Source organism: Synechococcus sp. KORDI-52 (assembly GCF_000737595.1).
GTDB lineage: Bacteria > Cyanobacteriota > Cyanobacteriia > PCC-6307 > Cyanobiaceae > Parasynechococcus.
The window spans coordinates 107,707-164,544 of sequence record NZ_CP006271.1; the positions used below are offsets into that span (position 1 = coordinate 107,707).

The following is a 56,838-nucleotide window of genomic DNA, read 5'->3' on the forward strand; positions in this document are numbered from 1 at the left end:
GGAGAGGTGGCTGAGTGGTTGAAAGCGGCTCCCTGCTAAGGAGTTACAGGAGGCAACTTCTGTCGAGGGTTCGAATCCCTCCCTCTCCGTTCCAAGATCATTGGCTTAATCGCTCGGCTCGCCAGAGCCGTTGAACTGATTGAGCTGTCGTGCCAAGTCAGGCAGAAGGGTCGCATCCCTGGCGCGATCGGGGCCTGTTGAAAACACCACCAGCAGCGTTGGTGGCTGCTGATCGGAAACCTGAAACCAAGCCGCATCATGACGGGCCTGACTCATCCAGCCGGCCTTGCTCCACAGCTGCGCGTCCTCGGGCAGGCCCTCGCCCAGGAACCCATCCACCTGGTTTTCAGGATCGGCACGGCGCAGCTGCTGATCCAGCGAACGCCGCAGGAGTCCTTGCAGGCGACGACAGGCCGGCGGTGACACCACCGCACCGGTCATCACGGCCTCCAGCATCCGGGCTGTAGCCGCGGTGGACAAGCCATTGCGGTTGCTGTTGTCGGCTCCGTAGAAGGTTTTGTCCCGGCCATAGGGACCATCTCCCCATGTCTTCTGACAGCAATTCACCGCCTCAAGTTCCGGCCAGGCCAAGCTCTGCAACCAGACATTGATCAGTTGACGCTGCTGGGTCCAGAGCTCCCAACGTTCTCCGTGAAGAGCAGGGCCGCTGGTGGTGCCTGTGAGCAGATCCACCACGAGCCCCGTCGCATCGTTGCTGGAGTCGACGATCATGTCGCGCACGGCGCGCTGCAGTTCGTCGCCCTCCGGGATCAGGTCGCGTTGCAACCACTGCTCGATGGCGACGGCGTAAAACAGCTTCACCACGCTGGCCGGATAGAGGATCCGGTCTTGATTCCAGGAGGCACCGCTGCCCTGACCCGCCTCCGGTGCAACATCCTCGTAACGCACCCAGGTGATCGCCAGGCTGTTGCGCAGCCCTGGACGGCCGTCGGCATCCAGGGCATCGAGAGCCGCCTCAAGCCGAACCGCCATGGCGGGATCGGGACGGTAGAACGCCATAGCGATTCGATTGGGCCATGGCGACGTTAGGCACCCTGCTGGCCCCAGACCTGATTCAGACAGGCTCCTGTTGGCGGCTGTGCGCTGACGTCAATGGTTACGCGAGACTTGAGGGCCAGAGTCTGACCACACAGGCCTGTCGCGGACGCCGCTTTCGCATCCTTGGGAAGCAGCGCAAGAGGCTCGCTGTTCAGCTGCTGGAGGATGGTTACCGCTGCTGGTTGGAGCTCGAGGCCGTGCTGGGGCGAGCTGAACACTGTTCACCCTGGCGACCGTCGCCGCTGAGCGCGTCGGAGATTGAACGACGGTTGGCCAGCGTGCTCGCCTGGAGCGAAACCGCTCAGCAACGTCCCAACACCTACCTCTGGGGCGGCACCACTGAACCGGACATGGATTGCTCCGGCCTGATGCAGATGGCCTTCGCCAGCCAGGGCATCTGGATTCCGCGGGATGCTTATCAGCAGGAGCGGTTCTGCCAACCGGTTGCCGCTCTTCCCGACGATCACAGCCTGCTACGCCCGGGAGATCTGCTGTTTTTCGGCACGTCTCGGCGCTGCACCCATGTGGGGCTTCATCTCGGCGATGGCCGCTACCGCCACAGTTCGGGGAGGGAGCATGGGCGCAATGGAATCGGCATCGACAGCCTCCACAGCCGCGACCAACACCCGGTGGCATGCCATTACCGGGGTGAATTCCGCAGCGCGGGCCGCGTGGTTCGCTGCCACGACGGAACACATCTCCCCTGACCACCCAGCTGGGGACCCTGCTTAAGTTGATCGACTTGCAGCGCGACTGGCATGGGTGCACCCCTGGATCTCTCGGTGGTGGTGCCGCTGTACAACGAAGAAGACAGCCTTCCCCACCTGGTTGAGCAGCTCCTCTCAGCGCTGCGTCCAACAGACGAGACGTTTGAACTGGTTCTGGTGGACGATGGCTCCAGCGACCGCACCGCCAAAGTGCTGGCCCAGGTCAGCAAAGAGGTGCCCGAAGTGGTGGCTGTGCTGCTGCGCAAGAACTATGGCCAGACTGCAGCCATGGCGGCTGGTTTTGATGTGGCTGGCGGTGAAGTCATTGTCAGCCTGGATGGTGATCTTCAGAACGATCCAGCCGACATCCCCATGCTTCTGGCCAAATTGCGGGAGGGGTATGACCTCGTGAGTGGCTGGCGCCATCAGCGCCAGGACGCCGCCCTCCAGCGCAAACTTCCCTCCCGGCTGGCCAACCGCTTGATCGGCCGGGTGACCGGGGTACGGCTGCATGACTACGGCTGCTCCCTCAAGGCCTATCGACGGGAGGTGCTGGCAGACATGCGGCTCTATGGCGAACTGCATCGCTTTCTTCCCGCCCTGGCCTTCATCGAAGGTGCACGAATCACCGAAGTGAAGGTGAACCACCGGGCGCGTCAGTTCGGCAGCAGCAAGTACGGGATCGACCGCACCTTCCGTGTGTTGATGGATCTGCTCACGGTCTGGTTCATGAAGCGTTTTCTGACCCGGCCGATGTACGTGTTCGGCTTCGGAGGACTGCTGGCCATCGCTGCCAGCCTGGTCACCAGCACCTACCTGTTGGTCATCAAGCTGATGGGTGGCGACATTGCCAATCGTCCTCTGCTCACGCTGGCCGTGGTGCTCGGGTTGGCAGGGATTCAACTGTTCTGCTTCGGGCTCCTGGGAGAGCTGCTGATCCGCACATATCACGAAAGCCAGGGGCGCCCGATCTACCGCATCCGTGAGACGTTGCGCGGCGGACGAGCCGGCTGACGGGTCGGTGCAGCGGCAGGCGCACCCCGGAACGGTGCGATCGCGGCGGCGGCGGCTTCCACCACGCGCGCATCACTGTCCCGCAGGGCCTTGCGCAGCCAGGGAAGGGCAGAACGGTGCCCCCATCGGGCCGCCAAACGCACGGCACGCAAGCGTTCCTCGGGGCCGGCCTCCATGTCAGCCCTCAGGCGCCGCTCCAAGTCCAGCCGCTCAAGCGGGGTGGTCGGTGCCGTCCAGGCCTCAAGGACACCGTCGGCGGAATCCGCTTCGGACGCCGGCGCGATCACCAATTCCAGCTGGGCACGGTTGAGCTGCGCAACGCCACTGGCATCCGTGCTGGAAAGCATCGGCTTCACCGGTTTCCTGCGCAACCAGAGCACCACCGTGAGCAGCACGATGGCACCAGGGAGGAGAACGTTCTGCATGCGGATTGAACTTTTATGTCGCCGTCGCGGCCTACAGCAAGCCGTCAGATCGGTGCTCTCTACAGTAGCGGCGAAGCTTTTGGCCTCGACATGACTGGAGATTTCGCTGCTGCTTGGCTGCCTGCGATTTTTGTGCCCATCACCGGAATCGTTTTCCCCGCAGTGTTCATCGTCCTTGTTGGTCGAGTGATCACCGCTGCCGAGTGACCGCGACCTGCGGATCGTTTCAACCCCTCAGCACTCGTACCTCATGACTGTCACTCCTGCTGCTGATCCCTGCGTCGGCAACCTCGCGACCCCCGTCAACAGCGGCTATTTCATCAAAGGCCTGATCAACAACCTGCCCCTCTACCGGCCTGGGATTTCCCCGAACTTCCGTGGCCTTGAAACAGGTGCAGCCTTCGGCTACCTGCTCTACGGCCCCTTCACCATCTGTGGGCCCCTGCGTGCCACCGAGTATCAGCAAACCGCTGGCCTGCTGGCTGCCATCGGCGCCGTTCACATCCTCAGCCTGCTGTTCCTGCTCTACAACCAGCCCGGCAAGCAACCGAACATCCCCCCGGCAGATGTCACGGTTGAGAACCCCCCTGCCGACCTGTTCACCCGCACCGGCTGGGCCGACTTCACCAGTGGTTTCTGGCTCGGTGGCTGCGGCGGGGCCGTGTTTGCCTGGTTCTTGTGCAACACCGTTCACGTCCAGGAACTGTTCAAAATCGCTGCAGGTGTCTGGAGCGTGGGCTGAGTCCTTCACCCGAACCATTCAACACAATCCTGCATCCCCCAATTGCCTGTACATCAGGCAATTGGGGGATTTTTCCTGCCAGGATTCAATGGCGTTTGAGCCGTCCCGGTGCGGTCGATCTCCCAGCCGTTTCTGCGACGGCCGGTCCTCACAGTCGTCTGCAGCCTGCTGATTCTTCTGGCAGGCTTCACGTCGTTGTTGGGCCTGGGACTGGAGGATCTGCCTCCACTTGCTCCCACCCGCGTCAGTGTCAGCGCCCGTTTCCCTGCGGCTTCGCCGGAGGTGGTGGAACAGAGCGTGACACGGGTGTTGGAACAACAGCTGAATGGCCTGGAAGGGGTCGAAAGCATCAGCTCAACCAGCCGACAGGGCGGCGCCAGCATCACCTTGCGCTTCAACGCGGGGGATCCCGAGCTGAATGCGATCAAGGTGCAGAACGAGGTCAACCTGGCCAGCCGTCGGCTGCCCCAGGCCGTCACGCGCCAGGGGCTCCAGGTGCGTCGCGCCTCGGAAGACCTGTTGATGATCCTGGGGTTCAGCCACCCGCCGGATCAATACGTCTCCACCTTTCTGACCGGCTGGCTGGACCAGACCCTGCGCGAAGCGCTGCTCACAACACCGGGCATCGGCGATGTACAGGTGTTCGGCAGCAGTGAGCTCTCCTTCCGCCTGTGGCTGGATCCGCAACGCCTTGAACAGACCAACCTCACCATCGGCGATGTCAGCCGTGCCCTGGCTGAACAAAATGTTTTGGCCGCCATTGGCAGCATTGGCGCTGCCCCGGTGCCATCGGGCCAGTTGCTGACGCTTCCCGTGGAGGCCGAGGGGCGACTCCGCAGCCAATCGGATTTCGAGAATCTCGTCTTGCGCCGGCTGGAGAACGGCGGACTGCTGCGGCTGAAGGATGTAGGGCGGGTGTCGCTCGGACAACGCAACTACGGACGAGAGGCGATGAATTTGGACGGAGAGCGCTCCGTGGCCGTGGGGATCTACCAGCGCGATGAAGCCAATGCCCTTGAGGTGAGCAGGGCGATCAAACGCAGGCTGAAGCAGTTGGAGCCGAGCTTCCCTCCGGGCATCGAGCTGTCGTTGATCGTTGATGTGGCCGACACAGTTCAGGCCAACCTCAACCGCACCTTCGTCACCTTGCGGGATGCCGTGCTGCTGGTGCTGGTGGTGCTGGTGCTGATGCTGGGCCGCTGGCGCCTGGCGCTGATCCCAGGCCTTGCGGTGCCGGTAGCGCTGGTGGGAAGCCTCACCCTGGTGAATCTGAGCGGTTCCAACCTCAACAGCCTGATCCTGTTCGGGCTGGTGCTGGCCACTGGGATCGTTGTTGATGACGCCATCGTTGTCAGCGAAGACATCGCCGGACGGATCGAACGGGGCACGCCCCCCGGGCAGGCCGCGGAAGACGCCATGGCCGAGCTGGCGAATGCAGTGATCGCCACCTCACTGGTGTTAGCCGCCGTGTTTCTGCCCGTGCTGCTCATTCCTGGATCGATCGGACGCCTGTATCAACCGATTGCTCTGGCCATTTCCGGAGCGATTCTGTTCTCCACCCTGAATGCGCTCAGCTTCACCCCGATGGCCTGCGCCCGTGTGTTGGGGCCTGGGGGTGGTCGACTTCCTGGGGCCATCGGCAGGCTAAGCCGCTGGCTTCGAGAGGGGATGCAGACTCTGCAGTGCCAATACGCCAAGCAACTTGAGCTGTGGCTGCAACGAAAGCGGCTCATCGCCTTTGTGCTTCTGAGTGGCCTCGTCATCACAGCCTCTGGATTGGCCGTCATGCCGACAGCTTTCATTCCCGATGACGACCAAGGCCAGATCCGCGGCTACTTCACCCTCCCCGACGGCGCCAGCCTTGAGCGCAGCGTGGCCGTGATGGACGACATCCGTCGCATCGTCAGCGAAGAGCCCCTGGTGCGCACCGGCAACTTTTATGCCGGCAGTTCCTTCGGACAGAGCGGAGAGGATCGCGGATCATTCTTCCTGCGCCTCAAGCCGCTGAAGGATCGCCCCGGCACAGCGCAAAGCAGCAACGCCATCAAACTCCGTCTCAGTCGGGAGATTCAAACACGGATCGGCGATGCCAGGGTCGTGCTGACCACCCCTGCGGCGGTGCGGGGCTTCAGCAGTGAATCAGGACTCTCGGTTGAACTGCTGGACCGCAGCGCCGGCCAATTAAGCCTGGAGCAGTTCGGCCGTGTCGCAGAGGAGTTCATCCAAACGGCGCAGGCAACAAAACAGTTTGAACGGGTCAGCACCCGCTTTGATGCCAGTTTCCCCCGCTGGCGCCTGACACTCAACCGCGACCAACTGGCAGCTCTCGACCTCGACTACGGCGCAACGCTGCGGGAGATCGGCACGGCCTTCGGCGGCCGCTACATCGACGACACCTACGACGACGGTCGAATCCGCTCGATTGTGCTGCAGTTGGAGGGCCGAGAGCGGCGGCAACCTGAGGATCTCACCGGTCTGATGGTGCGCAACCGCAGCGGTGAGCTGGTGTCCGTCGCAACAGTGGCCAGCCTGACCCGGGAGGAAGGCGTCAACAACATTCACCACTTCGGGCTCAACCGGGCCATCCGGATCACGGCCATCCCCGCGCCAACGGTCAGCAGCGGTGACGCCATCGACGCCCTGACCCAGGCCGGTGACCGCATCGGAGGCAACAACATCGGGTTGGCCTTCACAGGCCTGGCCTTGGAAGAACAACGGGCAAGACGCGTGACCTGGGTGCTCTTCGCCCTCGGCGTGACGGTGGTCTATCTGCTTCTGGCCGCTCTCTACGAGAGTTTCATTGACCCATTGATCATCCTGCTCACGGTGCCGATGGCCCTGCTCGGAGCTCTGATCGGCTTGAAGATGCGGGGTCTTCCACTGGATGTTTACGGCCAGATGGGACTTCTGGTGCTGGTGAGCCTGGCGGCCAAGAACGGAATCCTGATCGTGGAGTTCGCCAACCAGCGGATTGCGGCAGGCCTGGCCCTGCGTGACGCCGTTGTGGATGCGGCCGTGAACCGGATGCGACCCATCCTGCTGACAGCAGTCACATCCTTGGCGGGTTTCCTGCCTCTCCTGTTCGCCCAAGGCACCGGGGCGGCCAGCAGGATCAGCATCGGCACCGTGGTCTTCAGCGGACTGCTGGTGGCCTCGTTACTGTCGCTGTTTGCCGTGCCCGCCGTCTGCCTGATGCTGAAGCGGGACCGAATGCCGACTCAGCTTTAACGGTGCATTCCGAACGCCTGCACGGTGGCCCACCGCGTAGGGTGCGGCCTCAATTCACCGGTTCTGCTGCTGGAAGGAACAATGACCATCACCCCCCGGGCGACGACGGCAACCAGTTCCCAGGCGCAGTTCTTCGACTACGCCGCAGCGGCGAATCCACTGCAAAAGGGGCTGATCAGCACCATCCCCTACCGGAGCTTTTCGGCCAGTTTCTTTGATGAAGCTGGAACAGCCCTGCGGCCTCTTGATCTGAGTGCCGATCTGCAGTGCGAAGGCCCGGCCACGGGTCCATCGCTCTGCGGCAACTTCATTCGGCTGGATCATGGGTCCTTGCGCACCCATGCGGATGCGACGAGTCAGCTGTTCTTCGTGGCCCGAGGCCATGGGCAAACAGAAGCCTGTGGCCAGGTGTTTCACTGGAGCGAGGGAGATACGTTCGTGCTGCCTGCGGGCGGGGAAGCCATTCACAGCAGCGAAACACGTGCCGGCCTCTATTGGGTGCACGATGCCCCCCTGCTTCGGTATCTGGGCGTGAGCACCGTGAAACCGGTGTTCGAACCCTGCTTCTACAGCCATCAGGATGCTCGGGCGCAGCTGAATGCCATCGCCAGCAATCCCCGCGGAGCCAACGCCAACCGCGTGAGTGTGCTGTTAGGAAACAACGCGTTCCCGCAGACGCGCACCGTCACCCACACCCTGTGGGCCATGTTGGGCATTCTCCCCGCAGGCCAGGTGCAGCGCCCCCACCGACATCAGTCGATCGCCCTTGATTTTGCAGTGGCCTGCCAACCGGGGTGCTACACGATGATCGGCACCGAGCTGGATGAGAACGGAATGATCCGCAATGGGCACCGGGAAGACTGGGTGGCAGGCGCAGCCTTCGTGACCCCGCCGGGTTACTGGCACTCCCACCACAACGAATCCGGCGCCGACGCTTACGTGCTGCCCATTCAGGATGCCGGCCTGCACACCTATCTGCGCACTCTCGACATTTCCTTCAGCAACAGGGGCCGGGCTGACTTGAGCAACACCCCTTAGCCAGCCCAGCCTCAACGGGTGAGCAGTTGTTGGTCTACCGACGTCAGAGCACCATGTTCTGAATAACGACGGGAAATGCGCTCGAGGCGCGTTGCACTCGACAACCAAAGCGCTTCGATGCTGAAGGGCTGGTGGGTATCGATCTGCGCAGGCGCTAGAAAGGCTCCTCCATCCGGCAAAAAGATCCAGCGATCAAGGTCGCCTGCGGCAAAACAAATGTTCTCTCCAGGCAAAGGGAGGTCACGACGCCAGTGCCCGATCAGCTGATCTGCCTCCAGGGATGGACGTTCCACCGCTGAACTTCCGGCGAGGAACTCACGGATCAGCACGATCCGATCCAAGTGCCCCGCAACATCCCAAAGCAGAACCAAGCGGTGACGGCGTTGGCCATGCAGGAACCCGAACTCGGCATAGAGCTTGGTCCATGTGGACCGATGCAGGGTCCCCCTCGTAAAACTGCCGGTAGCAAAGACCCCCATGTCGGGATCCAGCCTCGTGAAGCTCTGGACGATCCGCTTTTCAGGCTCGCCGGCAGGCGGTTGATGGGGAGCACTCGATCCCGCTCCCTCAGGCCAGAGCAGCAGGGTCAGATGGAGTGGCACACCGGAGAGAGCCGGTTGGAGCGTGAGAAGAGAGGGCTGACGCTTGGTGCGTTGCAGCGTCCGGTCCAGGCTGTCGAACCAGCCGTGCCACTCACCAATGTTGCGCTGCAGGTGCTCCCATTCGCCCACGTTCAGCTCGTTCGCCATCGAGGCCTGAGGCTAGGCAGGGCCCAGAGCAAAACGAGAACAACAACGCAGTCCACCAGAACCACTCCGAAGAACAGATAAAAAAAATCCCCACCCGGCAAACCGAGTGGGGACGGTTGAAACGAGGAACGACTCGTCGCGGGCTAATTCAGAAAGGAGTTAACCGAATTTCCCTGAAGTCGAGGCAATCAGGAACGCGGCATACGTCAGGACATAGCCAACCGTGAAGTGAGCCAAGCCGACGACACGGGCCTGAACGATGGACAGTGCCACAGGCTTGTCGCGGTAACCCATCATGTTGGCGATGGGGCTGCGCTGGTGTGCCCAGACAATGGTCTCGATCAGTTCCTGCCAGTAACCCCGCCAGGAGATCAGGAACATGAAGCCTGTGGCCCAAACCAGGTGTCCGAAGAGGAACATCCAGGCCCAGACGGCGAGGTTGTTGCTGCCAAACGGGTTGTAGCCGTTGATCAACTGGGAGGAGTTGAGCCACAGGTAGTCGCGGAACCAGCCCATCAGGTAGGTGCTGGATTCGTTGAACTGAGCCACGTTGCCGGACCAGATGGCCAGGTGCTTCCAGTGCCAGTAGAAGGTCAGCCAACCCACGGTGTTCAGTGCCCAGAAAACAGCCAGATAGAAGGCGTCCCAGGCGGAGATGTCGCAGGTGCCGCCACGGCCGGGACCGTCGCAAGGGAAGGAGTAGCCAAAGTCCTTCTTGTCGGGCATCAGCTTGGAGCCGCGGGCATCCAGCGCACCCTTCACAAGGATCAGGGTGGTGGTGTGCAGACCCAGAGCAATGGCGTGGTGAACCAGGAAGTCACCAGGGCCGATGGGCAGGAACACATCGGTGTTGCCATTAATCGCGTCCAGCCAGTAGTGGTCGCCAGGAATGTTCTGGGACGCAAGGCTGGCGGAGCTGGAGGCGTTGGAGAGCAGCACGTCCATTCCGTACATGGCCTTACCAGAGGCGGCCTGAACGAACTGGGCGAAGACGGGCTCAACCAGGATCTGCTTCTCGGGGGTACCGAAGGCAACGACCACATCGTTGTGGACGTAGAGGCCGAGGGTGTGGAAGCCAAGGAACAGGGAGACCCAGCTCAGGTGGCTGATGATCGCTTCCTTGTGCTCGAGCATCCGAGCCAGGACGTTGTCCTTGTTGGCTTCGGGGTCGTAGTCACGGATGAAGAAGATCGCACCGTGGGCGAAGGCACCACACATCAGCGCGATGGCGATGTACTGGTGGTGGGTGTACAGGGCTGCCTGGGTTGTGTAGTCCTTCGCGATGAAGGCATACGACGGCATCGAGTACATGTGCTGCGCCACGAGGCTGGTGACCACGCCGAGGGAGGCGAGAGCCAGACCAAGCTGGAAGTGCAGGCTGTTGTTGATGGTGTCGTAGAGACCCTTGTGGCCAGCGCCGAGGTCACCGGGGGTGCCCTTCGGGGGGTTGTGGGTTTCGAGGATCTCCTTGATGGAGTGACCGATACCGAAGTTGGTCCGGTACATGTGGCCGGCGATCACGAAGAGGCAACCGATGGCCAGGTGGTGGTGGGCGATGTCCGTCAGCCAGAGAGCTTCTGTCTGAGGGTGAAAGCCACCAAGGAAGGTGAGGATGGCGGTGCCGGCACCTTCGGAGCTACCGAAGACCTGATTCAGAGAATCGGGGTTTTCGGCATACACACCCCAGTTGCCGGTGAAGAAAGGTCCAAGACCGGCGGGGTGAGGCAGAACGTTGAGGAAGTTGTCCCAACCAACGTGCTGACCGCGGGCTTCGGGGATCGCAACGTGAACCAGGTGACCGGTCCAGGCGATGGAGCTGAAGCCGAAGAGGACAGCGAGGTGGTGGTTCAGACGCGATTCAGCGTTTTTGAACCAGGCCAGGGAAGGACGGAACTTGGGCTGCAGGTGCAACCAGCCGGCGAAGAGGGCCCAAGCCGACAGGATCATCATGAAGATGGAACCCTGATACAGCTCGGCATTCGTCTTCATGCCGATTGTGTAGAACCAGTGATAAAGGCCTGAGTAGGCGATGTTCACCGGGGAGGACGCACCCGCTTGGGTGAAGGCGTCAATGGCGCCTTGACCGAAGTGGGGATCCCAGATTGCGTGAGCGATGGGGCGCACGTGCAGGGGGTCGGCGACCCACTGCTCGAAGTTGCCCTGCCAGGCGATGTGGAACAGGTTTCCCGAAACCCACAGGCCGATGATCGCGAGGTGTCCGAAATGGGTGGAGAAGAGCTTCTGATAGAGGCGCTCCTCCGTCATTCCGTCATGGCTCTCGAAGTCGTGAGCCGTGGCGATCCCGTACCAGATACGGCGGGTTGTCGGGTCCTGGGCCAGACCCTGGCTGAACGAAGGGAATTTCGTTGCCATTAGAGGGAGAGGTCAGGTGAGGTCAGCCGACCACAAGAATGTGGGCGTGGAAGAAGGCCCACGTGGTCGCAATTCCGCCCAAGAGGTAATGGGCAACACCCACGGCACGGCCTTGGATGATGGAAAGGGCACGGGGCTGGATGGCGGGAGCCACCTTCAGCTTGTTGTGAGCCCAGACGATGGACTCGATCAGCTCCTGCCAGTAGCCGCGGCCACTGAAGAGGAACATCAGGCTGAAGGCGAACACGAAGTGGGCGCCGAGGAACATGATTCCGTAGGCGGCTGTGTTCGAGCCATAGCTGTTGATCACCTGAACGGCCTGAGCCCACAGGAAGTCACGCAGCCAGCCATTGATGGTGATGGCGCTGTTGGCAAAGTTGCCGTTGGTGATGTGCGCGACAGAACCGTCGGCATTCACCGTTCCCCAGATGTCGCTCTGCATCTTCCAGGAGAAGTGGAAGATCACAACAGACAGGGAGTTGTACATCCAGAACAGGCCCAGGAACACGTGGTCCCAAGCGGAGACCTGGCAAGTGCCACCACGACCAGGACCGTCGCAGGAGAAGCGGAAGCCCAGGTTGGCCTTATCAGGGATGAGGCGGGAGCTGCGGGCGTACAGGACACCCTTCAGCAGGATCAGCACCGTCACGTGAATCGTGAAGGCGTGAATGTGGTGAACCATGAAGTCGGCAGTACCGAGCGGCATGGGAGCAGCGGCAACCTTGCCGCCGACGGCGACAACGGAACCGTTGAACACTTCACTCACACCCGCGAGGGCGTTAGGAGCCGTGCTGCCGGCAGCTGCGGCGTGCACGCTCTGAATCCACTGAGCAAAGATCGGCTGAATGGAGATGGCCGAATCGCTGAACATGTCCTGGGGACGACCCAGGGCACGCATGGTGTCGTTGTGGACATAAAGACCGAAGCTGTGAGCTCCGAGCCAGATGCAGACCCAGTTGAGGTGACTGATGATCGCGTCGCGAGCCTTGAGCACCCGATCCAGCACGTTGTCGATGTGCTTGGCGGGGTCGTAATCGCGAACCATGGCGATGGCGGCGTGAGCACCGGCACCAACGATCAGAAAGCCGCCGATCCAGATGTGATGGGTGAAGAGCCCGATCTGGGTGGGGTAATCGATCGCTTGGTACGGATACGGAGGCATCGCGTACATGTGCTGAGCAACGATGATGCTCACCGAACCGCCGATGGCCAGGTTGACCGCAAGCTGGGCATGCCAGGAGTTGGTCATGAAGTCGTAAAGACCGTCGTGACCGTTGGTGGCAGGGAACAGCAGGGGGTCGCCCTTCTGACCTTCGTGGATCTCCTTGATGGAGTGACCAATGCCCCAGTTGGTCCGGTACATGTGACCGGCAACAATGAACATCACGGCGATCGCCACATGGTGGTGGGCGATGTCAGTCATCCAGAGGCTTCCGGTCACAGGATTCAAACCACCCTTGAAGGTGAGGAAATCGCTGTAGGCAGCCCAGTTCCCGGAGAAGAAGGCACCGACACCAGCGCTGAATCCGGGATACAGCTGCGCCAAGAGGTCCTGATTGAAGAACTCGTGGGGCAGAGGAATGTCTGCGGCCGAAGCGATGGTCTTGCCATTCAGCACCAGCGGTTGGCCGGCATCGATGGCGTCCATCAACTTGGTGACAGGAGCCGACACGTGGATGACGTGACCGGCCCAGGACAGCGAACCAAGACCCAGCAGACCTGCCAGGTGGTGGTTCAGCATTGACTCAACGTTCTGGAACCACTCCAGCTTCGGCGCTGCCTTGTGGTAGTGGAAAACACCGGCGTTGAGCATGAGGCCGGCCATCACCAGGGCACCGATGGCCAGAGCCATGAGCTGGGTTTCGCTGGTGATGCCCCAGGCACGCCACATCTGGAAGAGGCCTGAGGTGATTTGGATGCCTTGGAAACCGGCACCCATGTCTCCGTTGAGGACTTCTTGACCAAAAACTGCCCAGACCTGCTGGGCGCTTGGCTTCACATGGGTGGGGTCAGCAAGCCAACCGGAATAGTTGGAGAAGCGGGCGCCATGGAAGAAGGCACCGCTAAGCCAGATGAAAATGACGGCCAGGTGGCCGAAGTGGGCGGAGAAGATCCGCCGAGAGACCTCTTGAAGGTCGCTCGTGTGAGCGTCGAAGTCGTGAGCGTTGGCGTGAAGGTTCCAAACCCAGGTGGTGGTTTTGGGACCTTTCGCGAGGGCGCGGTCGAAATGTCCGGGCTTACCGAACAGCTCGAAGGTTGCTGGATTGTCAACCTTTTCGACCTGGCTCTTCGCGTCACTCCCACGCTCAGGTGGGCTGATGGTCATCGAGTCGTTCCTCGAGGGACGGGTTTCGAGGTGGTGGGCCACCCCTCCGACGGGCCGAAGCCAATCGGGGCCCCGAACACGGATTCACAGGGAATCAGAGCTCGGGCGTCAGTACAGCAGTGGGGTCGAAACCCCTTGTCTGCACTGAAGCTGGGGCCCCAAAGAGGGGACCGCTGGCGGAAGCATAGGGGCGGAGCAGGGGGTTAAAGGGCACTGAGTTACAAAGGTTCAATCCCATGGCGAGCCAGTCAGCGACAGGCGTCTGCAGAAGGCTGCGAATCAGCGAAACAACAAAGATCTCAAGCAGTAAGCAATACAATTTCACGCATATTTCATTCTTAAATAACTAAAACTCTGCCAGTGAAGGGCGGATTGTTCAGAATGATCAGATCCCGTTCATGCCCAATGCGTCGCCCTGGCCTGAAGTCGATATGGGCTGTTCTGCTGGCAGCAGTGCTGCTTCTTGGTGCCGGATTGCCGGTTCATGCAGGCCTTGGATTCTTCCATCGCGATGGCGGTTCCGGCTCCAAACCGCTGCCGAGTTCAGCCCCCAGCGGGAAGCTCCAGGAAGTGGCTCCTCCAGGGGCCGTGCAACAGCTACGCCAGAACCTGCAGCGGCACCGTCCCTCCCTGAGGCTGATCGATCCCGGCAACGACAGCATCGTTTTTTCTGACGCCCTTGAGCTGCGTTTCGAAATTGACGACTGGCCCCTCAGCAGCGACCCCGAATTGGGCCTGGGCCCCCATGTTGTGCTCCAAATCGACAACCGCGCTCCCCTACGGCTCAGCGAAAGCAATGGAAACCGCCTGAAGGTCCGCATCGATGACCTGGAGGCCGGCAGTCACCGGTTCAGCGCCTGGGCCGCTTACCCCTGGGGAGAAGCCGTTCAAGCACCAGGAGCCTCAATCCAGGGGCGCCTGCACCTCTGGCAAAAACTGCAGGGCACACAACCCGAACGCGATGCCCCCTGGCTGGTTCCTGTCTCACCAACCGGAGAGCAGGGCTTGCAACCCCTCCTGGTGGATTGGCTGATCTGGAATGCCCCGCTGCAAAACCTGCGGGAGGGCGATGGACGCTGGCGACTCCGCATCAGCATTGATGGAGACAGCTTTTTGGTCGATCACCAGGAAGCCCTCTGGCTCAAAGAATCGAACGGCGCAGGCAGCCACGACCTTCAGATGGAACTGCTGAATGGGCTGGGCGAGCCGATCACGCCGGTGTTCAACAATCAGCTGATTCATCTGAAATCCCCATCCGGTCCCAAGCCGGGCTGGATGCGCCCACGCCTCACTGAAAGCCAGCTCGCGCGCCTGAGCGGCTCCCCTGAGCCTGAAGTTCTGGATGTGGTCGAATCCACGCCAGAGCCTCCTCAAAAGACTGATGAGAAAAAACAAGAGAAGACAAAACAGCCCCGAGAGCTTCCTCAGGCTGAGATCAAGACGGAGGACAAAGTCGAGGACGGGCCCCAGCCCACGGCACCCGAGGAAAGTGATGGGCAGGAGCCTGAGCCGCCCCTTGCAGAAGAGCCATCCACAGCAGAAGCTGCTCTGCCCACTCCTGCCGAGGAGAAGCCGGCGGAGCCTCAGCAGCCTGCCGAGCAGGACTCCAAGCTGATGCCGAGCAGCAGCCTGGGAGGATCAGCCCGTGAGTTGCTCAACAGTGATGGGCGCTTGCGCCAGCCCTGATCCGGATTCCCCGCCCTGAACCCCACATCTGCCGCTCCCGCTCTGGGCCTAGGACTGAGCCCCAGCGCCATGCCGCTGTTGGAGCGTTTGCTGCAGCGCGGCCACATCAACCGGATCAAGGCAGCTGATCAAGACATCAACACCGCCCTTGACAGGCAGTGGACGGCAGGGAGCGTTGTGTTGATTGTGGGTGCCGTGGGAGCGGTGACGCGCCTGATTGCAGATCGAATCCAAGGCAAGGAGAAGGATCCGGCCGTTCTGGTGCTTGACCCCAAAGGAGAGTTCGTCATCCCGCTGCTGGGGGGCCATGCCGCAGGCGCCGAACAACGCGCTCGGGAGATCGCGATGGATCTCGGCGGGCAGGCGGTGATCACGGGTGCCTGCGCCTATGACGGACGTCTCCCCCTGGATGCCTTTGGCGAGCGCTGGGGCTGGAAACGCAGGGGATCGGTGGCCCATTGGCGCGATCTGATGGTGCGGCAGGCTCGGGGATCCAGCATCAGCGTTCACCAGAGCAGCGGATCCACGGCATGGCAGGGCCCTGAAGGCCATCCCTGGCTGCACAACGTTGATCCCAATGGTGTGCCAGAGGCCGCTGATCTTGTGATCGGAGCCCGCCATCAAGGTGATTGCCAGTGGCATCCAGCAACGCTCTGGATCGGCATTGGCTGTGAACGCAACACCAGTGTTTCGCTGGTGGAGAAAGCCATTGCCGAAACCTTGGCCAGTGCAGGACTGGCGGAAGAGGCTGTCGCCGGAATGGCCAGTGCAGCCCGGAAATCCGATGAACCGGCCCTGCAGCATCTGAGCCAGACCCGGGCATGGCCGTTCCGAACCTTTGCGGAGCACGCTCTTGCAGCCATCGACGTGCCAAATCCCTCCGAAGTGGTGCGCAAGGAAATGGGGACCGCGTCTGTGGCTGAAGCAGCGGCCTTGCTGGCTGCGGGCGAACAAGGTCATCTGATCCAGCCCAAGCGAATCAGCCGTCCGGAAAAAGGGGAGCAGGGCGCCGTGACGGTGGCCATTGCCGAGGCGGCCCTCCCCTATGCGCCGGAGAGGGGCGAGCTGCACCTGGTGGGCAGTGGCCCCGGGGATCTGTCCCTGCTCAGCGGAGACGCCAAAGCGGCCCTCTCCCGTTGTTGCGCCTGGGTGGGCTACAGCCTCTACCTCAATCTGCTGGAGCCACTGCGGCGCCCTGATCAGGTTCGCTTCGATGGCCAGCTCACCCGGGAATGGGACCGCTGTGCCGAAGCACTGCGCCTGGCCCAACAGGGCGCCAAGGTGGCTCTGATCTCCTCCGGCGACAGCGGCATCTACGGCATGGCGGGATTGGCCCTGGAGCTGCTGCTCCAGCAACCCGAGCAGGACCGGCCCAGCTTCGCGGTGCACCCAGGCATTTCAGCCTTCCAGTTGGCCGCGGCCCGCGCCGGAGCGCCACTGATGCATGACTTCTGCTGCGTGAGCCTCAGCGATCGCCTCACGCCGTGGACCGTGATCGAAAAGAGACTGAAAGCCGCTGCAGCTGGAGATTTTGTTCTCGCCCTCTACAACCCACGGTCCAAGGGCCGGGATTGGCAGCTGGGACATGCCAAGGAAATCCTGCTGAAACACCGCCCCCCAACGACACCGGTGCTGTTGGCGCGGCAGCTGGGCCGCGCGGAGGAATCCCGTCAGCTCACGAGTCTTGAGCGCTTGGAGCCGGAATCGGTAGACATGCTCACGCTTGTTCTGATCGGGAATAGCAGCAGTCGCAGCGAAGGTGGCTGGATGGTGACACCGCGGGGATACCCCGGGGCGAGTCTTCACTAGAAACTGACTAGATCCAAATTCAAAGCACTTGAAAGCTTGAAGCTTCGATCCAAATTCGTACTATTTTCTGCTGACTGAAAACAACTTGTAGTGATGAAACGCGCCTGGATTGCCGCTGCAACCTTGCTTGTTTCGGGAGCCACGGCGCAACCGGGTTTGGCTCAGATCTCAGGCATGTCGTCCGGCCCTGTCACCGTGGCAGTGAAGGAAATCACCAACACCGCCACGGGAACCTGGTGGTGGAGTCCATCGGTCTCCAGCAAGCTCACAGGAATGCTGGCCAACGAGCTGAAAAGCACCGGCCACTTCACCGTTGTCGAACGCCAGGGGCTGAAGAAAGTGCTCGGCGAACAGGAACTGGCTGAGCTGGGCATCACCCGACAATCCACCGCCCCCAAAAAGGGAATCATGACCGGGGCGAAGTACTACATCCTCGGCAGCGTCAGCGACTACCGCGAGAACACCGAAACCAAGAGTGGCGGCGGTGGCTTCAACATCATGGGCTTTGGCCAGCGCAAGTCGTCGTCATCCAGCTCGGCCTATGTCGCTCTGGACGTGCGCGTCGTGGACACCACCACCGGTGAAATCGCCTATGCCCGCACCATCGAAGGCAAAGCGACCTCCACATCGGAATCAACGTCATCCTCTGGGGGCATGTTTGGCGTCGGCTTCAGCGACAACCAGTCCTCCAGCAAGAAAGTCCCTGCCTCCAAAGCAGTACGGGCGGCAATGATCGAGGTCAGCGAGTATCTCAACTGCGTTCTCTACCTGAAGAACAGCTGCATCGCTGAATACGACGCGAAGGAGCAGAGGCGTCGGGATGCCACCAAGGATGTGCTCGATTTCTGAACCGGGCCGTGACCATGCGTCTTCCACTTCTGTTGGCAGGGCTGCTGTTGTTCTCAGGCCACACCGCTCTGGCCGTTGACCAACCCAACTCAGCCCTGGTGGCCCAGCTCCCCCCTCAGGATTCCGCTGGCCGGATGGAATTCTTCAACCGGGAGCTGGACCGGGCTGAGCAGCTCTACGACAACTTGATGTTCGACGAGGCGGATCGGGTGGCCGACATGACCATCGCGCGGATCAACGCCTTTCTGGGCCAAAACCGCGGTATCGAAGGGGTCGACGAGATCGAGGCTGTCTACACGGCTCGGGTGAATCAACTCAGACAACTCAAAGCCTTCAAAGCCGCCGCCAGGGAGCAAATGGAGCGCGACGGTGCCGCCAACTACGACCAAAAACGCGCAGCACGGGAGAGGAAACTCCGGGAACAACGGGAACACCAATACCGAATGGCCGTTGAGGCACGCCGCATCGCCGAGGCACGCGCAGCCCGTTGGTGGTCCATCTGGGCAGGTCGGTCCTACAGCCCGATCCTGATCTTCAACTAACGACGCTCCGATCAGTTGGACCAGGTCCACAGGGGTTGACCTTGCCGGTCGGCGTCGACCGATCAATCGGGATGACAGGATTCGAACCTGCGGCCCCTTCGTCCCGAACGAAGTGCGCTACCAAACTGCGCCACATCCCGGCGGCACGATCTTAAAAGATCAACGTTCCGAGGGCCAAGGTGGGGCGGGAGCGCGGACTAAAGTCGTGAATTGAAGGGTGTTCACCGTGCTCAAGCCGGAGTGGTTGCGCGTTAAGGCTCCGCAACGCGAGCGCATCGGTGCCGTGGCCGACCTGCTGCTGGACTTGCACCTGAACACGGTCTGCCAGGAAGCGAGCTGCCCCAACATCGGCGAATGCTTCGCAGGCGGCACCGCCACGTTTTTGATCATGGGGCCCGGCTGCACCCGGGCTTGCCCCTACTGCGACATCGACTTCGACAAGAGCGTGCGTGAGCTCGATCCCACCGAGCCGCAGCGGCTGGGGGAAGCCGTCGCCCGTCTGGGCCTGAAGCACGTGGTGATCACCTCGGTGAACCGCGACGATCTCGCCGATGGCGGTGCCTCCCAGTTTGTGGCCTGCATCGAACAGGTGAAGCAACGCTCACCGCTCACCACAATCGAACTGCTGATTCCCGACTTCTGCGGCAACTGGGATGCCATGGCAACGGTGATGGCTGCCGCCCCCCACGTGCTGAACCACAACATCGAAACGGTGCCGCGGATGTACCGCCTGGCGCGGCCCCAGGGCATCTATGAACGCTCTCTGGAGCTGCTGCAACGGGTGCGGGACCAATGGCCCAAGGCCTACAGCAAATCGGGTCTGATGGTGGGGCTCGGGGAAACCGATGAGGAGGTGATCGAGGTACTCCGGGATCTGCGGAAACACAAGGTCGACATCGTCACCATCGGCCAATACCTCTCGCCTGGCCCCAAACACCTGGCCGTGGATCGCTTCGTGACCCCGGCTCAATTCGAGACCTACAGAACCGTGGGCGAAGAGGAGCTGGGTTTTCTCCAGGTGGTGAGCACCCCACTCACCCGCAGCAGTTATCACGCCGGCGAGGTGCAACGGCTCATGGCCAGCCATCCCCGCTGACGGGGATCCATTCCTGCACCTGCCAGTCCACCAGGCCGTCGCGGATCATCGGGTCGTTCTGCACCCACGCCAGGGCATCGGCATATGACGACGCCTCAAACATCAGCAGCCCACCGCCGCCTGGACGCCGGTCGCCATCCACCAGGTAACCGCTGCGTAGACGGCGACCTGCTGCAGCTTCATCTGCAACCCAACGGCGGTGAGCCTCCAAGGTGGGTCGCCGCTGCTCAACGGGGAGGGCGGCGGCGACAGCCGTGAATGTTTCGGTCTTGACGAACCAGGCCACGGACTGGGGACGGCGCTAGGCCGCCACAGCCTGCTTGTCGGCCAATCCCATCGACTCCCGCTCACTGGGAGGGACCAACACCTTGAAGCGACCCTTCGCCGCAGACCAATCGGCCAGGAGAGCAGCAGCCTTCTCGCTTCCCGTGAGCGCCACATGCCGTTCCAGCAGACCCTTCAGCAACGACTCCTGCTCATCGGTGGTGATGCTGCAGACCTCAACAATCTCCAGGTTCACCCGAGGAGCAACACGCCCCTCCTCATCCAGCAGGAAGGTCACACCACCAGTCATGCCAGCGCCGACATTGCGACCGGTGCTGCCGAGAACGACGACCACACCACCGGTCATGTACTCACAGCAGTGGTCACCAGCTCCCTCCACAACCGTGCGGGCACCGCTGTTGCGAACACCGAAACGCTCACCAGCCCGGCCATGGGCAAACAACTCACCGCCGGTGGCCCCGTAGAGGCAGGTGTTGCCGAGGATCACCTGGTCACCCGGAGATGCACAACCGTCTGATGGCACCAGAGTGATGCAACCACTGTTCATGCCCTTGCCCACGTAGTCGTTGGCCTCGCCTTCCAGACGAACCTGCATGCCCTGCACCAGGAAGGCCCCGAAGCTCTGGCCTGCCGCACCCCGGAAGGTGAGATCGAGCTGTCCGTTGAAGCCGCGGTTGCCATGGCGCTGGGCGATTTCACCGGCCAGACGGGCACAGACACTGCGATCGGTGTTGATGATCTCGATGCTGCGGCTGATGGAACCGTGGTTCTCCAGGGCAGCCATCAGCTCAGCGTCGGCGAGGAGCTGATCCTCAAGGATCGGTCCGTTGCCGTGGGCCTCGTCGCTGTGGCGAAGCCAGGAGCGATCTTCGGCACCGCTGATCGGAGCCAGCAGGCTGGAGAGATCCACACCCTTGGTCTTGGCCAGATCAACCGAGCGAGCCTGGAGCAGATCGGTACGACCGATCAGCTCCTCGAGGCGGCCAACGCCGAGCAGGCTCATCAGCTGACGCACTTCCTCGGCGACGTACCAGAAGAAATTGACAACGTGCTCAGGAATACCGGTGAAACGCTTGCGCAGGTTCTCCTTCTGCGTGGCCACACCCACAGGGCAGTTGTTGGTGTGACAAACGCGAGCCATGACGCAGCCCTCGGCGATCATCGCGATCGAGCCGAAGCCGTATTCCTCCGCCCCCAGCAGGGCAGCGATCATCACGTCCCAACCGGTCTTCAGGCCTCCATCGGCGCGCAGCAGAACCCGATCGCGCAGACCGTTCTCCACCAGGGAGCGGTGCACCTCGGTGAGGCCCAGTTCCCAGGGGCTGCCGGCATGCTTGATCGAACTCAGGGGAGATGCACCCGTGCCACCGTCGTGACCGGAGATCTGGATCACATCGGCGTTGGCCTTGGCCACACCCGCAGCGATGGTGCCGATGCCGATCTCGGCCACCAGCTTCACACTCACAGGAGCAGCGGGATGCACCTGATGCAGGTCATGGATCAACTGCGCCAGGTCTTCAATCGAATAGATGTCGTGGTGGGGCGGCGGTGAAATCAAGGCCACACCTGGCTTGCTGTTGCGCAACCACGCGATGTACTTGTCGACCTTGGGCCCTGGCAGCTGACCGCCTTCACCGGGCTTGGCGCCCTGGGCCACCTTGATCTCCAACTGCTTGCCGCTGCGCAGGTATTCCGCCGTCACACCAAAACGGCCTGAAGCCACCTGCTTGATTGCCGAGCAGGCGGTGTCCCCATTGCGCAAACCACCAATGCTGGGGAATGAGGCGGAACGGCCCTCGCCATCCACATCCTTGAGGATCTGGAAGCGGGCAGGGTCTTCACCGCCTTCACCGCTGTTGCTCTTGCCGCCGATGCGATTCATCGCCACGGCCAACACTTCATGGGCTTCGCGGGACAAAGCGCCCAGGCTCATCCCGCCCGTACAAAAGCGGGTGCAGATGCTCTCGACGCTCTCCACCTGATCCAGGGGGACTGGGGTGGGAGCCAACTTGAACTCCAGCAGGTCCCGCAGGGCCATCACCGGTCGGTTCTCCAGCAGGGCCTGGTAGGTGGAGAAATGGTCGTAACCAGGGCCCTGAGCCACCGCCTTGTGCAGCGCCTTCGACAGCTCGGGATTGTTGCGGTGGTACTCAGCACCACTGCGGTACTGAACAAAGCCCATGAATTCGAGCTTGCTGCGGTTGAGCTCAGGGAAGGCCTTGGCGTGCATCGAGAGCGTTTCGTTCGCGAGCTCGGCCAGCGTCATGCCGGCAACACGGCTGGTCGTTCCCGTGAAGGCGGTCTCCACCACATCCGCTCCCAGGCCGATCGCTTCGAAGATCTGAGCGCCGTGATAGCTGGCCAGCAATGAAATTCCGATCTTGGAGAGGATCTTGCGCAGGCCGTTCTCCAGCGACTCACGAACGTTGGCCTGGGCTTGATTGGCATCGAGGGCGGGCAACTTGCCCTGTTCGATCCGCTTCTTGGTCTTGGGGTGATCCAGCCAGTGGCGGGTGGTCTCCCAGGTGAGCCAGGGGCAGACGGCACTGGCGCCATAACCAATCAGGCAGGCCATGTGATGGGTACTCCAGCACTGGGCCGTATCCACCACCAGAGAGCACTGCAGCCGAAGTTTCTGGCGCAGCAGATGGTGATGAACAGCACCCACGGCCAGCAAGGCCGGCATCGCCACCGTTGTGGGGGTCAGCGGGGCCGCCGCCCCTGTGCCATCGACCCGGTCGGACAGCACCAGAACTTGGGCTCCGTCACGCACCGCCTGTTCCGCAACGCTGCAAAGCGCCGCAATGGCTTGTTGGAGGCCTCCCGCACACGACTCCACAGCCACCTGAGTGGAGACAGTCTTGACGGGCAAGCCCTGCTCACTGATGGCCGCCAGTTCCGCCTCGTTCAAAACGGGCGTCTCCAGATGGATCACGGAGGCAGCTTCCGGCTGGGGCTTCAGGGCGGGCCGACGCTCACCCAGGTGCATCTCCAGGCTCATCACCAGCTTTTCCCGCAGGGGATCGATCGGAGGGTTGGTGACCTGGGCGAAGCGCTGCTTGAAGTAGTCGTAAAGCAGATGGGGCTTGTCGGAGAGCACCGCCAGGGGGATGTCATCGCCCATGCAGTAGGTCGGCTCCTTGCCGAGGGCCGCCATGTCCTCGATGATCAGATCGAAGTCTTCGGCGGTGAACCCCATCGCGGTCTGCAACCGCAGCAGATCGAGTTCACCCACCTGCCGGTCCTGGGTCCAGGGCTGGGGGGCAACGCCGCGGCGATGCTTCTGCAGCCAATCGGCATAGGGGAAGCGCCGCGCCGCGTCTTCCTTCACCGACCAGTTGTCGAGCAACTCGCCGCGTTCAAGATCGACGGCCACCATCTGACCAGGGCCAAGACGACCTTTCTGAACAATCGTCTTGCCGCTGAGGTCCACCACGCCGGTCTCCGATCCCATGATCACGAAGCCATCAGCGGTGGTGCACCAACGCGCCGGACGCAGCCCGTTGCGATCGAGCGTTGCACCCACTCGTTTGCCGTCGGCAAAGACCAACAGGGCCGGGCCATCCCAGGGTTCCTGAATGCCCGCGTTGAATTCGTACATCGCCGTCACATCAGGACGGCTGTTGAGATCGGGCTGATTGCGAAACGCTTCGGGCACCAGTGTGATCAGGCTGTCGGTAATCGACCGCCCACTGCGCACCATCAATTCCAGGGTGGCATCGAGGTTGGCGGAATCGCTGAAGGCAGGGTTCACCACCGGAATCAGGTCATCAGCCGCCTCACCCCAGACGTTCTCGAGGCTGGCTTCTGAAGCCTTGGCCCAGTTGAGGTTGCCCAGCAGTGTGTTGATTTCGCCGTTGTGCCCCAGAAGGCGCATCGGCTGCGCCAAGGGCCATCGCGGCAGGGTGTTGGTGCTGAAACGACGGTGATACACCGCAAAGCTCACCTCAAATCGAGGGTCCTGCAGGTCGGCGTAGAACTGCGCCAGCACCTCGGATCGCACCATCCCCTTGTAGACAACCGTCCGGCTGCTGAGGGAGGCGACATAAACGTCCTGGGCCACCTCAGCACCCAGAGCGGCCCGCACACGGGCACCGATGCGGCGTCGCAACCGCAGCAGCTGGCCATCAAACGTTGCATCGTCCGCATCACCATTCAGCACCCACTGCTCGATCACAGGCGCTGTGGCACGAGCCAAAGGCCCGAGAACCGCAGGGTCGACGGGCACCGTTCGCCACCCCAAAGGCTGCATGCCAAGGGCTCTGGCCTCTTCATCACACAGGCCCCGCACCTCAGCACGACGGCTGGCATCGGTCGGCATGAACATCATGCCAAGGCCCCGTGCTGCAGCCGCCTCGGGCCAGACCGCTTTCAGATACGACCAGGGGATCTCACACAACACACCTGCCCCGTCGCCGGAGTCGCCATCACCACCGCAACCACCACGGTGCTCCATGCATCCCAGACCACGCAGGGCCTGCTCCAGCACCCAGTGACTGGCCTGCCCCTGGAGCTGAGCCAGGAAACCAACGCCACATGCATCCTTCTCGCCCGCAACAACCTCAGGTGCCGGGCTGTCGCAATAAGGCCAAACAGCGGAACGGATGGCGTCAGACATGGGGAACTCAACCGGACGTGCGCATGGGCCTGCAGCTTCGAGCTCTGCAGAAACCATCTCGAGGGACGATCCTAGGCAGGCGCCTCTCCGCCAAGGCATTCCATGCTGGCCTTTGCCCCACTTCCTGCGCCACCCCCTGCCCTTCGCCCTGCACCACGACAAAGCGGTGACGAGGTGCTGATCGGCCGAGAACGCAGCAAAGCGGTTTGGCTATGGAGAGGCAGTGAGGCAGCGACGGAGGAACTCTGGCTGCCCCTGGAGCTTCTGCAATCGCGGCTGGGTTTCAGGCGGGTCTCCCGCCTCGATGGGGAAGCACTGGAATGGTTTGGTCGAACGGTCCCACTCGCCGCACTGGCCACCCGTTCGCTCGGGGATGAAGTCGGCCTGGAGGTGAGCGATTGGTTGAGCGAGATCGGCCTCAATACCGTTGTGAAGGGCAACACCCTGGAACTGCAGCTGCCCAGCCCAACGGTGAGCAAGCTGCGCCGCGGCAAGGGTTCAACCGCCGATCGTTTGGTGCTGGACCTGAACGGACCCGCCCTGGTGCAGCAGTTGAACGGCGACCTGCTGCTGGGGCTCAAGGTCTCGCCAAGCCAGCAACGTCAACTCCAGGCCTTGGGGCTTGCCCCTCTGCGGCGTCATGACGGCGAGCTTGTGCTGAAGGGACAGGCCACCAAGCTGCGCAGCCTCAGCCTGGCCTCCCCCTGGCGGGTGGTGCTGGACGGCGTACGGGCCGGCGATCGCCGCAAACGGCCGAGCGCACGTCTGCCCCTCAACAATCCAAGTGTTGCCGCGCTGCTCAGGCGGGGCTTCGTCCTGGAGCAACGCACGATCAAGGTGGGGGTGAAGCCCATCCAGGTGTTTCGTGCTGGCGGCCAGCTGGGCCGCCTCAGACTGAGCCTGGAGCCCCTGGCTAAGGCCAGACAGCAACAAGGGCTGCGTTTTCTGCCCCAGCTCTCCCAACCCGCAGGGGCACTGGTGGCTGTGAACGGTGGTTTTTTCAACCGGATCAATCAACTCCCCCTGGGGGCCTTGCGGCGCCAGGGGGTCTGGCTCTCGGGGCCAATCCTGAACCGCGGCGTGATCGCCTGGGGGGCGTCGGGAGATTTGACCTTCGGACGACTGCGGCTGAACCAGACGCTGCAGGTGAACAACGGCCGGCGATGGAGCATCAGGGCGCTCAACAGCGGCTACGTGCAGAAAGGGCTGAGCCTTTACACACCAGCCTGGGGACCCAGCTACCGAGCCCTGAGCGGTGACGAGGCAGCCCTCCTGGTTCGGGGCGGCCGCGTCGAGACAACGTTCAACCCCAGCAGCCTGAAGCGCGGCATTGCCATTCCCCAGGACGCCCAGTTGGTGGTCGCCCGAGGGCGCACACCGCTGCCGGCACGAGCTGGCGATCGGATCCAGGTGAGCTCCAGCTCCCAGTCGCCCCTGGCCCAGCAGCCCAATGTTCTCGGCGCCGGACCCCTGCTGATGCAGAACGGCCGCGTGGTGCTGAATGGACGCCAGGAAGGCTTCAGCCCTGGTTTCATGAGCTTAGCGGCACCACGGACTGTGGTGGCTCAAGGGCAGAACGGCCAGTGGCTGATGACCCTTCGTGGTGCCTCGGGCAGTGATCCAACCCTTGTGGAAACGGCACTGGCGGTCCAACAACTGGGCCTGCGTGATGCCTTGAACATGGATGGCGGCAGTTCGACCACCCTCGTTGTGGCGGGACAGACCGTGATGACCGGCCGAGGCAGCACCCCGAGGGTCCACAACGGCCTTGGGCTCATCCCCCTGTGAGACCTGCGACAGTGGAGGTCCTGAGGACATGAGCATGGCTGCCAATCTGCGGCTGACCGCTGCCGCTGCTGCCGAACTGGGGCGTCAAGCCGCTGTGGCGGGCACTCCTGGGCAGATGCATCTCGACCTCACCCCCGGCGACTGTGCGCAGCATGCGCTGCGCATCCGGGCCGGTCACTTGGCCGGCGTTGCCATCGCAAGGGCCGACGGCGTGACCCTGCACGCCCCTCCAGAGCAGCTCAAATTGCTCGAGGGCCTTTGCCTGGACTATCGCGGCGACCTCAGTGGTGGGGGCTTTCTGATCCGCAGCGCCAGCGGTGTTGAACCCTGTGCCTGCGGCGGTGCCTTCAGCCGCGTCTGATGGGGGACCGTCACCCGGTATCGTGGTCGATTGTCGAATCAGGTCGGGAGTCCGACCGCTCACCGACCATCGATGCCAACCATCCAACAGCTGATCCGCACTGAGCGCTCTCGCCTCAAGGCCAAGACGAAGTCCCCGGCCCTGAAATCGTGCCCTGAGCGTCGCGGTGTTTGCACCCGCGTTTACACCTCAACGCCGAAAAAGCCGAATTCGGCACTGCGCAAGGTGGCTCGTGTGCGCTTGACCTCCGGCTTTGAGGTCACGGCGTACATCGGTGGTGTTGGTCACAACCTTCAGGAGCACTCGGTTGTGCTGATCCGCGGTGGTCGTGTGAAAGATCTCCCGGGCGTCCGTTACCACATCATTCGCGGAACACTGGATACAGCTGGCGTGAAAGACCGGCGTCAGTCCCGCTCCAAGTACGGCGCCAAGGCTCCGAAGGAGTGATCACCGGTTTCCTCCCCATCCCCATCAAGTTCTGATCCCTAATGTCACGCCGCAACGCCGCTGAAAAGCGCCCGATTCTTCCCGACCCGCAGTTCAACAGCCGCCTCGCCACGATGATGGTGGTGCGCCTGATGCAGCACGGCAAGAAGTCGACGGCGCAACGGATCCTGTCCGACGCGTTCGGCCTGATCAACGAGCGCACCGGTGGAGATCCGCTAGAGCTGTTCGAAACAGCTGTCAAGAACGCCACCCCCCTGGTGGAAGTGCGTGCTCGACGGGTTGGTGGCGCCACGTACCAGGTGCCCATGGAAGTGCGCCAGGAGCGCGGCACCGCCATGGCCCTGCGCTGGCTGGTGAGCTTCTCCCGTGCCCGCAATGGCCGCAGCATGGCCCAGAAACTGGCTGGCGAATTGATGGATGCCGCCAACGAGGCAGGCAACGCCGTTCGCAAGCGCGAAGAAACCCACAAGATGGCCGAAGCCAACAAAGCCTTCGCCCACTACCGCTACTGAGCCTCTACAGGCCAGCCATCAACACAGATGTTCATGGCTGACCTGTAGAGTCGCTCCGCCTTTTCACGACCCACCCCCGGAGACTTTCCTGTGGCCCGCGACTTCCCCCTGGAACGCGTCAGAAATATTGGTATCGCTGCTCACATCGATGCCGGCAAAACCACCACGACAGAACGGATCCTGTTCTATTCCGGTGTGGTTCACAAAATCGGTGAGGTGCATGATGGCGCCGCCGTAACCGACTGGATGGCCCAGGAACGGGAACGTGGCATCACGATCACCGCAGCTGCCATTTCGACGTCCTGGCAGGACCATCGGATCAACATCATTGACACGCCCGGTCACGTGGACTTCACCATTGAGGTGGAGCGTTCCATGCGGGTGCTGGATGGTGTGATCGCCGTCTTCTGCGCCGTTGGTGGTGTGCAGCCCCAATCCGAGACCGTCTGGCGTCAAGCCGACCGCTATTCGGTGCCCCGGATGGTGTTCGTGAACAAGATGGATCGCACCGGTGCGGACTTCCTCAAGGTTCACGGCCAGATCAAGGATCGCCTCAAGGCAAACGCTGTTCCGATCCAGCTTCCGATCGGTGCTGAAGGTGAGCTGAGCGGCATCATCGATCTCGTGGCCAACAAGGCGTACATCTACAAGAACGACCTCGGCACCGACATCGAAGAAGCCGCAGTGCCGGCTGACATGGCCGATGAGGTTGCCGAGTGGAGGAACACCTTGATGGAGACCGTCGCCGAAACCGATGAGGCGCTGATCGAGAAGTTCCTCGAAACCGGCGAACTCAGCGTTGACGAGCTGAAGAAAGGCATCCGTGAGGGCGTGCTCAAGCACGGCCTGGTGCCCATGCTCTGCGGCTCCGCCTTCAAGAACAAAGGTGTGCAGCTGGTGCTCGACGCCGTGATCGACTACTTGCCGGCTCCCGTTGACGTTCCCCCGATCCAGGGTGTGCTTCCCGACGGCAGCGAAGCTGTGCGTCCGTCCGACGACAACGCCCCCTTCAGTGCCCTGGCCTTCAAGGTGATGGCCGATCCCTACGGCAAGCTCACCTTCGTGCGGATGTACTCCGGCATCCTCGAGAAAGGCAGCTACGTCCTGAACTCCACCAAGGGTGAGAAAGAGCGCATTTCCCGTCTGGTGGTGCTCAAGGCCGATGACCGTGAGGAAGTCGACGCTCTGCGCGCCGGCGACCTCGGTGCCGTACTCGGACTGAAGAACACCACCACGGGTGACACCCTGTGCACCCAAGATGATCCGATCGTCCTCGAGACCCTGTTCATCCCCGAACCGGTGATCTCCGTGGCCGTTGAGCCGAAGACCAAGGGCGACATGGAGAAGCTCTCCAAGGCTTTGGTTGCTCTGGCAGAAGAGGACCCCACCTTCCGCGTCAACACCGATGCCGAGACCGGCCAGACCGTGATCGCCGGCATGGGCGAACTCCACCTTGAGATTCTGGTGGACCGCATGCTGCGTGAGTTCAAGGTGGAAGCCAACATCGGCGCACCTCAGGTGTCGTACCGGGAAACCATCCGTGGTTCTGCAGGTGGCGAAGGCAAGTTCTCTCGTCAGACCGGTGGTAAGGGTCAGTACGGCCACGTTGTGATCGAAATGGAACCGGGTGAACCCGGATCCGGCTTCGAATTCGTCAACAAGATCGTCGGCGGTGTCGTTCCGAAGGAATACATCAAGCCCGCTGAGCAGGGCATGAAGGAGACCTGCGAATCCGGTGTGATTGCCGGATACCCACTCATCGACGTGAAATGCACCCTGGTGCATGGCTCGTATCACGACGTCGACTCCTCGGAGATGGCGTTCAAGATCGCGGGATCCATGGCCTTCAAGGACGGCGTCAAGAAGTGCAACCCAGTTCTTCTTGAGCCGATGATGAAGGTCGAGGTCGAAGTTCCCGAGGATTTCCTCGGTTCGATCATCGGCGACCTGTCCTCCCGACGAGGTCAGGTTGAGGGCCAGTCCGTCGACGACGGCACGTCCAAAATCTCGGCCAAGGTGCCCCTTGCCGAGATGTTCGGTTACGCCACCGAGCTCCGCTCCATGACCCAGGGCCGGGGCATTTTCTCGATGGAATTCGACAATTACGCCGAAGTTCCTCGCAATGTGGCCGAGGCCATCATTTCCAAGAATCAGGGCAATTCCTGATCTCTAAACTCCTCCAAACCCAACCCTCGATTCTTTAAACACCCATGGCACGCGAGAAGTTCGAAAGGAACAAGCCCCACGTCAACATCGGCACCATCGGCCACGTTGACCACGGCAAGACCACCCTCACCGCTGCGATCACCAACGTGCTCGCCAAGAAGGGTCAGGCCGAGGTTCAGAACTACGCCGACATCGACGGCGCCCCTGAAGAGCGTGAGCGCGGCATCACCATCAACACTGCTCACGTTGAGTACGAAACCGAGAGCCGTCACTACGCCCACGTGGACTGCCCTGGCCACGCGGACTATGTGAAGAACATGATCACTGGTGCCGCTCAGATGGACGGCGCCATCCTGGTGTGTGCCGCCACCGACGGCCCGATGGCCCAGACCAAGGAGCACATCCTCCTGGCAAAGCAGGTGGGCGTTCCCGCTCTGGTGGTTGCCCTGAACAAGTGCGACATGGTCGATGACGAAGAGATCATCGAACTGGTGGAGATGGAGATCCGCGAACTGCTCTCCAGCTACGACTTCCCCGGCGATGACATCCCCGTGGTTCAGGTCTCCGGCCTGAAGGCCATCGAAGGCGAGGCTGAGTGGGAAGCCAAGATCGAAGAACTGATGGCGGCTGTTGACGCCAGCATCCCTGAGCCTGAGCGGGAAGTGGACAAGCCCTTCCTGATGGCTGTGGAAGACGTCTTCTCCATCACCGGTCGCGGCACCGTGGCCACCGGCCGTATCGAGCGCGGCATCGTCAAAGTCGGCGAAGAAATCGAAATCGTCGGCATCAAGGACACCCGCAAGACCACCGTCACCGGTGTGGAAATGTTCCGCAAGCTGCTCGATGAGGGCATGGCTGGCGACAACGTTGGTCTGCTGCTGCGTGGCATCCAGAAGGAAGACATCGAGCGCGGCATGGTGCTCGTGAAGCCCGGTTCCATCACCCCTCACACCAAGTTCGAGGGTCAGGTGTACGTGCTCAAGAAGGAAGAAGGCGGCCGCCACACTCCTTTCTTCGCTGGCTACCGCCCGCAGTTCTACATCCGTACAACGGACGTGACCGGCCAGATCACCGCCTTCACCGCGGAAGACGGTTCCAACGTGGAAATGGTGATGCCTGGTGACAACATCCAGATGACCGGTGAGCTTATCTGCCCCGTCGCCATCGAGCAGGGCATGCGCTTCGCCATCCGCGAAGGCGGCCGCACCATCGGTGCTGGCGTGGTCTCCAAGATCATCGAGTGATCAGCGCAAGCTGAACCTCACGGCAGGAGATGGAGGGGCCCAGCCCCCCATCTCCTACATTTTTCAGAACCTCGACAACTGAAGCCCTGCTTCGAGCTCGAAGCTTTTTCGCTCCCTTCCTATGTCCACTGCCATCGCTCAGCAGAAGATCCGCATCCGCCTGAAGGCGTTTGACCGCCGCATGCTTGATCTCTCTTGCGACAAAATCATTGAAACGGCCGACAACACCGCTGCAACCGCGATCGGTCCGATCCCCCTGCCAACGAAACGCAAGATCTACTGCGTTCTGCGCTCTCCCCACGTGGACAAGGACTCCCGCGAGCACTTCGAGACCCGCACCCACCGTCGGATCATCGACATTTACAGCCCGTCGGCCAAAACCATCGACGCACTGATGAAACTTGATCTCCCCAGTGGTGTGGACATCGAAGTGAAGCTCTGATCCGTTCGATCAGGACGTCATTTTCCTAGGATTAAGCTGCCTACAACACGGCGTTCGTGTCCGACTTTTCTGTGAGGGAGCTTCCCCTGTTCCCCCTGCCGGACGTCGTGTTGTTCCCGCAGCAGCTCCTGCCACTGCACATTTTTGAATCGCGATATCGGATGCTTCTCCAGACAGTTCTGGAGACCGACAAGCGCTTCGGCATTGTCCGCATCAACCCTGAGAACGGCGAAATGGCCGAGATCGGGTGCTGCGCTGAGGTGCTTCAGCACCAAACCACGGAAGACGGCCGCAGCTACATCGTCTCGTTGGGCCAACAACGCTTCCGCCTGCTCAACATCACGCGGGAAACGCCCTACCGAACGGCCATGGTGAGCTGGCTGGAGGATGGCCCTGTGTCCGATACCGACCAGCTCAACAGCCTGCGGGACAAGGTCAGCGAAGCCTTGGGCGACGTCGTTCAGCTGACCAGCAAACTGCAAAACCGGGAGGTGGAACTGCCTGACGATCTGCCTGATCTGCCGCGGGAGCTGTCCTTCTGGATCAGCGCCCATCTGGATCAGGCTGCATCGGAGCAACAGAGTCTTCTGGAACTGACCGACACCCATGAGCGGTTGAGCCAGCAATTTGAAATGTTGGATCACACCCGACGTCAGTTGGCGGCCCGCACCGTGTTGATGGATCTGAAGTGATGCTGGGATCTCTACTGGTGGTGGCCGGCGCCGTTGGAGCCACCGGAGTTGCACTGTGGCTTCGCCGTGACCGGCGCTATGAATCGTCTGAGAGTGTTGCCTCCGCCTACGACGCCTGGACGGACGACCGTTTGTTGGAGCAGCTCTGGGGAGAGCACGTCCATCTCGGTCATTACGGGACCCCAACCGGCTCCTGCGACTTCCGCGACGCCAAGGAAGCCTTTGTGCATGAGCTGGTGCGGTGGAGCGGTCTGGATCAACTCCCCCCCGGCAGCCGGGTGCTGGATGTTGGATGCGGCATCGGTGGCAGCGCCAGAATCCTGGCGCGGGATTACGGGTTGGACGTTCTCGGCATCAGCATCAGCCCGGCCCAGGTGGAACGAGCCACACAACTCACCCCATCAGGCCTGAGCTGCCGCTTCCAGGTGATGGACGCTTTGGATCTTCAACTGCCCGATCAGAGCTTTGATGCAGTCTGGAGTGTGGAGGCCGGTCCACACATGCCGGACAAACAGCGTTATGCCGATGAACTGCTGCGGGTCCTGCGCCCTGGGGGGCTGCTTGCTGTGGCCGACTGGAACCGCCGTGACCCCAGCGATGGCGGCATGACGCGAACCGAACGCTGGGTTATGCGTCAGCTGCTCAACCAGTGGGCCCACCCTGAATTCGCCAGCATCAAGGGGTTCCGCCAGAACCTCGACAACAGCGTCCACCACCGTGGCGAGATCGTTACCGATGACTGGACCCAGGCCACGCTCCCCTCATGGGTTGACTCCATCGTCGAGGGAATCCGACGTCCCTGGGCCGTGCTCAGCCTGGGACCTAAAGCGGTCCTGCAAGGCCTGAGAGAAACACCGACGTTGCTGCTGATGCACTGGGCCTTTGCCACCGGGCTGATGCAATTCGGCGTCTTCCGGATCAGAAAAGACTGATCCTCAAGAGCCACTCAAATCACGGCTGGGGTAGGCACCGAAATGGGCGAGATGCTCGCAAAGCGGTTGCAACTGGGCGATCAGGTCCGCCAACGCCGTTGACGGAGCCGGCGGCAGTTCCACATCCACGAAGAACACATATTCCCCTAACTCCCGTTTGGACGGTCGCGATTCAATCCGGCTCATGTTCAGCCCCCGCTCAGCCAAACAGGCCAGAGCCTCAAGCAAGGCCCCTGGCGCATTGCGATGCAGCGAGAACGCCAGGCTGGCCACATCGCCATGCTCACTGCGCTCCCCACGGCGCAACAGGAGAAAACGGGTGCGATTGCCCGCAACATCATTCACAGGGAACGCCAGCTCATCCAACCCGTGTTCCCGGGCAGCGGTCTGGGAGGCGATCGCAGCACGGAAGGGGCTGCCCGCCACCATGCGAGCGGCTTCAGCCGTTGATGAGGTGGGCAATTGCAAGGCATCGGGCAGATGCTGGGCCAACCAGCCACTGCACTGGGCCAGGGCCTGCGGATGGGACAGCACTTCGGTGACCCTGCCGAGCGTCCCGCTCCCCAGCAATGCGTGCTGAATCGGCAGCACCAAAGCCCTGCGAATACAAAGCTCGGGATGGGACCACAGTGCATCGAGGGTCGCGGTCACTCCCCCCTCAACCGAGTTCTCAATCGGGACAACGGCCGCATCACACTGCCCCCCCGCCAGTTGTTCCACCACCGCTCGAAGACCAACGCAGGGAACGAGCTGGACATCCTCGAGGGCGTCCTGTCCGATCAAAACCCGGGCGGCCTGCTCGCCATAGGTCCCGGCAGGACCAAGGAATGCGAGACGTGTAGGCATCGAAGCCGCACTGCATGGACTCGATAAGATCATGCCGCGTCAGGTGAAGTCCATGCCCCTGGCCTTCGAAGCCAGTCAAAAGCTTGATCTGCCGGTGAGAAGCGGCGCCGAGCGGCTGCCCACTTACCTGCTGGAGGAAGAACGCGTCCTCGGAGCCCTGTTGGACGCCAAACAGCTCACCCGCCTGCAGCCAGGGCGTTACCGCTATGTGGTGACCAGCCTTCAGGTCTTTCAACTGCACGTGAAACCTGTGGTGTCTCTCCAGATCCACATGGACGGCAACACGCTGGTGATGAAGGCCCTCGACTGCGAACTGGAGGGTCTGGGGATCGTTGATGACTTCGCCTTGAATCTGGAAGCCCGGCTTGCCGCCACACCCAAGGGGCTCCAGGGGCATGCCCAGCTGTCGGTGAGCGTAAGCCAGCCATCACTGCTGAAGCTGATTCCCAAGCGGGTGTTGGAGTCAACGGGGGAATCGATCCTGAATGGCATCCTCATTGGCATCAAAGCCCGTGTTGGCCAGCAACTCATCGACGACTACCGCAGCTGGTGCCGGGCGACAGCGGGGCAAGACTCAACCGAGCAACCGCTTCAGGAACGTGTGCCGATGCAGGGGCGTGGGGCCTGAGGCCATCAGGCTCTGGCGGTGCTGTGCCGTGCCGTAGCCCACATGGCGCTCGAGGCCGTAACCAGGGAAGCGAGCCGACAAACGTCGGATGAGGGCATCCCTAGCCTCCTTGGCCAGAACACTCGCCGCAGCAATGGCCGCTGATCGGCTGTCCCCTGCCACAACACAGCGCTGCGAACCCGGCCACAGCCTGAGGGGAAGATTGCCATCCACCAGCACCAGGCCGGGGCTCTGGGGCAGGCGCTGCAGGGCCCGCAGCATGGCGCGTTCGGTGGCGACGCGGATGCCGCAGGCGTCAATTTCGCGCGCGGAGGCCTGGCCCAGGCCGGATCCCACACACAGCGCCTGAATCAAGGGAACCAGAGCAGCCCGACGCTTGGCCGCGAGTTTCTTGCTGTCGGTGAGGCCCGCCTTCAACAGGTCTTCGGCAGCTGATTTTTCGAGCACCACAGCGGCCGCAAACACAGGACCAAACAAGCAACCGCGACCGACTTCATCCACACCTGCCACATCCCTCCCGAGAGGGAGGGACTCCTGGGCGGTCATCCGGCTCAGACCGTGGCGACAGCCGAGGAGCGGCGACGGCGACGGCGAGGCTCCTCGGGCTCAGCTGTTTCCGCCGTAGCCACAGGCTCGGGCTCAGCCGGTTCACTGATGGGGGCTGGTTCTGGTTCGCTGATCGTCACGTTGGTCACCGCTTCCAGGGGGGTGATCTCCACCATCAAAGGAGTCGACTCATCCGAAGCGGGTGAGGTAACGACAACGGGCGTTTCGGCGGTTGGTGTCGCGGTGGGCTGACTTGAGCCATTGCGTGACCCTGAACGACCGCCCCGTCCGCCGCGACGACGGCGCCGTCCGGAACTGGCCGCCAGTTGCTGACGCGCAGCTTCCAAGATCTCTTGCTCGTCCTCACCAGGACGAACAACCCTGACAACCACATTGTCGGATTCAGGAGGCTTCTCCAACAGCAGGGCAGGATTCAACCCAAACCAACCAAACAACTGCTGCTGCTCATCGGTCATCGGCACAGCAACCAATTCAGGGTCCTGACGGCGGGCGACCGCGGGCTCCTGAGCATCCTGGGTCGACACCTCAGGGGACGTGGGTTCGGACGTCTCGACCGGAGGAACGGCATCCTGACTGCCGCGGCCGCGGCCTCCGCGTCGTCGCCGGCCATTGCCACCGTTCTCTCCAGACGGAACCACTTCAGCGCGGGCAGAGGCCGCTGAACGCACCAATCCCGTGGCGGTCGCCAGGGGCTGGAGCAGATCTTTGCCGGGAAGAACGGCCACATGGCCCAGGCCTCCACAGCTGGGGCAAGCCCTTCCGAAGAGTTCATAGATGTTCTGCCCTTGGCGCTTGCGGGTGAGCTCCACCAGGCCCAATTCACTGAGCTGTGCGATCTGCGGCCGAGCGGAATCGTCACGGACGGCTGTCGTGAAGTGCTCCAGCAGCTGAAGCTGATCACGACGGGAATCCATATCGATGAAATCGATGATGATCACCCCGCCGATGTTGCGCAGCTTGAGCTGACGGGCGATCTCAATCGCCGCCTCACAGTTGGTCCAGAGGACGGTTTCGCGCGCATTGGCCGAGCGCGTGAACGAGCCGGAGTTCACGTCAATCACCGTGAGTGCTTCGGTGGGCTCGATAATCACGTAGCCACCGGATGGCAGGTCTACCCGAGGCTTCAGCGCATCGCGGATGGCGGCATTGACCTTGTAGTGCTCCAGCAACTCGCTGGATTCACCGTGAGCTTCCACCAGCACAGTGCTGGCATCAGCGCCAAGGAAGCTGCTCACACGATCCACAGCGGCGGCATCATCCACCACCACCCGGGCCAGATCCGGACCCATGTGGTCCCGCAGAATCCGATGGATGAAGTCTTCATCGCGATTGAGCAGAACCGGGGGGGAAGCCGTCTCGGCGGCTTGCTGAATGGCCTCCCACTGGCGCAGCAAGGATTCCAGATCTTCAATCAGCAGGTCTTCGCTGATGCCATCGGCTTCCGTACGAATCAACAGTCCGGCCCCGGGAGGCTTGATCAGGACACCCAGAGCGCGCAGTCGGTTCCTTTCCGCATCGGGACCGATGCGACGAGAAATGTTCACACCCTGTCCATGGGGCTGCAACACCAGGTAGCGCCCCGGCAGGGCCAGGTTCCCCGTCAAGCGTGGGCCCTTGGTGCCTGTCGGCTCCTTCATCACCTGCACCAGAACCTTCTGACGCGGCTCAAGAAGTTCAGTAATTCCTGCAGAACCTTTCTTCAGACGCAGGGGGCCGAGATCAGTGACATGGATGAATCCGTTCTTCTCACTTTCACCGATATTGACGAAGGCGGCATCAATGCCAGGCAAAACATTTTCGACCGTTCCTAAGTAGACATCTCCAATCTGATAACGACCCTGCGCGACGATCAGTTCATCAACACGTTCATCGGTCAGCACCGCTGCGATGCGCAGCTGCTCCGCGATGACAATTTGCTGGGGCATAGGACAACTGGTGAAGCCCGCTTCAGGGCCGAATCCGTTGTGGGACCAGCCGGTCCACACGCGCGGGGTTGCAAAAAAGATCTGAGCTGGTCAACGAGACCGAAAGGATGCGGAGCAGGAACTCCTATGACTCAAGGCTTTGGGTTCCAAAAAAGACCGCCACACAAGCCGTGAGATGGACCTCGATATCCGTGGGGATCAGACAAGACCGGAACATGGTTGGTTCCGACGGACGGAACACCTGTTCTGTAGCCAAATTAGCACTGCGCTTCAAGCAGCAGGGCTTCTCGCACCAAGCGTTGCACCTGCAAGGGCTGGCGGACGCTCTCGGCAAGCCAGTGCTGAATCTGAGCAGGACGCAAGCTGCGGCCCATCTCATCCACCGCTGCTTCCAAGCGAAGCCGAATGGATCCATTGGCGTTCTGATCCGTTACCTGCAGCGCCTTCAACGCGGGGCGGCAATCCCGCTCCCGGGGGCGGCCCTTCTTATCGGTGTCGTGCCACACCAAGGTTGTGGCCTGCAGGAGCTGATCCACCGCCGCAGTCCAATCCAATGGCATCGGGGCCTGCTCCTGCGGCACGAGATCAAAACACCAAATGGCCACCATCAGTTCTTGCGAAAGGCTTTTGCCGCTGACGGGAACCTCGGCTGCCGCCAGCAGCTGAATGCCCTCCGGCAACAACGGCTGCAGCGTCTTGCAGAAGTGGTTGGGATCCAGGGCCTCGGTGAATTCCAGATCCATCCACTCGCTCTGGGCCTCAGCACCGAGGGGCAGTGCCAAAGCGATCTGAATCCGTGGCAGAGGATGAAACCCACCGGTGAAGCTGATCGGAAGCGCACTGCGACGCAGGGCCCGCTCCAGCATGCGCATCAGATCAAGATGGCTGAGCAGCGCCATCGATCCCGTTTTGGCGAATTGCACCCGGATCCGGCACACCCGTTCACTTGGCGGAGCCTGGGTCGGCACCTGGGTTGGCACCTCGGGAGGGGGAACAACCACGTTGTGGCCGAGATCCGGGCCGCAGACCCCACAACTGCTGCAGCCATCAAAGGAGCAGTCGGGCACAACCGCCGCTGCCAGAGCCCGTTGCAGATCGTCCGCCAGCCAGGCCTTGTCGATCCCGGTGTCAATGTGATCCCAGGGAAGCGGCTGAGCACAGAACGCTTCCAGGTCCTCCCGATCCAGGGCCGCCACGGCACTCCAGCCCCCCACCTCCATCTCCCGGTACCGCCCCTCCAGGCCAGCATCCGCGATGGCTCCGGTCCAGGCGGCGTAGGTGCGATCTAGCGACTCGAACCAGGCATCCATGCCGGCACCGGCCCGCCAGGCGGCCTCGATCACCGGGGCAAGGCGCCGATCGCTGCGGCCCACAAAATCCTCCATGGCCGAAAGCCGCACATCAGTGAAATTCACCTTCACGCCACGCAAACGCCTGAAGGCCTCTTTGAGCAGGGCCTGACGCCGCTGAAACTCAGCCGTGGAGACGCTGTGCCACTGGAAAGGGGTGTGGGGCTTGGGCGTGAAATTGCTGATCGTGATGTTCAGGTTCAGCCGACCCAGGTCACGGCAGCGCTGCTGCAGCATCACGCAGGTCTCGGCAATGCCGAAAACATCGGCATCCGTCTCACCAGGGAGGCCGATCATGAAATACAGCTTCACCTTGCGGTAGCCGTTCTGCATGGCCGTGCGGATTCCATGCAGCAGGTCGTCATCGGTGAGGCCCTTGTTGACGATGTCGCGGAGGCGCTGCGTTCCGGCCTCTGGGGCGAAGGTGAGACCCGCTTTCCGTGTGCCACCCAGGATGTGGGCGATGTCTTCGTCAAAGCGATCCACCCGCTGGCTGGGCAGCTGAAGCGTGACGTTCTGATCCGCAAGGCGGTTGCGCAACTCAACCCCCACCGCCGGCAGCGCCAGGTAGTCGCTGCAGCTCAGGGAAAGCAGCGAGAAATCGCTGTAGCCGGTTTGTTTCATCCCGGTCTCCACCGCCTCGATCACGGCCTCGGGTTCCACATCCCGAGCCGGACGCGTCAACATTCCGGGCTGGCAGAACCGACATCCCCGGGTGCAACCGCGGCGAATCTCCACCGTGAGACGGTCATGCACCGTTTCCACATGGGGCACAAGGCCCATGGCGTAGTGGGGCATCGGCGTGGCCACACGGCGAAGAACCCGCGCTGGAACATCAGGGTGAAGCGGCTCAAGGGTGACCCCATCGGCGCCGGTTCCATAGAGCGCAGGCACGTAAACGCCAGGGACCTGGGCTAGATCGCGGAGCAGTTGCGATCGCGTCAAACCATCGGCTTTGGCTTGCGCCACCACCAGACCGATTTCGGGCAACAGCTCCTCACCGTCACCCAGGGCGATGAAGTCGAAGAACGGGGCATAGGGCTCTGGATTGCTGGTGGCGGTGGGACCACCGGCAAAAATCAGAGGAGGTGCCGCAGGATCACTCAGCGGCAAATCGCCCCGATCAGCGGCGCGAATGGGAACCTGCGCCAGGTCCAGCATCTCAAGGATGTTGGTGGCGCCAAGTTCGTAACTGAGGCTGAAGCCCAGGATGTCGAAGGCCGGCAAGGGCCGACGGCTTTCCACGGCAAACAAGGCCTGGGAGCGCTTCCGCAAGCGGCCAGCCAAATCAGCCGCCGGGAGATAGGCGCGATCACACAACTGCCCAGGGACGGCATTGAGGATCGAATAAAGAATGATGTGGCCGAGGTTGCTGGAGCCCACCTCATAAATCTCGGGATAGGTGAGCGCCCAGCGAACCGATGCTGTGTGCCAATCCCGTGGTTCAACCCCCAACTCGTGCCCCATGTAGCGAGCCGGTTTGTTGATGGCGCTGTCCACCAGGGCATGGAAATCAACCGGGTGATCCAGAGATGAAGCGACCACGACGGATGTTCTGACTCCTGAGGTCATCGTATGGAGCTGCCGACACGGCAGGATGCCCCGCAGAAATAGCTTCCGGTTCCGTGGTTCAGGTCAACGGCAATTACCTCAAGCTCAAAGCGGGCTACCTGTTCCCTGAGATCGGTCGGCGCGTCAAAGCCTTCAGCGGCGCCAATCCTGATGCAGCGCTGATCCGCCTGGGCATCGGTGATGTGACGGAGCCCCTGCCGTTGGCCTGCCGTGAAGCCATGAAAACTGCCATCGATGCGATGGGCACCGCCGAAGGCTTCCACGGCTATGGCCCCGAACAGGGCTACGGCTGGCTGCGGGAGGCCATCGCCAAGAACGACTTCCAAGCCCGAGGCTGCGACATCAGTACCGAGGAAATTTTTGTTTCCGACGGCTCCAAGTGCGACAGCAGCAACATCCTCGACATCCTCGGCGAGGGCAACAAGGTGGCCGTTACGGACCCCGTCTATCCGGTGTACGTGGACAGCAACGTGATGGCTGGCCGCACCGGGGAAGCCGGAGAGATCGGTCGCTATGCGGGGCTGACCTACCTGCCGATCAGCGCAGACAACGGTTTTGCAGCGCAGATTCCCAGTGAACCGGTCGATCTGATCTACCTCTGCTTCCCCAACAACCCCACCGGGGCCGTCGCCACCCGGGAGCAACTTCAGGCCTGGGTGAACTACGCCCGTTCCAATGGAGCCCTGATCTTGTTCGATGCTGCGTATGAGGCCTTCATCCAGGATCCGGAACTCCCCCATTCCATCTTCGAGATCGAAGGCGCCCGGGACTGCGCCATCGAATTCCGTTCCTTCTCCAAAAACGCTGGCTTCACCGGCACACGCTGTGCCTTCACCGTGGTGCCCAAGGGGCTGAAAGGCAAAGCGGCCAACGGCGAAGCGGTGGAACTCTGGGGGCTGTGGAACCGACGTCAGAGCACCAAGTTCAACGGTGTGAGCTACATCATTCAGCGCGGAGCTGAGGCTGTTTACTCCGAAGCCGGTCAGGCCGAAGTGAAGGCCCTGGTGAGCTTCTACATGGAGAACGCCGCGATCATTCGCCGCGAACTCAGTGCGGCAGGTCTCACCGTCTATGGCGGCGAACACGCGCCCTACGTCTGGATCAAGACCCCTGAGGGCATGGACTCCTGGGGTTTCTTCGACCATCTGCTCAACAAAGCCAACGTGGTGGGCACCCCCGGCAGCGGTTTCGGTGCCGCTGGCGAAGGGTATTTCCGCTTGTCAGCCTTCAACAGCCGCGCCAATGTGGATGAAGCCATGGCCCGCATCAAGGCGCTGTGAGCCGCTCCCCGTTCGCATTCCCTTTAGATTTCAATCGCTTCGGATCAATGGCCATGGCGGTGGACTCTCCCAGCCAAAAACCAGGTGGTGCAGCTGTTCTAGACAAAGCGCCAGAGCGGGTTCGCAAGCGCTCGCCTCGCTACAAGGTGCTGCTGCACAACGATCCGGTGAACTCCATGGAATACGTGGTGGCCACCCTGCAGCAGGTTGTGCCTCAACTCAGCGAGCAGGACTGCATGGCCGTGATGCTGGAAGCCCACAACACCGGAGTAGGCCTGGTGATCGTGTGTGACATCGAACCGGCTGAGTTCTATTGCGAGATGCTGAAATCAAAGGGGCTGACCAGCACGATCGAACCGGAAGACTGATTGATCCGCACCATCAACGCCTGGCTGAATTGGTTGATTCTGCTGACCCCGCGTTGGCTCCCGGCGTTGCTGCTCGTTCCGGTTCTCTATCTGATCGGCTGGATTAAAGCGAAAACGCTCACCTTATTTGGGCTGCCTGACGATGCTGTCTCGCTGGTGGGAACGCTGTTCAGCTTTCTGATGTTTGTGGTGTTGATGCCGCGCTGGGTGCGCCTGCGCTGGCATCGCAGCTCTCCATGGCAAACCCTTGGCCTCAGAAGCAGCACATCTTCAAGATCTTCCAGGACCGCCTCATTTCTGGGGGGCCTGCTGAGGGCTGGCCTGCTGCTGACGCTGGTGGTGGTTCCTCTTGTGCTAGGCCACTGGATCCAATGGCAAGGGCAAGGATCATGGAGGCTTGTGGGGGATGCCCTGCTGCTGTTGTTTGGTGTTGGCTTGGCAGAAGAGCTGATCTTTCGCGGTTGGCTCTGGGAGGAGCTGAATCAGTTGCTCGGTCCGCGTGTCGGGATGATTGGCCAGGCCTTGATTTTCAGCTTGGTCCACACCCGGTTCAACCTGGGTGTATGGCCGATGTTGGGCCTGCTCACGGGATTGTTCCTTCTGGGCCTGGTGCTGGCGCTGCGGCGACGGCTAGACCATGGCTCACTTTGGGGCTGCATCGGCCTGCATGGCGGCCTCGTCAGCGGCTGGTTTTTGCTGGACCAAGGCCTCTTTGAATTGTCTGTCGATGCTCCTGCCTGGCTGACCGGCCCGGGTGGTAACCAACCCAATCCACTGGGTGGAGCCATAGGAATTAGCACTTTAGCTTTGTTGTGCTGGCGCACCAAAAAACAGGAAAGCCACTCTTGACTTACGACACATCGGCCAAACAAATCGGCTAAAAATAAAAGTACAACCACAACACCACTTCATTCACCGAGCACCTTGTCGACGAAAGAAAAGTCGAACGACTGAACCTGCGAGCAAACAACAGAAAGATTAATGCTTGAGATTGGGAATAGTCTCGATCAAGACATGACGAATTAAATTACAGAATGGCATTTGCCAAAGCTTTTTTGCCCTCAACTGGCGCACGTAACGCTTCCTGCAGCGGTGCGATGCCGTAATCCCTTTCGAGAAGTGACATCACTGTGCGACCGAAATCTGCAGGATTGCGATCAAAGGCCTCGAGACACACCCGGCCAAAGGTGCTTCCCATCGGCTCAGGGTTCCAGAGAAGTTTGCGAGCCGTCCACGGCATCATGCTCATCGGGTTGTAACCCGGCTTGATCAGACCCTGATCAAACCCGTACTGCTCAAGGTGCGTGTGAGGCTGCAAACCGATGAAAAAGATGGCTGGCTCAACCAAATCAGCGCCGAAAATGGTCTCCAGCTCACGGTGATAAGCCACGGTCTGACTGATCGTTTCCGGCCGCTCGTCGATCACATTGAAGGAGTAATTCACCGACACGTGGTCTCGGAAGCCCGCATCCGCCAGCATCCGACAGCTCTCCAGAACAGTGCGCAGGTTGTATCCCATGCGCATCTTGCGGACCAGCTCCTGCGAGCCGGATGTGATGCCGATCTCGAAATAGCTCATGCCCGTCTCCACCATCAGCTGAGCCAATTCAGGATCCAGATTGTCGGCGCGGATGTAGGCAGCCCAACGAATGCCGGTCAGTCCTTCAGCTTTGATCGCCCGCAGCAGTTCCTTGGCGTCTTCGATGTAGCGCCGCGCAGGGATGAACTGGGCATCGGTGAACCAGAAACCACGCACGCCGCGGTCGTACAGCTGACGCATCTCTTTCACCACTTCATCCACGGGGTTGAGGCGCACCTGCTTGCCCTCCACCACCGTGTAGACGCAATAACAACAGTTGTGGGGACAGCCGCGCTTGGTCTGAACACCCACGTAAAAATCGCCGCCCTCGAGGTACCAATTGAGCTGGGGCCAGATCGAAGCGATGTAGTCGTAATCGCAGGCAGTTTTGGGCCGACTTTCCGGCTGCTCATGGATCAGGCCTGAACGTGGCTTTTCGCCCACCACGAAGCAACGTTCCCCGTCGAGAGGCTGCCCTTGGATCAACTTCTCAAGCAGCGGCTCCCCCTCACCGATGGACACAACTGTTCCCTCGGGGAGCGACTTGCCGAGTTGTTCGTAGAACACACTCACGGCCCCACCGCCCAGAACCGCTCTGGCCGCCGACTGGTGGCGGCGCGCCCGTTTCAAGCCCTGACGCACCAAACGCTGGTTTCTGCGCAGCTCGCCGTAATGACTGCGCATCAACTGAAGCCCGCCCAAGGCTCCATGCAGACGTTTCAGTGGATTGCGGGCGTAGAACACCTCAAACGAATTCTGCAGAGGGTTACCGCCGCGTCCATCGACCGGCGCATAGATCTGAATGTCTCTCCAGGAGAAGACCAGCAGCGTCGGCTGAAACTGGTCAACGGTGGCGTCCAGCACGCGATGGACGTCCAGCACAGGCAGGGCCGCGAGATCCAGGACGCGTTGCGGCATCTCCGGAAAACACTTGTGCAGATGGTCGGCGAGATAGATGGGCCCGATCGGAAAGATCGGATTGCAGGGCAGCCGAACCAGCAACACCCTTTCCTGTTGTGGTGCCACGTCAGCTGCCATAGGGGTTTCGGGACGCTAACAAGCACGGCGGCCGAGGGGCTGAGGCCCTCTTCACAACAGCTTCATAAAGCTCGCGACACACAGCGCAAACTTCCGTTACATTGCCTAGAGGCAGGGCTCTCCTGCCCTTCCTTAAACCGTTCCTTCGGGAACATTTCTTTCCGTTCTCATGACCACCACCCTCCAGCAGCGCTCCGGCGCTTCCAGCTGGCAGGCCTTCTGTGAGTGGGTCACCTCCACCAACAACCGTCTCTACGTCGGTTGGTTCGGTGTCTTGATGATCCCCACCCTGCTGGCTGCCACGATCTGCTTCATCGTTGCTTTCGTTGCCGCTCCTCCGGTTGACATCGACGGCATCCGTGAGCCTGTCGCTGGCTCTCTGATCTACGGCAACAACATCATCTCCGGTGCTGTTGTTCCTTCCTCCAACGCCATCGGCCTGCACTTCTATCCCATCTGGGAAGCTGCTTCTCTCGATGAGTGGCTGTACAACGGCGGTCCTTACCAGCTGGTTGTCTTCCACTTCCTGATCGGCATCTTCTGCTACATGGGTCGCGAGTGGGAACTCTCCTACCGCCTCGGCATGCGCCCCTGGATCTGCGTTGCTTACAGCGCACCTGTGGCTGCTGCTTCTGCAGTGTTCCTGGTTTACCCCTTCGGTCAGGGTTCCTTCTCTGACGGCATGCCCCTGGGCATCTCTGGCACCTTCAACTTCATGTTGGTGTTCCAGGCTGAGCACAACATCCTGATGCACCCCTTCCACATGCTGGGTGTCGCAGGTGTGTTCGGTGGATCCCTGTTCTCCGCCATGCACGGCTCCCTGGTGACCTCCTCCCTGGTGCGTGAAACCACCGAGAGCGAGTCCCAGAACTACGGCTACAAGTTCGGCCAAGAGGAAGAGACCTACAACATCGTGGCTGCCCACGGTTACTTCGGTCGCCTGATCTTCCAATACGCCTCCTTCAACAACAGCCGCAGCCTTCACTTCTTCCTGGCTGCCTGGCCTGTCGTTGGCATCTGGTTCACTGCCCTGGGCGTCAGCACCATGGCTTTCAACCTGAACGGTTTCAACTTCAACCAATCCATCCTTGATGGTCAGGGCCGTGTCCTGAACACCTGGGCTGATGTGCTGAACCGCGCCAACCTCGGCATGGAAGTGATGCACGAGCGCAACGCTCACAACTTCCCCCTCGACCTGGCTGCTGCTGAGTCCACTCCTGTGGCTCTGCAGGCTCCTGCCATCGGTTGATCTGGAATCAACCTGTTCACATCTGAACAGCAAAACGATTCAGATCAACTGAATCGGAAAGCCCCCTCCTCGGAGGGGGCTTTTTGTTGTGAAAGCAAGCAGCAGCGCCACGATGACCGCAGCAGTCATCACCCCATGACGCCGCCCGCAGTCAACGCAGACGTCTGGGGAGATCCATCGCTGCTGAGATTCAACCGTCCAGACCATGCCCCTTGGTCGGACGTTCTCCGCGGTGCCGTCGTCACAGCAACCCTGGCCTGGTTGGTCCTGGCATTTGATGCATCTCTGCTGCTGATTCCGATCACCCTGGGGGCCACCTTCACCGCCATCGCTGAAACGGGCCCCGGACGTGATCACCCCTGGGAGACCATGATCTGGACCTCCGCAGGCTTGACCCTGGGCGCGGGGCTTGGAGCGGTCGTCGCCGAAAACACACCGATTGCAGTTCTGGTGAGCGGTGCAACCGGATTGATCTGCACCTTGATTGCTGCCCACAACGCCCGCACAGCCCTCTCAGGCCTGCTGACCCTCGTGGTGTTCACCATCTACGTCGGCTACCCGGGGCCAACGGAAGCCGTGATCGCTCAGATGAGCATGATTCTGCTCGGAAGCTGGGTTCAGACCCTGCTCTGCGTCGTCGTGCGATCGCTCGCCAAACGCCGACACCAACCCAGGGAACAACGACCACGCTTGATCGACATCAGCCAATGGCAAAGCAGCCTGCATCGACGCCATGGCATCCGCCTCGCCATCACATTGATGCTCGCGACAGCAATATCGGAATCAAGTGGATGGTCCCATCAGTACTGGCTGCCGATGTCGGTGGTCTGGATGAGCAAAGTGAACCTCAACACCACCGGCAGCCGCGTGCTGCACAGGTTTCTGGGGACGCTGGTCGGCCTCTGCGGGATCGGACTGCTCAACCTTGCGATGACATTGCATGGCGATGACTGGCTCCCGGTCTCTGTACTGGGAGCAGGGTTACTGATCGCCTACATCTGGGTGCACTACGCCACCGCCGTCGTCGGCGTCACGCTGTATGTCGTGGCAGCATTCGCCATGGTGGGAGATCCAGTCCAAAACACGATCCTCTATCGGATGCTCGATACGACATATGCAGCCGCACTGGTTGTTGGCGCTGCCTGGATCGACCAGACCCTAAACAAAAGGCTCCACGTCGACAGCTGAGCTGAACCCCGCCGGCTCTGCCGTTCAACTGATCCGTGGGCATGGAGCTCCCAGCATCAGCAACACCACAGCGGTCGAGATCAACGTGCAAAACTCCACGATCAAGAGAACCAGCACGGCGTGGTCAGACCCAAGAAGAAGAGGAAAAAACGCAGCCCCATCCAGCGCCTGATCCGCTGGGGTCCATGGCATTACCGCTTCTGGCGGGAGATCGCACGGTGGTGCTATGAGAAATCACTTCACAACCCCGCCGTTGTTGCAGCAGACGAGAGCTTCCCAGCTCACCGAGAGCTGTTGGAGTCTTACCAGCAGATACGCCAGGAAACCCTGGAGGTCGCCCTTGCAGGACGCCTGCCGGCCTTTGGCGAATTTGTCGAGCAACAGCGCACGCTGTATGAATTCGACGGCAAGGTCTGGGGTGTGCTGCCGTTACGGGGCTATGGCTACAACTACCCCGCCAATCAGGCACTGATCCCTGCCTTGCGGAGCTTTCTCCAGCGTCACCCCAACGTCGTTTCAGCGGCCGTGAGCCTGTTCCCCCCGGGGTTGGTGTTGCGGCCACACAAAGGCGCCTTCAAAGGGGTTTGGCGCTACCACCTGCCTCTCTATGCGGAGGATTTTGGCGACGGCCGCAGTTCCTGTGAACTGATGATTGATGGCAACACCTATTACCTGCAGGAAGGCGAAGGGTTTCTCTGGGATGACACGTTCATGCACGCAGCGACCAATCGCTCCAACCAGCCAAGGGTGGTGTTGCTGTTCGACGTCTTTCGCAACGACCAACCGTTCTGGCTGGTCGGCATGAGCTGGATCTTCATCTCGGCAGCCCAGATCTGGCAGCATCTTCTGAACAAGCGACAGCGTGCAGGCCTGCAATGAATCAGGAGCAGACCCTGATCCAGCAGCTCCAGTTGGCTCCCCATCCCGAAGGAGGTTGGTACCGCGAGTTGCATCGAAGCCAGGATCGGGTTCAGCGCCAGGATGGTGTCACGCGATCCGCATTAACGGCGATTCTGTTCCTGTTGCCAGCCGATGCCGTCAGTTGCTGGCATCGCGTGATCGGCGCCGATGAAGCCTGGACGCACATCGATGGAGCCACGCTGGAGCTCTTTCAGTGCCAGGCGGATGGCACGGCACTCAGACGTGATGCACTGGATGAAGCCAACCCCGTTCAGGTGGTCCCAGCCAATGTGTGGCAGGCGGCGCGCAGTCTGGGTGATTACAGCCTGGTGAGCTGTTGTGTCGGTCCAGGGTTTGACTTCTTGGATTTCGAGATGGTCCGGCAGCAAGCCGCAACAGAACGCCTGAAATGGCCCCATCCGGAGTTGATCTGAACCGATGGCTTCGTAGCCTCACCGCATCGATCAATGGCCATGGGCAGCAGCTTCGGCGACCTCTTCCGGATCAGCACCTTCGGTGAATCCCACGGTGGAGGGGTGGGTGTGATTGTGGAGGGCTGTCCTCCGCGGCTCAACCTGAGTGTCGCGTCCATTCAGGCCGAGCTTGATCGACGCAAGCCGGGCCAGAGCCACATCACAACGCCACGCAAGGAGGCGGATCAGGTGGAAGTCCTCAGCGGGTTGCTGGATGGCGAAACCACCCTGGGGACGCCGATCGCCATGGTGGTGCGCAACAAGGACCAACGGCCAGGAGATTACAAGGACATGGCCGTCGCCTTTCGGCCATCCCATGCCGATGCCACCTATCAGGCGAAGTACGGAATCCAGGCGCGCAGCGGCGGAGGACGTGCTTCTGCGCGTGAAACAATCGGGCGTGTCGCAGCAGGTGCGATCGCCAAGCAGCTGCTGCAACAAGCCGCTGGAACCGAAGTCCTGGCGTGGGTGAAGCGAATCCACAGCATCGAAGCCTCCGGCATCGACCCGCAGCAGGTTCAACTCAGCGACGTGGAAGCGAACATCGTTCGCTGCCCCGATCCAACGGTGGCCGAGCAGATGATTCAAAGGATTGAAGCCATTGGCCGTGAAGGCGATTCCTGCGGCGGCGTGATCGAATGCGTGGTGAGGCATCCCGCCATTGGCTTGGGGATGCCGGTGTTCGACAAGCTCGAAGCCGACCTCGCCAAAGCGGTGATGTCGCTCCCTGCCACCAAGGGATTCGAAATTGGCTCCGGTTTCGACGGAACGCTGCTGAAAGGAAGCGAGCACAACGATGCCTTTCTGCCGAGCGACGATGGCCGGCTGAAAACCGCCACCAACAACTCCGGCGGCATCCAAGGGGGCATCAGCAACGGTGAACCGATTGTGATCCGGGTGGCCTTCAAGCCAACGGCCACGATCCGCAAGGAGCAACAGACCATTGATTCCGATGGCAAAGCCACAACGCTGGCAGGAAAAGGTCGGCACGACCCCTGCGTTCTGCCCCGGGCCGTGCCGATGGTGGAAGCAATGGTGGCGCTTGTTCTGGCGGATCACCTGCTGAGGCAGCAGGGGCAATGCAGCCTTTGGTGAACAGCCTCAGGTCAGAGAGACGCCGCAGCTGTGCTTCCGTTGGAGCTGGCGACCGCGGCCACCGGTTTCGCCTTCGCCGCACTGCGGGTCCGCGTGCGGCGAACAGTCTTTTTGCTGGCCGGAGCCTTTGCTGAGACAGGTTTTTTGGCCGACATCGTTTTCTTCACCGTCCGGCGTGTCCGACCGGTTGTTCCACGGCTGCGATGGCTGAGCACGAGGGCCCACTCCTCATCACTGAGGGTGGAGGGCTTGCTCCCGTGGGCATAGGACAACTTGGCCGCCTTCTCGATGTCCTTGATCAGATTGGACCAGGACGTGGCGAATCGCTTGTCTGACTGGGACTTCGCACCACTTTCGACCAGGGTCTCGACGACCCCGGCAGCCGAAACCTTCTTGCGGCGACGATTGAAGATCTCCTTCTGAAGCTGAGCGATCAGGGCATCGGCCTTGTCGCTGAGCTTGATCGTGAGCTGCGACATGACGCAGTTGGATAGCTATCTCATCTGTAGCATCCGGGACTCACGCCAACCCATTGGTGGTATCAAGGCTGGGTTGTCGATTGGCCCAACCAGTCGAGCAGTGCTTCAAAAGCAGGCGCAGAACCCACAACCCTGCGTCCCAGCGCCACGGCGCCATGCCCCGCCTCCAGCCAGACGGAGATGTCACTCACCTCAAGACCGCCTGCCGCGATCACAAAGGGCAAGGGACCGAGCGGTGCATGCAATCGCCCCCAATATCCCGGCCCCAGGTTCGCCGCAGGAAACAGCTTGACGACACGACATCCGTGCCGCATGGCTTGATGCACTTCTGAGGGACTGAACACGCCAGGCACCAGCAACACGCCAAGGGCCCTGGCCTGCTCCACCAACTCCGGACACCAGCAGGGCGCCATGGCATAGCCAAGGTTCAACCGGGAAAGAACTGTCAGCGCCTTGGTCGATGTGACAGAAGCCACTCCGAGGTTCAGGGCGGGGCAGAGGTCCTGAATCCGTTGGATGAACTCCACCCAACCCGGCTGATTCAGCCAGGCCACTTCGAGATGGCGCAGACCTGCGGCGTGGAGCTGCTGCACTTGCCCCAATAAGCGAGATCCCGCACCGGTGGGTGCGAGGTCGTTGGGCTCAGGCCGAACCACCAACAAAAGAGGCTGACGCTGCAGGGATGCCACCAAGAGCTCCTGCCGCACCAGCCAAGGGTTGGAAGACGGTTTGAAATCAGACGTATTCGGCGACCCGCACGTCACGTTGGATCAGCAGCTCCTGAAGCTCTTCGGCATCAACAGTCTCCTGCTCAACGAGCATCTCGGCCAACTCATCCAAAACAGATCGGTTGTCAACAAGAACCTTGGTGGCGCGCTTGTAGGCCACGTCCACAAGTTCAGAGACCTCCTTATCGATCATCGCTGCGGTTTCTTCGGAGAAGTCTCGCTCTGCTGCAATGTCGCGGCCGAGGAACATTCCACCCTGCGCGCGACCCAGGGCGACAGGACCCAGCTCGTCGCTCATGCCGAAGCGCGTGATCATCTGACGCGCCGTTGAAGCAACCTGCTGGAGATCGTTGGAGGCACCTGTAGTGACCTCGTCTTCGCCATAGACGATCTCTTCCGCAACCCGACCACCGAGGGCAACCGCCATCTGGTTCTGGAGGTAAGCGCGTGAGTACAGCCCCGACTCCATCCGCTCTTCACTCGGGGTGAAGAACGTCAGTCCTCCGGCGTTGCCGCGGGGAATGATGGAGATTTTCTGAACCGGGTCGTAATCAGGCATCAAAGCCCCAACGAGGGCATGACCAGCCTCGTGATAAGCCACCAAACGGGCGCGACGCTCGCTCATGACGCGGTCTTTCTTCTCCGGACCCGCCATGACCCGTTCGATGGCATCACTGATCTCGTCGTTGCTCACTTCCGAGAGTTCGCGACGGGCAGCGAGGATGGCAGCTTCATTGAGAAGGTTGGCCAGATCAGCACCGGTGTAACCGGGTGTCCGTCGGGCAACTTTGTCGAGATCGACGTCCTTGGCAAGAGTTTTGCCGCGTGCATGCACGCCGAGGATCTGGAGACGTCCTGCGTAGTCGGGGCGATCAACGGTGACCTGACGATCAAAACGTCCGGGGCGCATCAAGGCTGCATCCAGCACATCGGGGCGGTTGGTGGCCGCCACGATGATGATGCCGGTGTTGCCCTCGAAGCCGTCCATCTCCGTCAGGAGCTGGTTCAGAGTCTGTTCACGTTCATCATTGCCGCCGCCGAGGCCTGCGCCCCGCTGACGACCGACGGCGTCAATCTCGTCAATGAAGACGATGCAGGGAGCATTCTTCTTGGCTTGCTCAAAAAGATCGCGAACTCGGCTGGCACCAACGCCAACGAACATCTCAACGAACTCAGAACCGGAGATCGAAAAGAACGGAACACCTGCTTCACCCGCCACGGCCTTAGCGAGCAGGGTCTTACCGGTGCCGGGAGGCCCAACAAGAAGAACGCCTTTCGGGATCTTTGCGCCGACGGCTGTGAAGCGATCGGGGTTCTTGAGAAAGTCGACGACCTCGGTGAGTTCAAGCTTCGCTCCTTCAATCCCGGCCACATCGGTGAAAGTGACCTGGGTGGAGGGCTCCATCTGCACCCGCGCCTTGCTCTTGCCGAACTGCATGGCGGGATTCCCACCACCTCCGCCTTGGGAGCGCCGGAAGAGGAAGAACAAGCCACCCAGCAGAAGGAGCGGGAAGATCAAGCTGCCAGCGGCTTGCTGCCATCCAGGGGTCTGACGGGAGGGCTGAACGGCGATGTCGACGTTGTGGTCGGTCAGCAAACCGAGCAGCTCACGGTCGGGGGCCAGGTTGACCTGAGCACGACGACCATCGTTTTCCACCACCTGAGCCGTGCCCTGGTCCGGGGAGATCAGAACCCGGCTGATCTGGTCATCCTTCACCGCCTCAACGAACTCGCTGTAGCGGATGGTGTTCACCTGGGGCTGGCTCCCACCACCGCCACCAATGAACGCTGGAGCAATCACAACGATCGCCAGGACCAAAAGGGCCCCAAGACCGATATTTCGCCAACGCTTGTTCACAGGCCGTCTCGTAGATGAAGGAATGTTAAACCGGTTCTCAGTCTTCAGGCGGCGCGAAGCACCTCAACCACGCTCTTGAAGGCGAACCACTCGGGAATTTCCTCGCCGCCACGCAGCATCTTGCGGAACTGGGTGCCGCTGAGCTTCTTCACGTGCAGACCGCGGGCTTCGGCATGCTCCGCCGTCACATAGCCCTCTTCCTGGGTGTAGACGAGGTTCAGCGAGGGAACCGTTTCCATGGTGAGCTCGGGAGCGCACTCCTTGGCGAAGTTCTGCGCGTCGTAGGGGCCGTAGAAGTCGTCACCGGTCAGAGACGATTTGCAGCCGGCCATGTCGCGGCCGATGATGAAGTGGGTGCATCCGTAGTTGCGGCGGATGATCATGTGCTGCAGCGCTTCACGTGGCCCTGCCATGTGCATGGCGTAGGGCAGGTAGGCCCAGCGGATGCTGTCGTTGTTCACCTCGGCGGCCAGACGCTCATAGGTCTGGAAACGAACGGCTCCAGGGATGTCGTCCTGCTGGGTGGGCCCGCAGGTGGGATGGACGAGCACCACAGCGTTGTCACTCACGTTCTGCGCATGCAGGGCACGGGTGAACAGTTCGTAGTGAGCGCGGTGGATGGGGTTACGGCACTGGAACGCCACCACGTCCTCACCTTCCGGCAGGCCTGCACGTACCTCAGCCGGGGTCTTGCAGGGGAACACCCGCTCAGGCAGTGCAAGCCCCTTGAGGCTTCCCCCCAGGTAGAAGCGCTTGCGCTCCATCGTGATCATCCGAACCGCCGGGTGCTCGATGGAGGTGGTGCCGTAGCAGCCCTTGGCCTCGGCCACTTTGTTGGGTTCCCACTTGTCCTCCACCTCGAGGACCGCGAGATCCTGGCCCTTGTAGGTGAGCAGCAGCTTGTCGCCCACCACCACGTCATCGCGGTCGGTGTCCATCACAATCGGCAGGCCGAAGAGCTGCCCCGCGGCCAGACGATGGCCATTGACCACCGCGTCGTAGTCCTCCTGGTGCATGAAGCCACGCAAGGGGGAGAAACCACCGACGCAGAGCAGTTCCACGTCACAGGCGTTGCGATCCGAGCATTCGATCGTTTTGGTGGCGGTGCCTTTCACCGCGGCACGATCGGCATCGGCCACCATCAGATCAACCAGTGTTCCGCCGTAGGGAGCGATCACACCAGATCGCTGGGCGGGAGCAGAAGCACTGGCGGTCATGACGTCAGGAAAAGATCGGGCGATTCTCCCAGATCGCCGGTGGATTGCAATGGGGCATCAAAAAGGGGGCCAGAGCCCCCCGTTAACGCCTGATGTCGAGTGGGTGATCAAGCCTCTTCGAGGCGTCCATAGAGATCGCCGCTGATCTTGATGTCGACAATTTCCCGACCACCCATATCCGAGTCGGAAGGTTGGATGGCGCTGAACACACCGGCAAATTCACCGGTTTCAGGATCCACCTTGGTGATCGACAGGCTCATGGTGCCCACGCCATCGATGTAGCGCTTGTTGTTGTCCTTCTCGAGCTGCTCGTCGTCACCGCCGAGAGCGACAAGCCCCTGGGCGTATTGCACGCCGGTGGTCAGAGCACGACCCTTGGGATCGATGAAGTTGCTGGTGCGGTAGCTCGGAGTCCGATAGGTGCCTTCAAAGTCAGTACTGGTGGTGATGGCAGCACCTTCAGCCTTGGCATCCAGAGATTTGCTGGAAAACGTGAACGGGAACTCTTCGCCACCGGGCACCAGCACAGTGATCGGCTGGAAATCGATGCCGCCCTTTTCGTTGAACTGAAGACCGGACTCCGTCACGGTGAGATCACCGAAGACCTCGTCAAGGCTGGAGGTGTAGCGCGTCAGGATCTTGCCTTCGACAAATTCAGCCTGCTGGCGGATGTTCTTGGGCTCCTCCTTGGCATAAACCTGCACCGGATGCATGCAGATGTCGCGCAGCTCATAGCTGCCGCCAACGGTCAGAGGAATGGAGCCACGAGCCGAGTCCCCAATCGTGGGGCAGTCATTGGCTTTGCCAGTGTTGCGGATGTCGTCGTAGGTCACGTTGGACCCCGACCGTTGAACCGCCTCATTGTCACCACTGCAAGCCGTGGTGAAGAACGCAAGGCAGAGCGCCAGCACGACGGCCAGCAGAGGACGAATGCGCATGGATAGAGCCTGTCGGCTGAAGGCTAGAGGGAACGGAAAACCGTCGAAACTGGATCTTACAGGGCGAAAAATGGCGGCAGGGCTAGCCTTTTGCAGCTCTCAACAACTTGTCGAAAGCGCGTGATGTCAAACGATCCGGATTCAACCCAGGCACGCATGGCTCCGGCGCTGGCCGCCCTTGGCGCGTTGGCAGAGGAGTTGAGGGGAAATCCGGAAGCACTGCTGGCCCTGCTGCGCGAGCTTGAGGCCCTGCATCGGGACATTCAGGACGGGCCGTTCCGCCAGAGCCTGCCTGAAAACCGCCAGAAATTGTTCACACTGCTGCAGCGCATGGAGAAAAACGGCGGCTGGCCATACATCCCCAGGCTGCAGCTGCGCACCTTCATCGACCTTCTCGGTCAGGATTCAAGCAATGCTGATGCCGCAGCCTGATCCTGAGCGTTAAGCAGAGCATCCAGCAACCGATGGGCCAGAGAAAGTTTGTCCATCACCGGAAGCTTGCGGCTCCAGCCGTGTCCCAGCAACCAGCCACCATTGGGTTGGTTTCCGAAACCCTGACCCTCACGGTCCACAGGATTCACCATCATCAGATCACAGCCCTTCACCATCCGCTTGGCCTCAGCCCGCTCGAGCAATTGGCTGTCATCCCCTGTGAGTGCCGAGAACCCAAGGACCAACTGACCTGGTCGTCGTTGACGGGTCAGATCAGAGAGCAGATCAGGAACTTCGGTCCAACCGGAGGACAGCACAGCAGGAAGCTCCAACTTGGCGAGCTTGCCTTCAGGAGCCGCTTCCCGTCGGAGATCAGCGACAGCGGCCGCCATCACGAGAACTTCCGAGGTGGGGAGCGCCACCTGCAGTGCTGAGCTGAGCTCAGCTGCAGTTTCAATCCGGGTGCATTGCAATCCCTCCAACCAGGCCTCAGGAAGATCCAAAGGGCCGTGCACCAGGCGCACGGCGGCTCCCCTGAAGCGTGCGGCTTGTGCCAGAAGCACGCCCATTCGACCGCTGCTGCGGTTGCTCAGAAAACGGGCGGCATCGATGGATTCCTGGGTTGGGCCAGCCGAGACAAGAACAGACGTCCCCGACCAATCACGGTTCGCGACAGGTGCGCCAGAACCGCGACTGAACACGGACGCAGCCGCCAGCTGAATCAGGGCTGGATCGGCCATTCGCCCATCGCCGACGCGATCACAGGCCAGCAGACCGGACATCGGCAGCAGGGGAACCACCCCAGGGAAGTCTTGAATCTGCAGCCAGTTGCGTTGCACCGCAGGGTGGCGCCACATGGCCGTGTTCATCGCCGGAGCCGCGATGACAGGAGCTTCCATGGCCAGCAGAACGCTGGCGAGCAGACCATCGGCTGCCCCCTGGCTCCAGCGGGCGAGGCTGCTGGCACTCAGGGGCGCAACGATGGCCAACTCCGCCCACTCCGCCAACTCGATGTGCAACGGCCTGGATGAGGCGGAGTCCCACTGGTCGGCCTCGAGGTAGCAGCGATGGCGACTGAGGCTGGCGAGCGCCACGGGACTCACCAAGGCAGCAGCACTGGTGGTCACAAGACAGCGCACCTCAGCGCCGGCTTTGATGAGCGCGCTGACAAGCAAGGGCGTCTTAACAGCAGCAATGCTGCCGCTGACGGCCACCAGCACACGCCGCCCGCACAGTGGCGACGCCTGCTCAGTCTTCATCAAAAGGTTCTTGGTCCACCAAATGGTGGTACGGAAGGATCAGTTCTGGCCGGTGGATGGCCAGCGCCCGAAGCAGGTGCCAATCCGACAAGCTGTCGAAAGGAGAGGGGTAATCGTCCTCTTCAAGCCGGCGGGCGAGTTCGGCCGTCGAGGCTTCGTCAAAAGCTTCGAGCCGTTCCTGCGTAAGCATCGAGCCGTCCTCAGACGCCATTCATCGCAGTTTGACGCAGGCCGTGCCGGCTAGCGTTAGCTGACCGGGGAATTAGCTCAGTTGGTAGAGCGCTGCGATCGCACCGCAGAGGTCAGGGGTTCGAATCCCCTATTCTCCACTGCGCTTTTGCAGCGTCGCCTGCGACTCATTGGCCTGTTTGCCCTTGTGGTGTTCAGCACCGTGGCACGACCTTCAGCCCTGCTCACCTTCACACTCCTGGCTGCAGCCGGTGCGATAAGTCGTGGACCATCTCGCCGAACCTGACCTCTCATGAGGTAAAAGGGGGGTACTAGTCCCCGCTTAACCATGTCGCAATCGAAACGTGAGCAGGTTGTCAGCCACCTGCGCTACATCCGCCAGGAACTGCGCGAAATGCACCAAGGCGTGATGGAGGATGGTCTTCTGCCTGAGGCCGGTGAAGTGCGGGGTGTCATGGCTCAGATGGAAGCCCTCCTTGAACTCCTTGAAGGCAAAGCGTCCAGGAAAGCAAAAGCGGAGTCCAAATAGCCTTCAATACAAGCGGTCTCTG

At 61.3% G+C, this 56,838-nt stretch carries 51 protein-coding genes and 3 tRNA genes; 34 read left to right on the forward strand and 20 right to left on the reverse strand.

Features of this window, described 5'->3' with window-relative positions; genetic code table 11:
- A tRNA-Ser gene (locus KR52_RS00685) sits at positions 1-89 on the forward strand.
- 16 nt (positions 90-105) lie between these two features.
- Here the strand turns inward: KR52_RS00685 and KR52_RS00690 are convergent.
- A complete protein-coding gene (locus tag KR52_RS00690; protein WP_038551239.1) occupies positions 106-1,020 on the reverse strand; it encodes a serine hydrolase in 915 nt (304 codons plus the stop codon).
- Positions 1,021-1,037: 17 nt separating this feature from the next.
- On the opposite strand from KR52_RS00690, the gene KR52_RS00695 reads away from it, so the two are divergent.
- Together KR52_RS00695 and KR52_RS00700 are read left to right on the forward strand one after the other, a co-directional pair.
- The gene (locus tag KR52_RS00695; RefSeq protein WP_038551241.1) at positions 1,038-1,766 is read left to right on the forward strand and encodes a C40 family peptidase; all 729 of its coding nucleotides are present in this window, start codon (positions 1,038-1,040) and stop codon (positions 1,764-1,766) included.
- 51 nt (positions 1,767-1,817) lie between these two features.
- Entirely contained in the window at positions 1,818-2,780 is a 963-nt protein-coding gene (locus tag KR52_RS00700) for a glycosyltransferase family 2 protein (protein ID WP_038551244.1), read from the forward strand.
- Here KR52_RS00700 and KR52_RS00705 read toward each other — a convergent pair.
- Positions 2,738-3,205: a HEAT repeat domain-containing protein gene (locus KR52_RS00705; protein WP_038551247.1), complete on the reverse strand. Its 468-nt coding sequence runs from the start codon at positions 3,203-3,205 to the stop codon at positions 2,738-2,740. The genes KR52_RS00700 and KR52_RS00705 overlap by 43 nt on opposite strands.
- A gap of 90 nt (positions 3,206-3,295) precedes the next feature.
- Between KR52_RS00705 and KR52_RS00710 the strand changes: the two genes are divergently transcribed.
- From KR52_RS00710 to KR52_RS00725, 4 genes are all read left to right on the forward strand, one after another.
- Entirely contained in the window at positions 3,296-3,412 is a 117-nt protein-coding gene (locus KR52_RS00710) for a photosystem I reaction center subunit VIII (protein WP_006851672.1), read from the forward strand.
- Positions 3,413-3,455: 43 nt separating this feature from the next.
- Complete coding sequence (locus tag KR52_RS00715) at positions 3,456-3,947, forward strand: photosystem I reaction center protein subunit XI (RefSeq protein WP_011363361.1); 492 nt, start codon at positions 3,456-3,458, stop codon at positions 3,945-3,947.
- A 108-nt stretch (positions 3,948-4,055) separates the two neighbouring features.
- A complete protein-coding gene (locus KR52_RS00720; RefSeq protein WP_038551252.1) occupies positions 4,056-7,175 on the forward strand; it encodes an efflux RND transporter permease subunit in 3,120 nt (1,039 codons plus the stop codon).
- Positions 7,176-7,256: 81 nt separating this feature from the next.
- Positions 7,257-8,213, forward strand: a complete 957-nt coding sequence (locus KR52_RS00725; protein WP_038551254.1) for a hypothetical protein — start codon at positions 7,257-7,259, stop codon at positions 8,211-8,213.
- Between the two features lie 11 nt (positions 8,214-8,224).
- Here KR52_RS00725 and KR52_RS00730 read toward each other — a convergent pair whose 3' ends face one another.
- The 3 genes from KR52_RS00730 to psaA form a co-directional block, all read right to left on the reverse strand.
- Positions 8,225-8,962 carry a DUF3598 family protein gene (locus KR52_RS00730; protein WP_038551257.1) on the reverse strand — a complete coding sequence of 246 codons (738 nt, stop codon included), beginning with the start codon at positions 8,960-8,962 and terminating at the stop codon, positions 8,225-8,227.
- Positions 8,963-9,121: 159 nt separating this feature from the next.
- Positions 9,122-11,335: a photosystem I core protein PsaB gene (gene psaB, locus KR52_RS00735; RefSeq protein WP_038551259.1), complete on the reverse strand. Its 2,214-nt coding sequence runs from the start codon at positions 11,333-11,335 to the stop codon at positions 9,122-9,124.
- 22 nt (positions 11,336-11,357) lie between these two features.
- Positions 11,358-13,661, reverse strand: a complete 2,304-nt coding sequence (psaA, locus tag KR52_RS00740; protein ID WP_038551262.1) for a photosystem I core protein PsaA — start codon at positions 13,659-13,661, stop codon at positions 11,358-11,360.
- A 405-nt stretch (positions 13,662-14,066) separates the two neighbouring features.
- Here psaA and KR52_RS00745 point away from each other — a divergent pair, with 405 nt between their 5' ends.
- From KR52_RS00745 to KR52_RS00760, 4 genes are all read left to right on the forward strand, one after another.
- Positions 14,067-15,347, forward strand: coding sequence for a hypothetical protein (locus tag KR52_RS00745; RefSeq protein WP_038551265.1), 1,281 nt, complete (start codon positions 14,067-14,069; stop codon positions 15,345-15,347).
- Between the two features lie 69 nt (positions 15,348-15,416).
- Positions 15,417-17,156 carry a precorrin-3B C(17)-methyltransferase gene (gene cobJ / locus KR52_RS00750; protein ID WP_038551268.1) on the forward strand — a complete coding sequence of 580 codons (1,740 nt, stop codon included), beginning with the start codon at positions 15,417-15,419 and terminating at the stop codon, positions 17,154-17,156.
- Between the two features lie 93 nt (positions 17,157-17,249).
- Complete coding sequence (locus KR52_RS00755; RefSeq protein WP_038551271.1) at positions 17,250-18,005, forward strand: CsgG/HfaB family protein; 756 nt, start codon at positions 17,250-17,252, stop codon at positions 18,003-18,005.
- An 8-nt stretch (positions 18,006-18,013) separates the two neighbouring features.
- The gene (locus KR52_RS00760; RefSeq protein WP_156957546.1) at positions 18,014-18,547 is read left to right on the forward strand and encodes a hypothetical protein; all 534 of its coding nucleotides are present in this window, start codon (positions 18,014-18,016) and stop codon (positions 18,545-18,547) included.
- 66 nt (positions 18,548-18,613) lie between these two features.
- Here KR52_RS00760 and KR52_RS00765 read toward each other — a convergent pair.
- Positions 18,614-18,687 (reverse strand) — tRNA-Pro (locus tag KR52_RS00765).
- A gap of 86 nt (positions 18,688-18,773) precedes the next feature.
- Here KR52_RS00765 and lipA point away from each other — a divergent pair.
- Positions 18,774-19,643 (forward strand): lipoyl synthase, encoded by an 870-nt coding sequence (gene lipA / locus KR52_RS00770; RefSeq protein WP_038556638.1) that lies wholly within the window; start codon positions 18,774-18,776, stop codon positions 19,641-19,643.
- On the opposite strand, the gene KR52_RS00775 is transcribed toward lipA, so the two are convergent.
- Both KR52_RS00775 and gltB read right to left on the reverse strand, forming a co-directional pair.
- Entirely contained in the window at positions 19,621-19,929 is a 309-nt protein-coding gene (locus tag KR52_RS00775) for a YciI family protein (RefSeq protein ID WP_038551278.1), read from the reverse strand. The genes lipA and KR52_RS00775 overlap by 23 nt on opposite strands.
- Before the next feature lie 15 nt (positions 19,930-19,944).
- Entirely contained in the window at positions 19,945-24,546 is a 4,602-nt protein-coding gene (gene gltB, locus KR52_RS00780) for a glutamate synthase large subunit (RefSeq protein ID WP_038551281.1), read from the reverse strand.
- Between the two features lie 102 nt (positions 24,547-24,648).
- On the opposite strand from gltB, the gene KR52_RS00785 reads away from it, so the two are divergent.
- The 9 genes from KR52_RS00785 (at position 24,649) to KR52_RS00825 (ending at position 33,130) form a co-directional block, all read left to right on the forward strand.
- Positions 24,649-26,334: a phosphodiester glycosidase family protein gene (locus KR52_RS00785; protein ID WP_038551283.1), complete on the forward strand. Its 1,686-nt coding sequence runs from the start codon at positions 24,649-24,651 to the stop codon at positions 26,332-26,334.
- A 34-nt stretch (positions 26,335-26,368) separates the two neighbouring features.
- The gene (locus KR52_RS00790) at positions 26,369-26,695 is read left to right on the forward strand and encodes an AIR synthase (protein WP_038556640.1); all 327 of its coding nucleotides are present in this window, start codon (positions 26,369-26,371) and stop codon (positions 26,693-26,695) included.
- A 72-nt stretch (positions 26,696-26,767) separates the two neighbouring features.
- Positions 26,768-27,142, forward strand: coding sequence for a 30S ribosomal protein S12 (rpsL, locus tag KR52_RS00795; RefSeq protein ID WP_006850614.1), 375 nt, complete (start codon positions 26,768-26,770; stop codon positions 27,140-27,142).
- Between the two features lie 41 nt (positions 27,143-27,183).
- Positions 27,184-27,654: a 30S ribosomal protein S7 gene (gene rpsG / locus KR52_RS00800; RefSeq protein WP_006849937.1), complete on the forward strand. Its 471-nt coding sequence runs from the start codon at positions 27,184-27,186 to the stop codon at positions 27,652-27,654.
- 90 nt (positions 27,655-27,744) lie between these two features.
- Entirely contained in the window at positions 27,745-29,820 is a 2,076-nt protein-coding gene (fusA, locus tag KR52_RS00805; protein WP_038551288.1) for an elongation factor G, read from the forward strand.
- A 44-nt stretch (positions 29,821-29,864) separates the two neighbouring features.
- A complete protein-coding gene (tuf, locus tag KR52_RS00810; protein ID WP_038551290.1) occupies positions 29,865-31,064 on the forward strand; it encodes an elongation factor Tu in 1,200 nt (399 codons plus the stop codon).
- Between the two features lie 121 nt (positions 31,065-31,185).
- A complete protein-coding gene (gene rpsJ / locus KR52_RS00815) occupies positions 31,186-31,506 on the forward strand; it encodes a 30S ribosomal protein S10 (RefSeq protein WP_006042265.1) in 321 nt (106 codons plus the stop codon).
- Between the two features lie 56 nt (positions 31,507-31,562).
- On the forward strand, positions 31,563-32,198 hold the full coding sequence (locus tag KR52_RS00820) for an LON peptidase substrate-binding domain-containing protein (protein WP_038551294.1): 636 nt from the start codon (positions 31,563-31,565) through the stop codon (positions 32,196-32,198).
- Positions 32,198-33,130: a methyltransferase domain-containing protein gene (locus tag KR52_RS00825; protein WP_038551297.1), complete on the forward strand. Its 933-nt coding sequence runs from the start codon at positions 32,198-32,200 to the stop codon at positions 33,128-33,130. The genes KR52_RS00820 and KR52_RS00825 overlap by 1 nt, the downstream gene beginning before the upstream one ends.
- 3 nt (positions 33,131-33,133) lie before the next feature.
- Here KR52_RS00825 and pheA read toward each other — a convergent pair whose 3' ends face one another.
- Positions 33,134-33,976, reverse strand: coding sequence for a prephenate dehydratase (gene pheA, locus KR52_RS00830; RefSeq protein WP_038551300.1), 843 nt, complete (start codon positions 33,974-33,976; stop codon positions 33,134-33,136).
- A gap of 31 nt (positions 33,977-34,007) precedes the next feature.
- Here pheA and KR52_RS00835 point away from each other — a divergent pair, with 31 nt between their 5' ends.
- Positions 34,008-34,604, forward strand: a complete 597-nt coding sequence (locus tag KR52_RS00835) for a DUF1997 domain-containing protein (protein WP_084221919.1) — start codon at positions 34,008-34,010, stop codon at positions 34,602-34,604.
- On the opposite strand, the gene KR52_RS00840 is transcribed toward KR52_RS00835, so the two are convergent.
- The 3 genes from KR52_RS00840 to KR52_RS00850 form a co-directional block, all read right to left on the reverse strand.
- Positions 34,551-35,150 (reverse strand): ribonuclease HII, encoded by a 600-nt coding sequence (locus tag KR52_RS00840; RefSeq protein ID WP_038551302.1) that lies wholly within the window; start codon positions 35,148-35,150, stop codon positions 34,551-34,553. The genes KR52_RS00835 and KR52_RS00840 overlap by 54 nt on opposite strands.
- 5 nt (positions 35,151-35,155) lie before the next feature.
- Entirely contained in the window at positions 35,156-37,096 is a 1,941-nt protein-coding gene (locus KR52_RS00845; protein WP_038551304.1) for an Rne/Rng family ribonuclease, read from the reverse strand.
- Positions 37,097-37,353: 257 nt separating this feature from the next.
- Entirely contained in the window at positions 37,354-40,017 is a 2,664-nt protein-coding gene (locus KR52_RS00850) for a TIGR03960 family B12-binding radical SAM protein (protein ID WP_038551307.1), read from the reverse strand.
- Positions 40,018-40,070: 53 nt separating this feature from the next.
- Here KR52_RS00850 and KR52_RS00855 point away from each other — a divergent pair, with 53 nt between their 5' ends.
- From KR52_RS00855 to KR52_RS00865, 3 genes are read left to right on the forward strand one after another with little or no spacing between them, the layout of a single operon-like run.
- Entirely contained in the window at positions 40,071-41,297 is a 1,227-nt protein-coding gene (locus KR52_RS00855; protein ID WP_038551309.1) for an LL-diaminopimelate aminotransferase, read from the forward strand.
- A 47-nt stretch (positions 41,298-41,344) separates the two neighbouring features.
- Positions 41,345-41,665: an ATP-dependent Clp protease adapter ClpS gene (gene clpS, locus KR52_RS00860; protein WP_038551312.1), complete on the forward strand. Its 321-nt coding sequence runs from the start codon at positions 41,345-41,347 to the stop codon at positions 41,663-41,665.
- Entirely contained in the window at positions 41,666-42,514 is an 849-nt protein-coding gene (locus tag KR52_RS00865; protein WP_051834237.1) for a CPBP family intramembrane glutamic endopeptidase, read from the forward strand. It begins immediately after the preceding gene.
- A gap of 178 nt (positions 42,515-42,692) precedes the next feature.
- Here KR52_RS00865 and KR52_RS00870 read toward each other — a convergent pair whose 3' ends face one another.
- Positions 42,693-44,282: a photosystem II high light acclimation radical SAM protein gene (locus KR52_RS00870; RefSeq protein WP_038551314.1), complete on the reverse strand. Its 1,590-nt coding sequence runs from the start codon at positions 44,280-44,282 to the stop codon at positions 42,693-42,695.
- A 169-nt stretch (positions 44,283-44,451) separates the two neighbouring features.
- Between KR52_RS00870 and psbA the strand changes: the two genes are divergently transcribed.
- The 5 genes from psbA to aroC all read left to right on the forward strand — a co-directional run bounded on the left by psbA (position 44,452) and on the right by aroC (position 49,187).
- Positions 44,452-45,531, forward strand: a complete 1,080-nt coding sequence (gene psbA, locus KR52_RS00875) for a photosystem II q(b) protein (protein WP_038551317.1) — start codon at positions 44,452-44,454, stop codon at positions 45,529-45,531.
- Between the two features lie 135 nt (positions 45,532-45,666).
- Positions 45,667-46,719, forward strand: coding sequence for an FUSC family protein (locus KR52_RS00880; RefSeq protein WP_038551320.1), 1,053 nt, complete (start codon positions 45,667-45,669; stop codon positions 46,717-46,719).
- 120 nt (positions 46,720-46,839) lie between these two features.
- A complete protein-coding gene (locus KR52_RS00885; protein ID WP_038551323.1) occupies positions 46,840-47,598 on the forward strand; it encodes an aspartyl/asparaginyl beta-hydroxylase domain-containing protein in 759 nt (252 codons plus the stop codon).
- The gene (locus KR52_RS00890; protein ID WP_051834238.1) at positions 47,595-48,053 is read left to right on the forward strand and encodes a cupin domain-containing protein; all 459 of its coding nucleotides are present in this window, start codon (positions 47,595-47,597) and stop codon (positions 48,051-48,053) included. The genes KR52_RS00885 and KR52_RS00890 overlap by 4 nt, the downstream gene beginning before the upstream one ends.
- A gap of 39 nt (positions 48,054-48,092) precedes the next feature.
- Entirely contained in the window at positions 48,093-49,187 is a 1,095-nt protein-coding gene (gene aroC, locus KR52_RS00895) for a chorismate synthase (protein WP_038556648.1), read from the forward strand.
- Between the two features lie 11 nt (positions 49,188-49,198).
- Here aroC and KR52_RS00900 read toward each other — a convergent pair whose 3' ends face one another.
- The 5 genes from KR52_RS00900 to KR52_RS00920 form a co-directional block, all read right to left on the reverse strand.
- Complete coding sequence (locus tag KR52_RS00900) at positions 49,199-49,666, reverse strand: hypothetical protein (RefSeq protein ID WP_038551327.1); 468 nt, start codon at positions 49,664-49,666, stop codon at positions 49,199-49,201.
- Positions 49,667-49,728: 62 nt separating this feature from the next.
- Positions 49,729-50,373 (reverse strand): bifunctional 4-hydroxy-2-oxoglutarate aldolase/2-dehydro-3-deoxy-phosphogluconate aldolase, encoded by a 645-nt coding sequence (locus tag KR52_RS00905; protein ID WP_253912426.1) that lies wholly within the window; start codon positions 50,371-50,373, stop codon positions 49,729-49,731.
- Positions 50,374-50,401: 28 nt separating this feature from the next.
- Positions 50,402-52,252 carry an ATP-dependent zinc metalloprotease FtsH gene (ftsH, locus tag KR52_RS00910; RefSeq protein ID WP_038551333.1) on the reverse strand — a complete coding sequence of 617 codons (1,851 nt, stop codon included), beginning with the start codon at positions 52,250-52,252 and terminating at the stop codon, positions 50,402-50,404.
- Positions 52,253-52,296: 44 nt separating this feature from the next.
- Positions 52,297-53,469: a sulfate adenylyltransferase gene (gene sat / locus KR52_RS00915; RefSeq protein WP_038551336.1), complete on the reverse strand. Its 1,173-nt coding sequence runs from the start codon at positions 53,467-53,469 to the stop codon at positions 52,297-52,299.
- Positions 53,470-53,576: 107 nt separating this feature from the next.
- A complete protein-coding gene (locus KR52_RS00920) occupies positions 53,577-54,407 on the reverse strand; it encodes a photosystem II manganese-stabilizing polypeptide (protein WP_038551339.1) in 831 nt (276 codons plus the stop codon).
- A 123-nt stretch (positions 54,408-54,530) separates the two neighbouring features.
- Here KR52_RS00920 and KR52_RS00925 point away from each other — a divergent pair, with 123 nt between their 5' ends.
- A complete protein-coding gene (locus KR52_RS00925; RefSeq protein ID WP_038551341.1) occupies positions 54,531-54,839 on the forward strand; it encodes a hypothetical protein in 309 nt (102 codons plus the stop codon).
- On the opposite strand, the gene coaBC is transcribed toward KR52_RS00925, so the two are convergent.
- Positions 54,806-56,098, reverse strand: coding sequence for a bifunctional phosphopantothenoylcysteine decarboxylase/phosphopantothenate--cysteine ligase CoaBC (gene coaBC / locus KR52_RS00930; protein ID WP_038556651.1), 1,293 nt, complete (start codon positions 56,096-56,098; stop codon positions 54,806-54,808). The genes KR52_RS00925 and coaBC overlap by 34 nt on opposite strands.
- Positions 56,088-56,309: a DUF2555 domain-containing protein gene (locus KR52_RS00935; RefSeq protein WP_038551345.1), complete on the reverse strand. Its 222-nt coding sequence runs from the start codon at positions 56,307-56,309 to the stop codon at positions 56,088-56,090. Before KR52_RS00935 ends, coaBC begins: the two co-directional genes overlap by 11 nt.
- 45 nt (positions 56,310-56,354) lie before the next feature.
- On the opposite strand from KR52_RS00935, the gene KR52_RS00940 reads away from it, so the two are divergent.
- From KR52_RS00940 to KR52_RS00945, 3 genes are all read left to right on the forward strand, one after another.
- A tRNA-Ala gene (locus KR52_RS00940) sits at positions 56,355-56,427 on the forward strand.
- Positions 56,428-56,435: 8 nt separating this feature from the next.
- Positions 56,436-56,573 (forward strand): hypothetical protein, encoded by a 138-nt coding sequence (locus KR52_RS14885; RefSeq protein ID WP_216725531.1) that lies wholly within the window; start codon positions 56,436-56,438, stop codon positions 56,571-56,573.
- Between the two features lie 42 nt (positions 56,574-56,615).
- On the forward strand, positions 56,616-56,816 hold the full coding sequence (locus KR52_RS00945; protein ID WP_011363323.1) for a hypothetical protein: 201 nt from the start codon (positions 56,616-56,618) through the stop codon (positions 56,814-56,816).
- Positions 56,817-56,838 lie beyond the last annotated feature (22 nt).

What these genes read in the sequence shown, in the direction of transcription:
- KR52_RS00840 (WP_038551302.1), bottom strand. Translation starts at nt 35,150, where the DNA reads ATGACCGCCCAGGAGTCCCTCCCTCTCGGGAGGGATGTGGCAGGTGTG.
- KR52_RS00890 (WP_051834238.1), top strand. Translation starts at nt 47,595, where the DNA reads ATGAATCAGGAGCAGACCCTGATCCAGCAGCTCCAGTTGGCTCCCCAT.
- psaA (WP_038551262.1), bottom strand. Translation starts at nt 13,661, where the DNA reads ATGACCATCAGCCCACCTGAGCGTGGGAGTGACGCGAAGAGCCAGGTC.
- KR52_RS00925 (WP_038551341.1), top strand. Translation starts at nt 54,531, where the DNA reads ATGTCAAACGATCCGGATTCAACCCAGGCACGCATGGCTCCGGCGCTG.
- KR52_RS00845 (WP_038551304.1), bottom strand. Translation starts at nt 37,096, where the DNA reads ATGCCCCAGCAAATTGTCATCGCGGAGCAGCTGCGCATCGCAGCGGTG.
- gltB (WP_038551281.1), bottom strand. Translation starts at nt 24,546, where the DNA reads ATGTCTGACGCCATCCGTTCCGCTGTTTGGCCTTATTGCGACAGCCCG.
- aroC (WP_038556648.1), top strand. Translation starts at nt 48,093, where the DNA reads ATGGGCAGCAGCTTCGGCGACCTCTTCCGGATCAGCACCTTCGGTGAA.
- pheA (WP_038551300.1), bottom strand. Translation starts at nt 33,976, where the DNA reads ATGCCTACACGTCTCGCATTCCTTGGTCCTGCCGGGACCTATGGCGAG.
- KR52_RS00880 (WP_038551320.1), top strand. Translation starts at nt 45,667, where the DNA reads ATGACGCCGCCCGCAGTCAACGCAGACGTCTGGGGAGATCCATCGCTG.
- KR52_RS00730 (WP_038551257.1), bottom strand. Translation starts at nt 8,962, where the DNA reads ATGGCGAACGAGCTGAACGTGGGCGAATGGGAGCACCTGCAGCGCAAC.
- KR52_RS00705 (WP_038551247.1), bottom strand. Translation starts at nt 3,205, where the DNA reads ATGCAGAACGTTCTCCTCCCTGGTGCCATCGTGCTGCTCACGGTGGTG.
- coaBC (WP_038556651.1), bottom strand. Translation starts at nt 56,098, where the DNA reads ATGAAGACTGAGCAGGCGTCGCCACTGTGCGGGCGGCGTGTGCTGGTG.
- psaB (WP_038551259.1), bottom strand. Translation starts at nt 11,335, where the DNA reads ATGGCAACGAAATTCCCTTCGTTCAGCCAGGGTCTGGCCCAGGACCCG.
- KR52_RS00945 (WP_011363323.1), top strand. Translation starts at nt 56,616, where the DNA reads ATGTCGCAATCGAAACGTGAGCAGGTTGTCAGCCACCTGCGCTACATC.
- KR52_RS00900 (WP_038551327.1), bottom strand. Translation starts at nt 49,666, where the DNA reads ATGTCGCAGCTCACGATCAAGCTCAGCGACAAGGCCGATGCCCTGATC.
- psbA (WP_038551317.1), top strand. Translation starts at nt 44,452, where the DNA reads ATGACCACCACCCTCCAGCAGCGCTCCGGCGCTTCCAGCTGGCAGGCC.
- sat (WP_038551336.1), bottom strand. Translation starts at nt 53,469, where the DNA reads ATGACCGCCAGTGCTTCTGCTCCCGCCCAGCGATCTGGTGTGATCGCT.
- clpS (WP_038551312.1), top strand. Translation starts at nt 41,345, where the DNA reads ATGGCCATGGCGGTGGACTCTCCCAGCCAAAAACCAGGTGGTGCAGCT.
- KR52_RS00870 (WP_038551314.1), bottom strand. Translation starts at nt 44,282, where the DNA reads ATGGCAGCTGACGTGGCACCACAACAGGAAAGGGTGTTGCTGGTTCGG.
- cobJ (WP_038551268.1), top strand. Translation starts at nt 15,417, where the DNA reads ATGCCGCTGTTGGAGCGTTTGCTGCAGCGCGGCCACATCAACCGGATC.
- KR52_RS00790 (WP_038556640.1), top strand. Translation starts at nt 26,369, where the DNA reads ATGGCTGCCAATCTGCGGCTGACCGCTGCCGCTGCTGCCGAACTGGGG.
- KR52_RS00785 (WP_038551283.1), top strand. Translation starts at nt 24,649, where the DNA reads ATGCTGGCCTTTGCCCCACTTCCTGCGCCACCCCCTGCCCTTCGCCCT.
- rpsL (WP_006850614.1), top strand. Translation starts at nt 26,768, where the DNA reads ATGCCAACCATCCAACAGCTGATCCGCACTGAGCGCTCTCGCCTCAAG.
- KR52_RS00850 (WP_038551307.1), bottom strand. Translation starts at nt 40,017, where the DNA reads ATGACCTCAGGAGTCAGAACATCCGTCGTGGTCGCTTCATCTCTGGAT.
- tuf (WP_038551290.1), top strand. Translation starts at nt 29,865, where the DNA reads ATGGCACGCGAGAAGTTCGAAAGGAACAAGCCCCACGTCAACATCGGC.
- rpsG (WP_006849937.1), top strand. Translation starts at nt 27,184, where the DNA reads ATGTCACGCCGCAACGCCGCTGAAAAGCGCCCGATTCTTCCCGACCCG.
- KR52_RS00920 (WP_038551339.1), bottom strand. Translation starts at nt 54,407, where the DNA reads ATGCGCATTCGTCCTCTGCTGGCCGTCGTGCTGGCGCTCTGCCTTGCG.
- KR52_RS00725 (WP_038551254.1), top strand. Translation starts at nt 7,257, where the DNA reads ATGACCATCACCCCCCGGGCGACGACGGCAACCAGTTCCCAGGCGCAG.
- KR52_RS00755 (WP_038551271.1), top strand. Translation starts at nt 17,250, where the DNA reads ATGAAACGCGCCTGGATTGCCGCTGCAACCTTGCTTGTTTCGGGAGCC.
- rpsJ (WP_006042265.1), top strand. Translation starts at nt 31,186, where the DNA reads ATGTCCACTGCCATCGCTCAGCAGAAGATCCGCATCCGCCTGAAGGCG.
- KR52_RS00835 (WP_084221919.1), top strand. Translation starts at nt 34,008, where the DNA reads ATGCCGCGTCAGGTGAAGTCCATGCCCCTGGCCTTCGAAGCCAGTCAA.
- KR52_RS00710 (WP_006851672.1), top strand. Translation starts at nt 3,296, where the DNA reads ATGACTGGAGATTTCGCTGCTGCTTGGCTGCCTGCGATTTTTGTGCCC.
- KR52_RS00695 (WP_038551241.1), top strand. Translation starts at nt 1,038, where the DNA reads ATGGCGACGTTAGGCACCCTGCTGGCCCCAGACCTGATTCAGACAGGC.
- KR52_RS00700 (WP_038551244.1), top strand. Translation starts at nt 1,818, where the DNA reads ATGGGTGCACCCCTGGATCTCTCGGTGGTGGTGCCGCTGTACAACGAA.
- KR52_RS00715 (WP_011363361.1), top strand. Translation starts at nt 3,456, where the DNA reads ATGACTGTCACTCCTGCTGCTGATCCCTGCGTCGGCAACCTCGCGACC.
- KR52_RS00825 (WP_038551297.1), top strand. Translation starts at nt 32,198, where the DNA reads ATGCTGGGATCTCTACTGGTGGTGGCCGGCGCCGTTGGAGCCACCGGA.
- KR52_RS00745 (WP_038551265.1), top strand. Translation starts at nt 14,067, where the DNA reads ATGCGTCGCCCTGGCCTGAAGTCGATATGGGCTGTTCTGCTGGCAGCA.
- KR52_RS00690 (WP_038551239.1), bottom strand. Translation starts at nt 1,020, where the DNA reads ATGGCGTTCTACCGTCCCGATCCCGCCATGGCGGTTCGGCTTGAGGCG.
- KR52_RS00935 (WP_038551345.1), bottom strand. Translation starts at nt 56,309, where the DNA reads ATGGCGTCTGAGGACGGCTCGATGCTTACGCAGGAACGGCTCGAAGCT.